The following is a 57,671-nucleotide window of genomic DNA, read 5'->3' as shown; positions in this document are numbered from 1 at the left end:
TCGCCATTTGGCGGTGAAGATCGACCAAGTTGCAGTCGAGCGAGCACTCGAGACACTGGTCGGCAGCCCGGTAGGTTCTTCCATCCCGTTCAACGCAGCACTGCCGGTGGAGGCGGGTGCTGCCCACAGCTGGGTACGGCTACTGCTGATGGCCCACCGTCAGCTCGACGGTCCGGACAGCGTGATGCGCCATGCTGTGGTCTGGGAGCCGTTGGTGGAGAGCCTGATCCACGGCTTGTTGCTGGTGGCCGAGCACCCTTATCGCCAAGCACTTGCCGCACCTGCTGAACCTGGCCGGCCGGCGGCGGTCCGTGACGCGATGGACATCATCGAGGCCGGACCGCACCTGCCGCTGACCACCTCGACAGTGGCGAGGCAATGCCACGTCAGCGTGCGCACGCTGCAGGAGGGATTCCAGCGTCACCTGGGCATGTCACCGATGGCCTACGTCCGCGTGGTCCGGCTCCGCCGCGCCCACCGCGATCTGCGGTCCGCAGATCCCTCCCACAGCACCGTCGCCACGATCGCGCACCGCTGGGGGTTCACCCACCTCAGCCGGTTCGCAAACGCGCACAAAACGACGTACGGCCAAACACCACTCCAAGCCCTGCGCTCTGCACACTGAGCTGACCGAACGGAAGGGCGTTGGTCAAGCGGACGCCGACATCTACCTCTCCCTGCCAGGACACGGTGTCATCCTCGGCGCCCGGGTGCTCGGTGAGTTCGGAGATGACCCCGACCGCTACACCACCGCCAAGTCTCGCAAAAACTATGCCGGAACATCACCCTGACGGTCGCCTCGGGCAAGAGACGCGCCGTGCTGGCCCGCCGCGTCCGCAACCGCCGTCTCTACGACGCCATCGACCACCGGGCCCTCTGCGCGCTGCAGAACAGCCCAGGAGCCCGTGCCTACTACGACCACTACCGCGCCGCCGGCGACCTACACCACCAAGCCCTACGCGCCCTGGGCAACCGACTCGTCGGCATCCTGCACGGCTGCTTACGCCACCACACCCACTACAACGAGCACACCGCCTGGGCACACCGCCAAATCACCCACGCCGCTTGACAACCTACGGCCATGGGATGTCTACAGTAGCCGTTACTTCCGGCGGCGTCCGGTGCCCAAGAGATTGCGGACCGCTTCACGTATCGCCGTGTTGATGCCGCTTTTCACCGTCGGGTTACTCAGCACTTCCTCCCACATGGCCGGGCCCTTCGGCTCCGCCGGCTCGGGCATCGGCGGAACCGGGTCATTTGGTGGGACCGGCGGATACTCGGACTGGGCTTTCGGCGGCTGCGGCCCGGGTTGGGGTTGCGGAGCCTCCGGGGGCTGCGCCGGTTGCTGAACCGTTTGGCCGTACTTCGCCTGCAGCGGACTCGATTTGGCCGCAGCGGAAATCGCATCGGTCCCGATCGAGGCCATCAGCGACCGGGGCACCCGCATGCGGGTCCACGCCACCGGTGTGGGCGCACCCTTTTCGGACAGCACGGTGACGACGGCCTCGCCGATTCCCAGCGAGGTCAGCGCCGACTCCAGGTCGTAGACATCGGTTTTCGGGTAGGTCCGCACGGTCTTGGACAGCGCCTGCTGGTCGTCGGGGGTAAAGGCCCGCAGCGCGTGCTGGACCCGGGCACCCAGCTGCGAGAGCACGTCGTTGGGCAGATCGGTGGGCAGCTGGGTGCAGAAGAACACCCCGACGCCCTTGGAGCGGATCAGCTTGACGGTTTGCTCGACCTGGTCGAGGAAAGCCTTCGACGCGTCGGCGAACAACAGGTGCGCCTCGTCGAAAAAGAAGACCAGCTTGGGCTTGTCGATGTCACCGACCTCGGGCAGGACCGCAAACAGATCGGCCAGCACCCACATCAGGAAGGTGGAGAAGATGACCGGGCGCAACGACTGACCGCTGAACTCGAGCAGCGAGATGATGCCGTGCCCCTGGACGTCGATGCGCAGCAGATCCTGCGGATCGAGCTTCGGCTCGCCGAAGAACGTGTCCCCGCCCTCGCCGGCGAGATTCACCAGCGCCCGCAGGATGACGCCCGCCGTCGTCGACGACACTCCGCCCAGGTCTTTCAGGTCGGCCTTGCCAGCGTCGCTCGTCAGGTGGCTGATGACAGCGCGCAGATCGCTCAGGGAGACCAGCGGGCGGTTGGCTTCGTTGGCCCAATGGAATATCAGCCCCAGCGTCGACTCTTGAGTAGCGTTGAGCCCCAACACTTTCGACAATAGAACCGGGCCGAAGCTGGCAACGGTGGCGCGCACCGGCACGCCCACTCCGCCGGTGCCCAGCGACAAAAATTCGACCGGGAATCCCGTGGGCTCCCAGTCGTCCCCGGTGTCCTTCGCGCGCGCGGCCGTCTTGTCGTCGCCCTCTCCGGGCCGGGCCAGACCGGACAGGTCCCCCTTCACGTCGGCCATCAGCACCGCCACGCCCGCGGCGCTGAGCTGTTCGGCAATCAGTTGCAGCGTCTTGGTCTTGCCGGTTCCCGTCGCCCCGGCCACCAGACCGTGGCGGTTGATGGTGGCCAGCGGGATGCGAATCTGTGCGGTCGGGTCCGCCGCGCCGTCGACGACGACCGTGCCCAATTCCAGCGCCTGGCCTTGGACGGCATAGCCGTTGGCGATCCGCTGCGCGGGTGTCGCCGCTGATTCGATGGTCATCGTGCCGCGCCCCTCTTCCCGGTCGCCCCCTGCACTTGCGCAACCTCACCCTACTTGCCGAGGGCAGGCGGGGGCAGGGCCCGCGGAGGGCTGACGCACGCATACGCTGGGCGCTGTGCGCGACGAATTGGTGTGGATCGACTGCGAGATGACCGGGCTCGATCTGGGCTCGGACAAGTTGATCGAAATCGCAGTGCTCGTCACCGACGCCGAGCTGAACGTTCTCGGCGAGGGGGTCGATGTGGTGATCCACGCCGACGACGCCGCGCTCTCGTCGATGATCGACGTGGTCACCGAAATGCACTCCCGCTCGGGGCTCATCGACGAGGTCAGGGCCTCCACCGTCGACCTGGCGACGGCCCAGGCGATGGTGCTGGACTACGTCACCACGCACGTCAAGCAACCCAAGACGGCGCCGCTGGCGGGCAACTCGATCGCCACGGATCGCTCGTTCATCACCCGCGACATGCCAAAGCTGGACTCCTACCTGCATTACCGGATGATCGACGTCAGCTCGATCAAGGAGCTGTGCCGCCGCTGGTATCCACGCATTTACTACGGTCAGCCCGCCAAGGGGCTCACGCATCGGGCGCTGGCCGACATCCATGAATCCATCCGAGAACTGCAGTACTACCGCCGGACCGTGTTCGTGCCCGTGCCGGGGCCGTCTACCAGCGAAATTGAGACGGTGGTCGCCGATCTTCAAGACGGAGAGAACGCAACTCGAACAATCGATTCGGAGACCGAGCCACCGAGCGGCTAGTATCGATGGTCGCCGCTCGTTGGCTCCGATCCGGACGCCGGCCCGCGGCCATGGTGAGTGTAGTTCAGTTGGTAGAGCACCAGGTTGTGATCCTGGAAGTCGCGGGTTCGAGCCCCGTCACTCACCCCAACAGGCCAGAGGATGTTTCGCCCTCTGGCCTTTTACTTTGAGCACCCCGGCGCGTCTATCCCGGCGCGAGGGGCCGTTTCAGGGTGCAGACGATGCTCCACTCGAAATAGTGGTCGCCGTCCTTGCCGTAATCGCTGAAGCGGTGGGCGACCTGAGCCCGTTGCACCGAGGAGCCCACGATCTCCCACCCCTGTTCTCCGTAGGCCTTCGACTGACGACGCGCCTCTTCGATCACGGCCGGCAGCGACTCGTTTGTGTAATGGACGAAGGTGGTCTCCCACTTCTGCGGATACCACTTGCCGTCTGACGCCAGCCACCAACCGGGCCCGGGAGAAGGGGTGTTCATGCCCCGGCACCCTACAACGTTCAGGCCGCAGACGAATGAATGAAACGTAACCGACGCATTGCTCAGCCGCCGAAGGTGGACGGCGAGCTAGGTGTTGGCGTTGCCGGCCTTCCACACCGGCCAGGGGACGTTCCAATCGCCGAGCCCCTCGGTGCCCGGCAGCGTCGACCCCACGGTGTGGACGACCTCGACGATGTCGCCGCTCTTGCTGTGGTCGTAAAACCACTCCGCGTTGCTGGGGCTCACATTCAGGCACCCATGGCTGGTATTCGTGTGGCCCTGGGCGCCGACCGACCAGGGCGCGGAATGCACGTAGACGCCGCTGTACGAAATCTGCGTGGCCCAGTTGACATCGGTGCGATACCCGTTGGGCGAGTTGACCGGCACCCCGTAAGTCGAGGAGTCCATGATGATGTGCTTGAACCGCCCACCGACGATGTAAAAGCCGTTGGCCGTGGGGGTGCTGTCCTTGCCCATCGAGGTCGGCATCGTCTTGACGACTTCGCCGTTGACCCGCACGGTCACCATCTTGTTGGTGTCGTCAGCCGTCGAGATGACCTCATCGCCGATGGTGAAATGCGTCTTGACGTTGTCCTCGCCGAACATCCCGTCGCCCAGGTCGGCACCGTAGGTGTTGACCGCCACATCAACGGCCGTGCCCGGCTTCCAGAAATGCTCTGGGCGCCAACGCACCTCGCGATTGTTCAGCCAATAGAACGCGCCCTCGACGGGAGGGTTGGTGGTGATGACGATCGCCTTCTGCGCCGCGGCGCGGTTCGCGATGTTCTCGTCGAAGCGGATCGCCACCGGCTCACCGATGCCGACCACCTCGCCGTCGCCGGGGTTCACATACGGCATCGTCAGATGGGCCGGTGAACTCGTCTGGAAGGTCATTTGCCGGGTCGCGGCCCCACCGAGCCCCAGCGCCTTCACATTCAGCGTGTAGCGCCTGTTGTAGCCCAGCTGTCCGGTCGTCGACCAGCGCAGCCCGTCGGGGCTGAGCTGACCGTTGATCGTCCTGCCGTTCTCGTTGACCATGGTGACCGACCCGAGCACGCCGTCGGCAACGCTCACGGTCACCGGCGCATCCACGGTGACGCCGACGGCGCCGTCGCTCACCGAGGAGGTCAGCTTGGGGACGAGCAGATCGGCAAACGGCGTGCCCTTGTCGAAGATGACCTTCGCCGGCGCGGCGGTATGGCCGCCGCCACAGGCCACTCCGACCACAGCAAACATAATCATGCCAGCAGCCAGCCACGATCGGCTTCTCCGCAAAGGCATCATCAAGTGACCTTCCACATCACTCCGGATTGCGTCGGTCACCGCTGACCGTGAATAATTGCGAGCATTTTAGAGCGTTGTCGCCGCTCACAGGTGCACATCGCGCGAGCCGCCCGCCGGTTCGGCGATTTTGACACCGGCCAGTGACCCTAGGCCAGCTTCGCGGCGCCCGCAAACGCCGGAAGACCCTCCGCCGCGCAGCATCTAAACTGGATCGAAGCCAGGGATTTCGTTCCGCGACAGAAGGCCTGTTATTGTCGCAGACGCGGTCTCGGCCGACCAAGCGCCGTTAGCTCAGTTGGTAGAGCAGCTGACTCTTAATCAGCGGGTCCGGGGTTCGAAACCCTGACGGCGCACCACAAACCCAATTTTTGCGGTTGGAGCGCCCCCGGCGCTCCACTTAATGCGCCGCTTATTGCGTCATCGAGCAGGTCAGCGACCTGCGTGTGAGTTTTGCCGCGCGCCATGTATACGTCTTGCGTCATCGAAACCTTGGAATGCCCGAGATGGTCGGCCCCAACACGCGCGGATAGGCCCCGGTCGTCAATGAGCGTCGCGAGTGTCTTGCGGAAGCTGTGTGTGGTGACTTCCGGCGCTGCCAAGTCCTCGCGCACGGTGCGCCAGCGGCGGCCGAAGTTACCCGGGCCACGCCACGTCCCCGCCGTGGACGGGAACATGATCACTCGGTGCTCGCCGAGGTAAGGCAGCGTGCGCCGCTGCCGCAGGCACTCGATGGCGAAGCTGGGCAAGGCGATAGTGCGGCGACCGGCAGCCGTCTTGGTCTCGTCCATTCGGGTCAGGCCCTGGCCGGTGATCCTCACCACCTTGCCCGCGACAGCCAGTGTCCCGTGCAGAAATGTGGGTGAGCGAAAGTTGTTGCTGGAACTGATATTCAGCTAGAGGTCGGGGCGCGGCAGTTGGCGAACGAGAGTTGTATGGGTATCCAAAAGTATTGTGGTTGGGTGGGATTGGATTGGATTGGATTGGATTGGTCAATGATGAGAAGCGATGAAAATGCAGAAATCACGCAGCGAGCAGTCGCGGTACGGCGACATCGACTTCGTCGACACCGCTGGCTTCGCTGCGTAGATCTCCAGTCTGACTGCATGGTGTCTAGCTGCGCTAGCGTTTGATTCTGATCCGAGTACGCGGAGATCAGCGTGTAAGTGTGACTGACCACGCCTTGACTTGAAGCGCTTCAAGTTCGGGATAGTGGTGGCATGAGCATCATCGCCGAGCATTCGGACCTCACCATCCAGCAGGTGTCACGGCACACCGGACTGGCGGAGTCCGCGCTGCGATATTACGAGCGAATTGGGCTAATCGGCGCGGTCCCCCGTGACGAGAGCAGTGGTCATCGCCGCTATCCGCCCGATCTCGTCGCCGCCATCGAAGCGCTGAGCTGTCTACGCGGCACTGGAATGTCGGTGCAGGACATGCGCACCTATGTCGCCAACATGCGGCGCGGCTTGATCGCGGCGGCGGACCAGCGAGAGCTCTTCGCGGGCCATGCGGATCGGCTTCGGGGTGAGATCGCCCGGCTGCGACTGCGCGAGCGGTACGTGTCGGCCAAGGCCGAGCTCTGGGCCGCCAGGGAACAGGGCGACGCCGCCGCGGAGGCGGCCATCAGTGCGACGGTGATCGAACTTGCCGCCCAGTTGTTGAGAGAAGAGGCGGACGTACGCCATGCATGACACCACCGCGCCGGTGTTGATCACCGGCGGCTCCGGATTCCTTGCCACACATATCATTCTGCGGCTACTCAACGAGGGATATTGGGTACGCACCACTGTCCGGTCGCTCGACCGTGCGCCAGAGGTGCGCACAACGCTGGAGCGCGCGGGCGCCGACACGACACAACTGTCTTTTGTGACCGCCGATCTCACGATCGATGACGGATGGCCGCCCGCGGTTGCCGGCTGCGAATATGTGCTGCACGTGGCGTCGCCGTTTCCGCCGCAGCAACCGCGGAACGCGGACGACCTCGTCGTGCCCGCACGCGAAGGCACGCTGCGGGTGTTGCGGGCTGCCAATGACGCTGGGGCGCGGCGCGTGGTGCTGACGTCTTCGTTCGCCGCGATCGGCTACAGCCCGAAGCCGTCAGGGCTTCCGTACGACGAAACCGACTGGACCGACCCGACGGGTGATGTGACGCCGTACGTCAAGAGCAAGACGCTTGCGGAGCGGGCGGCATGGGATTTCGTCGCGGACCCGTCGGTCGGCCTGGGACTGTCGGTGGTGAACCCTGTCGGCATCTTCGGGCCGGCCCTCGGGCCGGACCTGCCCACCTCTCTCGGCCTAATCCAGATGCTTATGCAAGGCAAACCGCCGCTGCTGCCGCGGGCGTCATTCGCCGTCGTCGACGTGCGTGACGTTGCCGATCTGCATCTACGGGCCATGCTGGAACCAGGGGCGGCGGGGCAACGGTTCTTGGCATCGGCCGGTCAGCCACTGAAATTGCTTGAGATCGCCGCGATCCTGCGCGCCGCGTTGGGCGACGGCGAGGCGCGGATTCCAACGCGAGAGGTGCCGGACTGGTTGGTGCGTACCGTGGGACGTTTCGTCCCAGCACTGGGTACGTTCGCCGACCTGCTAGGCCCTCCTAAGGCGGTGTCAGCCGAGAAGGCCACCAAAGTGCTTGGCTGGCAACCGCGTTCTGCCGCCGTTACGGTGGCCGAGACCGGTAAGAGTCTGCTGGCGTTAAGGGAAAGCGTCGCCGATCAGGCGTCGGCACGCTAGATGAATGTCATCGCAGATCAACGCGGATGAATGCCAGCGCTCCCCGTCGTGGTAAACGAGTTGTCCAGAATCATCTCCAGAGCTGAAAGAGCGCGATGACTGTCAGTACCGACTTCGACCCCAACGCGTTCCTGATCGTCCCGGCCAGGACGTTCGAGGACCTTCGCATCGGCGAGGTCTTCCGGGCCCCCGGCCGCACCCTGACCGACGCCCGCGCGGCAGCTTTCCAGACGGTCTCTATGGACAATCACCCGGTGCACTACGACGCCGAGTGGGCGCGCAAGCACGGACATGTCGCGCCGGTTGTCCACGGCCTCCAGGTACTGGCCTTCACCGCCCCGGGAGCCACCTTGTTCCCGCACTTCATCGGCGAGGTGTTCATCAGCTTTCTTGAACTGTCCTGCACCTTCCTGGCCGAGGTGCACTCCGGGGACACCTTGTACCCGGCGCTGACGATCACCGGCCTGGAGCCGAAGGGCAACGACGGCATCGTGGTCACAGCGGTCACCATCCACAACCAGAGTGGGCAACTCGTGCTGTCGGGCCAGCACAAGTACCTGCTGCGGCGTCAGCGGGGCGTACGAAACGGCGATGACTGAACACCAGTCGCGCGATCAGCGTGGTCCAGAAAACAGCAGGAAAGGGTATGAAATCGTGGACGAACTGCTCAGCTCCGCCGACGAACGACCCCTTGCTGGGCAACTTGACGAGCATCTCGACGATGTCGCGCTGCACACCGAGTATCGCCGGCTAGTCGCCGAGCAAGCGGCCCTGCGGCGGCTGGGCACGCTGCTCGCGCGCGGCGGCGAACCGTCGGAGGTGAGCCGCGCTGTGGCCGAGGAAATGCGCCGATGCCTCGATGCCTTCACCGCCGGAATATGGCGCTTTGAGCCAACGGGCGAGGTTACGCTGGTGGCCGCTGCCGCTACTCCGGCCGCGCTTGCCAAGTGGCCTGTAGGCACTCGCATCTCGATCGAGGCAAACACTTTGGCAACGGTGGTGTACCGCACCGGTCTGCCCGCGAGGATAGACAGCTACGAGAACATTGCCGGTTCGATCCCTGCACGGGTGCGTGCGGTCGGCGTCCGCGCGGCTGTGGGAGTCCCGCTCATCGTCGACGGCAGCGTCCGGGGACTCGCGGCCGTCGGTTCGGCAGAACCGGGCCCCATGCCGGCCGATACCGAGGTCCGCATCAGCGGCTTCGCCGAACTTGTCGCGAGTGTCGTGGTGGCCGGATACCGCGATGAGCAGAAGAGGCAGCTCCTGGGCGACGTGTCTCAGCGTCCGTTCCTGGTTGATTCGTTGCTCGAGGGGCGAGTCACTGATCGGTGGAGCTTGTCAGAGGCAGCTAGTTGGCTGCGGCTGCCGGCCAGGGGTCCGTTCGTGGTCATCGCCGCGGAGGTTCCGGTGCTGGGCAGCGAGGCATTGCCAGCGGTGGAATCCAAGCTGCGCGGCCTCGACGTGTATTCGGCGTGGCGGCTTCAACCCGATTTGCAGGTCGGGATCGTGCACGTCAAATCTGAGCGACAACTTGACGCGATTCTCGGTTTGGTGTCGCGGTTGGCGACGGATCGGGTGGGGGTCAGTTCGTGTTTCGACGATCTGCGCGACGCGCCGCAGGCGCTGCATATCGCCAAGGTGATGGAGCGGGGCCGACCCCACCATTCCTCGCCGGTTGCGGTGTTCGACGGCTCGATTCTGGCCACTGCGGCAGTCGCTGCCCCCAAGGTGATGCTGAAATCGATCGCAAATGTTTTGACAGGCTTTGACGACCTCCCCGACTACGAACGCAAGGTACTGTGCGAAACGTTTCGGGTGTGGCAGGAGAACGACGCATCGGTGCGCAGCGCCGCCGAGGTGCTCAACTGCCATCCCAACACCGTGCGCCATCGACTGCGCCGGATCGAGAAACACAGCGGCCGATCTCTCTCGCGCCCAAAGGATCTCGCCGAACTATGTTTGGCTTCCGAAGTACATCGCCGGCTCATGTAACACATTCTCGCCGGACCGCTATCCACGTCGCCGTAGCCTGGAGGTTCACGTGAGCCTTCCCGCCCGTCCCGGCCTGTCCGCTGCCCAGGATGTCGGCTCCCTTATATCGGGCCACGCTGCGGATCGACCAATTGCAGACACCACTGGGGCACCGTCGGACTGCCTCACTCCCCAATCCTGGCCGTCGATACCGCCCATTTCGTATGTGCCGTTACCTCGCATGTATTCGGTCGGGAACGGCTCTTTGGAGTTGGACTGGCCGACTGGCTTGGACTTGCCGATGGCGAGGTCTGCAAGCTTTCAATGCCCGCTATCCGAGCACCGAACGATCAGGAACAGCACAGGCACGATGCCGAGCACCCACGGCCAGATTCGCCGCTTCTTGCGCCTGGCAGGCGGTGCAGGTGGCGGCGCGGTGTGCCACTCCTCGCCGTCCCAGTAGAGCTTGTTTGCCCGCCTTCCGTTCGGGTCGGGATACCACCCGCTGCCGACCGCTTCGCCCGGTTGTCTCCTCTATCAGGCATGGCATGGCTACACACTGTCCGTTGGGCGTATCTTCGTCGCGATCCAGCTAATTTGCTAACGGGCATAAGGCCAGCTGCCGCTTATGCGGCGCAAATGACAGCGAACGGACCGAAAGCGACCAGCCTCAACCGGATGCAACCGTGTATGCAAACCGCCACTGTCCAGCGCGAACGGCACGCGACCGAATCCGACGGGAAGCGACCCCAGCCGCCCGCCCTTAATCAGCGGGTCCGGGGTTCGAAACCCTGACGGCGCACCACAATCTGCAATCGGCGGCGCGTGCTGTGCCGGATGCTACGTCTGCGGATCCGGCGGGACCGCGTGCCGCGGCTGGTACAACAGTGCACGAACCAGCGGGCGCGGCCCGACGGACCGAAGCATCTGGCTGGCCGGGCGGACCCGTACCCGCTTCGGCCACCAGAACCAGCGTCCCATCACCGTCATGATCGACGGCGTGATGAGCGATCGGACGACGAAGGTGTCGAACAGGAGGCCGATGCCGATCGTCGTGCCGAATTGGCCGATCGCCCGGAGATCGCTGGTGATCATTGTGCCCATGGTGGCGGCGAACACCACACCGGCGGCAGTCACCACCGGGCCGGTAACACCCATGCCCCGGATGAGTCCCGTTTTCAGGCCGGCTCCGATCTCTTCCTCGATCCGGGACACTAGCATCAGGTTGTAATCCGACCCCACCGCCAAGAGCACGATTAACGCGAATTCGGTTGCCACCCAGTGCAACTGGAAATTAAGAAGGTGCTGCCAGATCAGTGTCGAGAACCCGAAGGCGGCCCCCAGCGACATCACGATCGTGCCGACGATGACGCCCGCAGCGACCAAAGCGCGGGTGACGATCACCATGATGATGAAGATGAGCACGATCGAGGCCACCCCGGCGATCATCAGGTCGTACTTGGCGCCGTTGGCGATGTCGTGAAACGTCGCGGCCGTACCGCCGAGGTAGATGTCGGCGTTCTCCAGCGAGGTGAGTTTCAACGCCTCCTTGGCCGCCTGGCGCTCCTGATCGACGGACGCGATTCCCTTCGTCGTCGCCGGATCCACCGCGTGGGTGATGATGAAGCGAGCGGCTTTGCCGTCCGGCGACACCATCAAACTCAACCCGAACTGAAAGTCGGAGTTCTGGAAGATCTCGGGCGGCAGGTAGAACAGGCTTTCTGTTCGAGAGTCGTTGAACGACTTGCCCATCACGGCGTTCGTGTCGGTCAGCCGGTCGAACTGATCGATCAGACTGTCGAACGAGCTGTAGATGGTCAGCGTCGTATCCCTGATCGACTTCGAGACAGCGATATTCTCAGGAATAATCGCCAGCAGTTCGTGCGTGGCTCTAGCCGTGTCGCCGAGGTCTTTCGTGAGTTTGTGGAACTGCTCGGCGAGCTGATCGAACCCGTCCAAGGCGTCGAACAGGCTTCGTAACGAGAGGCAGATCGGGATGTCGTAGCAGTGCTTCTCCCAATAGAAGTAACTGCGAAGCGGTCTCCAGAAGTCGTCGAAATCAGCGATGTGGTCCCGGATTGCATCCGTGATCGCCGCCGTGTCGCCCGTGGTTTTCGAGCTGTCGTCCGCCGCGTTCGCGAGATCCTGGGTCACCTTGTACTGGCGCTCTAATAGGGCGATCTGAGTGTCGAGGAAACCGGTGATCTTCTTGATGTCGCCGACACGGGCCCTCAGGTAATTGAGGTTGTCCCGGATCGGCGCGCTCTGCACACTGAGCTGGAACGGAATGGATCCGTCTTCAATTGGCGGGCCAAGTGGCCTGGTGATGCTCTGCACCCGTTCGATGCCGGGCACCCGGAAGATGGCTCCAGCAATCTTGTCCAGGACCAGCATGTCGGTGGGATTGCGCAGATCGTGGTCCGATTCGATCATCAGAAGGTCCGGATTCAAACGGGCCTGGGTGAAGTGTTGATCGGCCGCGTTGTACGCCTTAACTGAGGACGCACTCTGCGGTAGGTAGTACAGGTCGTTGTAGCGAGGGTTGAAGCCCATCAAGCCCAGGGCGCCGACAATCGCCAGGATCACGGAAGTAGCGAGGATGGGCGCCGGCCACCGCACGATGGCCGTCGCCAAACGGCGCCACCGGGTGTAGTTGAACTTTCGCTTCGGATCGAATAGACCGAAGCCGCTCGCGAACACGATCAGCGCCGGCGTCAGGGTCACCCCGGCGGCCACCACCACCAGCAGACCTACTGCGCACGGAAACGCCAGCGAACTGAAGTAGGGCAGCCGAGTGAAATGCAGACAGGCCAGCGCCCCGACAATCGTCAAACCCGAGCCCAGCACCACCTTGGTAACCCCGGCGAACGTGTCGTAGTAGGCCGCTTCGCGGTCCAGTCCCCGCTCGCGACCCTCCTGGTAGCGGCCCACCATGAATATCGCGTAGTCGGTACCGGCCGCGATGGCCAGCGCCGTCAGCAAGTTGACGGCAAAGGTCGAAAGCCCCATGATGCCGGTTTCGCCCAACAGCGCTACCACGCCTCGGCCGGTGGCCAGTCCGACGAACAGAATCACCATCGTCAGCAGCACAGTGCCGATGGACCGGTAGACGAACATCAGCATGATCGCGATGATGATGACGGTGATGATCGTCATCTTGAACAGGCTCGCGTTACCGACAACGATCGTGTCGGCGGTCAGCGCTCCCTGACCCGCGACGTAGGCCTTCACCCCCGCCGGCGGCTTCGAATCCGCGACGACCTTGCGAACCGAGTCAACCGACTTGTCGCCGACGGCTCCGCCCTGGTCACCGCGCAGGTTGACCTGGACGTAGGCGGCCTTGTGGTCGTAGCTCTCGACACCCGAGGACGTAAACCGCTGCCCCCAGAAATTCAGCGCATGCTCGACGTGTTCGTGGTCCTGCTGCAGCTTCTTGACCAGATCGTCGTAATACTGGTGAGCGTCCTGGCCGAGAGGTTTCTCACCGACCAGGGTCACCAGGACGAGGTTGTCGGAGTCGTACTCCTTGAATTTCTCCCCGATGTGCTTCATCCCGGTCACCGAAGGCGCGTCGGATGGCGAGAGCGGCACCGAGACTTCCTCGGCAACCGCCTCCAACTGTGGGACGAAGACGTTGACGCCGACCGCGAACAGCAGCCAGATCACGACGATCGGCAGCGCCAAGACGCGGATCGTGCGGGCCAGACGCGGTTTGCGCTCAACTTCGGTGCGCTGCGCGACGGGGATTTCGTCCGTATCGCTCGTCTCGTCGGTCACGCGGATTTGTCCAAACAGGAAACCTGCGCGTCACGCGTGTTGACCTGTTGTTGATCGACCAATTTGCCGTCAACGGTGATCCGGCAGCCGATGGAGGGGCCGTCACCTTGGGCGACGACGTAGGCGAAGATGCCGGGCATCTCGGCGACGATCGTCTTCGACCACGGCAACGTGATGAAGTTGGCCTTCTGCGGTTGTGCCTCCGCATCCATCCAGTTGACGACGCCGGTCGTTCCGGGCGGTCCCAGGATTTCGTAGATGGCAGTCTTGGCCGCGTACGGCGGGGTCGCATCCCTTGGATCGGGCTTGGGCAAGCCAGGTCCTGGGAAGACGCCGTTGAGTCGGTCCACTGCAACGCCGCCGATGATCAGTGCCACGACAACGACCAGCAGAACCCATGCCCGCTTGAGAAGCCTCAACACCGTGCCCCCCGACTAGGAATGCCCGACGGGCTGATATTAAGACATCTCGTCGCGTGCGCCACCGCTAGCCAAACGCCATAGCTGCCGAGCTAATTCCTGCGGCGCGCCGTCGCGTCGGAGCCGCACCGCCCGCCCGGGCCGCAGCCGCCCCGCTCGTTGTGCGGCACCTGATCAATTTGCTAGGCGACGACGTGACGCCTGGGTGGGCTACTCGCGTGCGGACAGCACAAAGCGACGCTCAACAGAGCGATACGCACGACCGTGTTGTAAGGCGAAAGGCCCTCGGAGACAGTTGTTGAGTCGGAGACATGGAAGCATTATGCGCTACAGGCGATTTCGCTGTGAGGCGCTGCTTTCTGCCCGTTGACCTGTTGCCCGTCGATCTCATTGAAATGACCGCGGTCGTGTCGACCTGCGGCGATAGCGAGAATCGAAGACGGCTGAGTTAGTTTCAGAAAGTAATTAATTCGCTGGCGCAAACGATGCTACTTTGAATTCCACTCCATGTGTTTGCGTGACGTCGATTGTTGTCGATCTGAAACCGGCACCGATTTTAGGGCCATGGCGCGTACTCTGATCGGCATGGCTACCAAGACCAAGACCAAGGCCAAGGTCAAGACCTGCGTGCATTGCGGCCACACGTTCGATCCGAACGACCGACGGCGTGACCTGTGCGATCCGGAGTGGCTTCCGGCCGCGTCAGTTTATTGTTCGCATGATTGCAGTGACCGATACCATTGCGATATGGGGCATTGCTGCTCAACCCACGTGAAAGAGAAGGCTCAGCGCGAAGCCACCAAGGCGGCGCGATGATCTGCGCTTCCACCAGATCAACGGACTCGCCACTTTCTGCAACGAATTGGCTATTTGAAGCGCAACTCCACCATGAGGGAGCTTAAGAATATATACGCGAGCGGGATATTCCCGACAATCGAGTCTTCACGATAAATGTCGGTTTCCTACGCTCTGACGGCTCGGTGCGGACTGAAGTGCCTTAAGAATGTCATCGATTTCAATCGCCGACGAGTGCGTCAGGAGATCCACACCTCGTCCGCATGATTCAACGCCCCGCTGGACGAGTTGAGGTCATAGATGGCGCCGTTACAGCAGGCTTGCTTGACCGGATCCGACTGATGGGCTGTGACCATGCGATTGGGCTTGACAGTGCCCGTCAGCAAATTTGCCAGCGAGATCTAGGGCGCAGTGACGCTTATGCGGCGCAAATGACACGCGATCGACCGGAAGGGACCAGCCCCAACCGGAACAATTGGGAGAGCGAATCGCTTGCGGCACAACGTGAACAGGGCGCGAATCGGACCCGACAGGAATGGACATAACCTGCCAGCTCTTAATCAGCGGGTCCGGGGTTCGAAACCCTGACGGCGCACCATAAAAACCTCCGTCCGGCACGGTCACGCGGCGTCGGCGACGGCGCGGCGGACGTGTTCGGCGAGCAGTTGGTAAACGTTTTCGGTGGTCGATCGGTGCTGCGGGTCGTACAGGTTGTAGCCATGGTCGACGTCCGGGATGTCGTAGTGAAGCGCCAGCTCGCCGGCGTCGCGTAGGGCTTGCGCGTAGCGGACCCCTTCGTCGCGAAGCCGGTCGAGCTCACACGTGACGACGACGGCGGGCGCGATCCCGCCGACATCGCGCGAATTGTCACCCCAGGCCGGTGAGGCCAACGGGTCGTGGCGTCGCCGTGGGTCGGGGATGTATGCGGTGTTGAAGAGTTCGCACAGCCACGGGGTGATCAGCCCCCGGGGCGCGCGGGCGATCTTGTCTTTCCCTGGTGTCACCAGATCCAGCGGCGCGTAGTGGACGACCTGCAGCCGCAGCCGCGGTGTGCCCAAGTCACGCGCGAGCCGTGCGGCGCCCGTGGCGATGGCGCCGCCGGAGCTTGGCCCCCCAGGCACAGTCGTGTTCCGTCCCAATCTCGTTCGTTGTCGGCGGCCCAACGCAGTACGTCATAGGCCTGCTCGATGGCAACCGGAAACCGGTGGGCGGGCGCGAGCGCGTAATCGACATTGAGGACCGTGACTTGGGCATGGGCGGCCAGGTATCGGCACCACGGATCGTCTTGTTCGCAGTTCCCGAGGACGAATCCGCCGCCGTGGAAGTTGACGTACACGCCGCGGTCGGGCCCGCGATCCGGCGGGTGATAAGCCGTTGCGCGCACATCGCCGTGACGGGTGGGAAGCCTCAACGGCGTAGTGCGGGCGTCGATCTCATCGAAGCGCAGCGCGTCCGCGGGCCGCAGGCGAGCGCTCCGTTCCGCTACTTGTTTGAGTGCTCGTGCCGCGAGATCAGCGACGACGGGCACCGAGAGAATCGACATTCAATGTCCTTCGAGGCGAAACACCCTGCGGGCCATAGTTTCACGCGTCCGGCGTGGGGGCTCATTGATCACCGATTCATCGTCGGCGCCGAAGTAGTCCAATTGCGTGATGGTGGCGAATTCCGGCACCACGTACACCGGGTAGGTGGGTCCTCGGTCGCGGTAGTTCTGCATCAGGGCCAGATGATCGTTCTGGAAGCACACCGTCTTTCCCGGGTCGTCGGCGACCCAGCGAGGAAAGAAAATCGTCCCGTGCAGCCGCCGCTGATTGGGCATGACGTTGACGACGACGGACGTTCCGGTGGGCTCGTGCCACGAGATCTTGTGGACGTCGTCGGCCAGCTGGACCAAATCGACGGCTTGGTCGCGAACCCAGCGGCCACCAACGATTCCGGAATGGATGCGGTAGTCGATGGTGGTCGCGTTCTTGACATACATCTCGTAAATCCAGCCATTGTCGTAGGTGTAGATGAACCGATGCCCGACCAGGCTGGACGGCCCTGACGAATCGTCGGCGTGGCGCGGTGGCGAAGGCGTGGTCATGTCCGGTAGTTTTGCAACAAAATAGTTTTGTCGCAAGGAGCTTTCCGGTGACCTCGATCTCCGCGTCGTCCGCGCATGAGTTCGCGCGGCTACTGGGGCCGCTGCGACGAGCCGTGCTCAAGGCGACCCGACTGGCCGCGCAACTGCCCGACCTGTCCGAACCGCAGATCGAGGTGCTGCGCCTGCTGGCCAACGGCGGACCGGTCGCGCCCAATCAGATGGCGGCGACGCTACAGATCGCGCCCTCGACGCTCAGCAACCTGCTCAAGGCAATGACCGACGCGGGGCTGATCGAACGCGCTCGCCGGGCCGACGATCAGCGACGGGTCGACGTCGCGATTTCGCCACGCGCACGCGAATTGCTGAACGCCTACGACGCCACCAGCCTGCGCGCCATCGAGGAGTTTCTGGCCGAACTTGCCGAGCATGAGCGCTCGGCGTTCGAAGTCACGGTGCCCGTCTTGCGCCGCATGTGTGCTGCCTTCGCCGCCGCGTCCGACTCCTTCAGGGGCAACGACGACGGGCTCTAACTTGCCTCGATCCCCTGCGCTGCATGCCGTTTCGTCGCGGTCAGCGATCCCTTATTCTGCGGACCACGACGACCACCACGACCGAGGAGATCCCCACGAGCGAGGCGATCACCACGGGCTTCTTCACAAATTCGACCGCCCGGGCCTTGAGGTCGTCGGCGAGGCGGCGAGGGTTGGCGCGCTCAGCAAGTGAATCGACGGTGGACGCCAGCTGCTCACGGGCGACGTCGATGTCCTGCTTGATGGTCTCGGGATCCCGATCCGCCACTGTGTCCTCCCAATTCCTCCGCGCTCTCGCACGATGCACCTCAGGCACTACCCTAGATCAGCCGGACCCGATGCCATCGCTCCGGTGAATAGAAAGGACCTCAGTTGACCGAGACCACGCGGCTCGCCCCGGGCGACGCGGCGCCCGCCTTCAGCCTGCCCGACGCCGACGGCAACAAGGTGTCGCTGGCCGACTACAAGGGACGCCGAGTCGTCGTCTATTTCTATCCGGCCGCCTCGACACCGGGCTGCACCAAGCAGGCTTGCGACTTTCGGGACAATCTGCACGACCTCAACGATGCCGGCCTCGACGTGGTGGGTATCTCCCCCGACTCGCCGGCGAAGCTTGCCAAATTCCGGGACGCGGAAAAGCTGACGTTCCCGCTGCTGTCCGACCCCGAAAGCAAGGAGCTGACGGCCTTGGGAGCCTACGGCGAGAAGCAGATGTACGGCAAGACGGTCCAGGGTGTGATTCGTTCGACCTTCGTGGTGGACGAAAAAGGCAAAATCGCCGCCGCCCAGTACAACGTCAAGGCCACCGGCCACGTCGCCAAGCTGCGTCGCGATCTATCGGTCTAGCCGCCGCGCCGGCCGCCGAGCTGATTCGACGCCGAAGCGGAATGAAATTGGACCGCAGTCCGTTTAGCATCTCCGAAGGCGTCGGACAGGCTGACACCTCGACGAAGGACGACGCGAATATGACTGCGACTGAGCGAATTACTGAACTTCTCTATCGAAACCTTCAGGAGGTCTTCGGGGAGGGCGATCCAGGCCGCCGGCACGTCGCCATCGAAGAGTTCTACACAGACGACTGCGCGCTCTACGTCCCGGACGGCGTCCTCGTTGGACACGACGCACTGGACAAATTCGCGGGAGAACTACGTGCGACTCACCCCAATTTTGTCTACACGCCCCACGGAGAGCCGCAGGCTCTACACAACGCGGGGATACTGGCATGGGGCTCGGGCCCGAAAGGTGAGCCACCTGAATACACCGGGCTCGACGTTGTCGTTGTTCGCGAGAGCAAGATCGCTGCACTGTACGTCTTCCTCAATCCGAAGTTGTCGTCCGCCTAGTACAGCATCAGGGCGACGGGACACGTCGCGAAGCTGCGCGAGTTGTCGATCTAGCAGCAGAGTGGGTGCGGGCGTACGAGCGCGCTGGTAACACTCTGTGTCCGTTCATCATTGGCGCAACACGCTTTTGCCGATGCTCACCATTTCGCGTTGGAACGCGCTGGCTAAGCACTGGTTCGTACTACGCTGCCATCACCTCCGCCGCCGGTCCGCTCACTGTCGACGTCGTTCAGCGCGGCGTACACCGCCGGCGTCAACCACAACCGCGGGCGCGCGTAGCGGCCATCCACGACGCCCCGTTCCCTACGGGCCGTTCATGCCGCGGTGGAGCCGGTAGGCGACGAGGTTGTTGTGTTCGTGATCGGGATGTGGATTAACAAGCCGCGCTGGCGCGTTCCGCATAAGCATGATGCACTCACCCGACGAAGTAGTCACCAGATTCTGCGCGCTGTGGTCCAAGCCAGATCCCGACGAAATCGCCAGCTGCTTCAGCGAAGACGCGGTGTACCGCAATATCCCACCGACGCCCCCGATTGAGGGCCGAGAAGCCATCAGAGCGTTCATTGCCGAGTTCTTGGCGAGGCTCGACGGCATTGACTTCATCGTGCATCGGCAGATCAGCGAGCACGGTGTCGTGATGCATGAACGTACCGATGTGCTGCGCCGAAAGGACGGTGCCGAGCTATCGGTGCCAATCATGGGTGTCTTCGACATCGCCGACGGAAAGATCGCAACATGGCGGGACTACTTCGAAACGGCCATCACTAGCACCTTCATTTAATGCCTGATGTTCGTCACGTCTTCTCCTTACCAAAGCTTGAGACACCCCGTGCGCCGGCGGTCGATCGCCAGCTTGTTCCCCCTCGCGTCCTTGGATTGCCGCATGTAAATGCTGTTGTTGCTGCTGGCATATGTGCATGTTGATAAACACCACAGCGGTGTGATTCGTTCGACCTTCGTGGTGGACGAAAAGGGCAAAATCGCCGCCGCCCAGTACAACGTCAAGGCCACCGGCCACGTCGCCAAACTCCGGCGCGACCTGTCGGTCTAGCCCAGGTTGGCCAGCAGCAGCGCCTCGGCGATCGCTGCGCGCTCCAGCACGCCCAGGTGCAGGCTCTCGTTGATGCTGTGCGCCTGGGTTGCCGGATCTTCGACGCCGGTGACGAGGATTTTCGCCTGCGGGAAGGCGGCGGCGAACTCGGCGATGAACGGGATCGAGCCGCCCATGCCCATGTCGATCGGCTCGACGCCCCAGGCCTGCCGGGAGGCCGCCCGCGCGGCGTCGTACACCGCGCCACTGGCGTCGATGGCGTAGGGCTCGCCCTTTTCGCCGCGCGTGACGCTGACCCGCGCCCCCCACGGGGCGTGCCGGTGCAGATGCGAGGTCAACGCCTCCAGGTGCGCCTCGGCGTCGCCGCCGGGCGCCACCCGCATGCTGATCTTGGCCCGGGTCCGCGGAATAAGCGTATTCGAGGCTGCCGCAACGGATGTGGTGTCGATGCCGATCACCGTGATCGCCGGTTTGGCCCAGAGCCGCTGCGGCACCGAACCCGAACCGATCTCGGACACCCCTTCTAGCACGCCGGAATCGGCGCGGACCCGTTCGGGCGGGTAGTCGGGGTAATTCAGGGCGGCGGTGTCTGTTTCGTGCAGGCCGGCCACGGCGACGTTGCCGTCGTCGTCATGCAAACTGGCGAGCAGCCGCACCAGCACGCTCAGCGCGTCGGGAACCACACCGCCCCACAGGCCCGAGTGCAGCCCGTGGTCGAGCGTGGCAACCTCGACCACGCAGTCGACCAACCCGCGCAACGAGACCGTCAGCGCCGGGGTGTCGGTGCTCCAGTTGTCCGAGTCGGCGATGACGATCACATCGGCGGCCAGCGCGTCGCGGTGGGCGGCGAGCAACCGACCCAGCGACGGCGAGCCGGATTCCTCCTCGCCCTCGACGAAGACCGTTACGCCGACCGGCGGTTGGCCGCCGTGTGCCCGAAACGCCGCCAAATGCGTTGCGATACCGGCCTTGTCGTCGGCGCTGCCGCGGCCGTAGAGCCGCCCATCGCGTTCCGTGGGCTCAAAAGGCGGCGAGGCCCACTGGCTGTGGTCGCCTTCGGGCTGCACGTCGTGGTGGGCGTAGAGCAGCACGGTCGGTGCTCCCGGCGGCGCCGGATGCCGCGCGATGACGGCCGGCGCCCCGCCCTCGCTGACGATGCGCACGTCACCAAATCCCGCCTGAGACAACAGATCCGCCACCGCCCGCGCGCTGCGGTGCACCTCCCCGCGGCGGCCGGGGTCGGCCCACACCGATTGGATCCGCACCAAGTCCTCGAGGTCGCGGCGCACCGACGGCAACACGTCGCGGACGCGCTCAACCAGATCACTCATGACGTCGAGGCTAGTCGCGTGTCACCGACCCGCGAGCGTGCACAGAATGCCGTCAACTGACGGCGTGTCGCGGACAGACACGCACGCTCGCGGATAACGGCACGCCCTCAGGGCGTCTCCAGGATGGCCACTGCGGCCGCGGTGTCCCCTTCGTGTGTCAGCGACACATGGATCGTCACGTCGGCCAGATGCTTCGCGATGTCCCCGGTCAACCGCACCCGAGGTCGCCCCCACATGTCGGTGACCACTTCGATGTCGCGGTGGATGTCCTCCGGCAGCATGGGCCGTTGGGCGAACCGCGACCCCGACCACGCCTTGATCACCGCCTCCTTCGCGGCCCAACGGGCGGCCAGGTGGCGCGCCGCCGACGAACTCTTGTCGGAGGCGTCGCGCCGCTCGCCGGGCGTGAAGGTCTCGGAGAACACAGTTCCCGGCTGGTCGACCTGCTCGGCGAAATCAGGAATCGAGACGAGGTCGATCCCCACTCCGACGATGCCCATGGGTCGCCAGGTTAACGGATGACCGACGTCATCCGGCAGGGACCTCATACGCGTCGTCATCGCCCAGCCGGGCGGCCGGATTCAGCAGCATCGCCGCCTCCTGGCGCTTCTCTGGCGCGTCGTGGTCGAAGCGACGGTCCGGTGGGCGCTGGTACATCGGCGGACCGCCGGCGATGGCCGAGACCAGTCGGCGCTGGCCAGCCAGCAGCCGTGCGTCCGCGCGCCGCTGGTAGTCCGCGCGCTGGTCCGCGTCCAGCGTGGCGATGAACGCCTGCGGGTGCACCAGCGCGACGAGCCCGGACACGTGACCGAACCCGAGACTGGTCAGCATCCCCGCCTTGAGCGGGAAGTTCTCACCGAGCCGGAGTGTCTCTCGCACCCAGACGAAGTGCGCGGAACCCGCCAGTTCGTCGTCGACGCAATCCAGGCTGCGGTTGGGCGGGATCACCCCGTCGCGCAGCATCTGGCACAGGCCCATCATCTGGAAGACCGCCGCGCCGCCCTTGGCGTGGCCGGTGAGGCTCTTCTGCGACACCACAAACAACGGCGCGCCCGGGGACCGGCCGAGCGAGTCGGCCAGGCGCTCGTGCAGCTCGGTCTCGTTGGGATCGTTGGCCAGCGTCGACGTGCCGTGCTTCGAGATCACGGCGACGTCGTCGGCGGTCACGCCCAGCTTGGCCAGCGCACGCGCCAGCGGCGAGTCCTTGCCGCCGCGGCCCGCGCCAAGCGCCCCCAGGCCCGGGGCCGGGATCGAGGTGTGCACGCCGTCGCCGAACGATTGGGCGAACGCCACGACCGCGAGCACCGGCAGGCCCATCCTGAGTGCCAGGTCGCCGCGGGCCAGCAGGATGGTGCCGCCCCCTTGGGCTTCGACGAAGCCCAGCCGGCGCCGGTCATTGGGCCGGGAGAATTTCGAGTCGTGGATGCCCTTGCCGCGCATCGTGGCGCTGTCGGCGGTGGCGGCCATGTCACCGAAGCCGATGATGCCTTCCAGCGTGAGGTCATCGATGCCGCCGGCGACCACCATCTCGGCTTTGCCCAGCCGGATCTTGTCGACGCCCTCCTCCACCGAAACGGCGGCCGTCGCGCACGCGGCGACCGGATGGATCATCGCGCCATAGCTGCCGATGTAGGACTGAACCACGTGCGCGGCAACGATGTTCGGCAGCACTTCCTGGAAGATGTCGTTCGGCTTGTTACGGCCCAACAGGTTTCCGTGGTACATCGTCTGCATCGAGCTGCCACCGCCCATGCCCGTGCCCATGGTGTTGCCCACCATGCTCGGGTGCACGTAGCGCATCACCTCGACCGGGCTGAAGCCGGCGGACAGGAACGCATCGACGGTCGCCACGATGTTCCACACCGCCAGGCGGTCAATGGAACTGGCCATGTCGGGGCTGATGCCCCACACCGTCGGGTCGAACCCGCTCGGGACCTGGCCGCCCACGACCCGCGACAGCTTGGTCTTTCGCGGCACCCGAATCTCGGTGCCCGCCTTGCGGATGACCTGCCAGTCGCCGGAGTCGGGCACCGGCCGGATGACCGTGTGCTCCGGGTCGAACTCGACGAAGGCGCGGGCGTCGGCCTCCGAGGACACCACGAAGGCGAAGTCCTTGTCCAGGAACACCGACACCAGCAGGGGCGAAGCGTGGTCGGGGCCGATGGCTCCGTCGTCGACGAACTCACGGATGCCGCAGCGTTCCACCACGACGTCGTGGTAGCGCTCAACGAGGTCGGCCTCGTCGACCAGCTCACCGGATTCGGTGTCGTACCAACCCGGTTGGGGGTCATCCTCCCAGCGGATCAGCCCGGTGGTCCAGGCCAGCTCGAGGACGCCGGCCGCCGACAGCTCGTTGTCGACCTCCATTTCGAACCGGGTGCGCGACGAGCCGTACGGCCCGAGCTCGGCGCCGCCGACGATCACCACCAGGTCGGCGGGGTCGACGTCGAGGTCAGACCATGCCGGAGGCGGTGCGGGACGGAACCCGCGCGGCGGGGACGGCAGCGCGGCAATGGTGCCTTCGGCCGGGCCGTCGTCGGCTTCTTCTGCGGCCTTCGCGGCATGCTCCTCGCGCGCCTTGGCGGCGAGTTCGGCCATGTCGAGGTTGGCGTCGGCGAGGCCGCCGGTCAGGTCCGCCTTGATCGGCGCGCCGGCGGCGGCCACCTTGGACTCCACGTCGCACAGGTTCAACAGCATCGCGGCCATCTGGTCGGTCGAGTAGGTGGTCACGCCGGCCTCCTCGACGGCGCTGACGATGGCGTCGTTGTGACCCATCAGGCCGGTGCCCCGGGTCCAGCCGATCAGCGCGTGCGCCAGGCTGACTCGGGCCGCCCACGACGACTCGGCGTGCCAGCGGCTCACCACGGCGTCCAGCGCCGACTTGGCCTCACCGTAAGCGCCGTCCCCGCCGAACATTCCGCGGTTGGGCGAGCCCGGTAGCACCACGTGCAGCCGCGACGCGATGTCGCGCTCGGCGCCGATCTTCGACAGGCCGCCGATCAGCCGCTGCACGGCCCACAGCAGAACCTTCATCTCCATCTCGGCCCGCGAACCGGCCTCGGAGAGGTCGCCCGCGACGCGCGGGGCCGCGAACGGGAACAGCAGCGTCGGGGTCTGCGCGTCCTTGACGTGAATCGACTGTGGCCCAAGGCTTTCGGTCTGCTCGGTGCCGATCCATTCGACCAGGGCGTCGATGTCGGAGTAGGACGCCATGTTGGCGGCCACCACCCACAGCGCGGCACCGTAACGGGCGTGGTCGCGGTACAGCCCGCGGTAGAACGCCAGCCGCTCGTCGTCGAGCTTGGATGTCGTCGCGACGACGGTGGCGCCACCGTCGAGCAGTCGTGCGACCACCGACGCGGCGATCGAACCCTTGGAAGCGCCCGTCACCACGGCGACCTCGCCGTTGCGGGGACCCGGCAGCGGGTTCTCGGCGCCGGCGGCGATGCGGCCGTACAGCGACGCGTGGATCTGACGGCCCGCGGCCAGCGACCTGCCCTGCCACCAGGTGGCCTGGGTGGCGACGACGTGGCCGGCACCCTCGAAGCGTTCGGACAGCCGCACCCAGTCGGCGTCGATGTCGCCCTCGTCGGTCAGCCAGAGCTTGACCAGGTCCTCGCGGGCGCTGGCCCAACGGTCGTCGAACACGACGGCCTTCTTGGCGTCGAACACCGGAGCCACCAAACGCGGCCAGTCCGCACCTAATTCGGCGGTGACCAGGTCGATGAGCTCGGCATCGCTGGTCGCCGGGGACACGCTGACCGGATTGTCGAGGCCCAACTGGCCCAGCACCAGGCGGGCCGCCGAGGCCAGCACACCGTCGCGGCCGGTGATCTGATCGGTGAATTCACTCAGCGCGGCCGTGTCGATGGTCGCGCCGCCGCCACCGCCCGCCGACGGCAGCGCCACGGAAACGCCGCGGCGTGCGGCGACCGACGTGACCGCCGCGTCGATGACCTTGTCGACGGATCCGGCATCGGCCAGCGCGCCCTCGTGCAGGTGGCCCATCGCGCCCCCACGAACACTGGTGCCCTCGCGGGTGCCCAGCGCCACTTCCACCGTGACGTGCTTGGCCCAGCCGTCCCCGAGCTCCCAGGTCTTCTTGACCCGCTCGGCGATGGCGGCGGGCCGCTTGCCCGACGGCCCCAGAACGGTGCGCAGCTGATCGTTGATCGCGTCGGAAAGCACTGGGCCGTAAGGCTTGTAGGTGCGCGCCAGCTTGGTCACCTGCGAGCGCAGACCGGCCAGATCGGCCTCGGCGGCGCCGTCGATGGCGCCCAGGTTCAGCTCCGAACCCAGGTCCACCAGCAGCTGGTTGCGCCGCGACGACGCGCCGTCGGTGATGGACTCGATGGAGTCCAGCTGTTCGATCTGGTCGATGCGCATCTTGGCCGACAGCGCGATCAGCGCCAGGGTGGCGTCCGCGGCGTCGAACCCGATGTCGTCGGGTCGGGCTGCGCCCGTCGGAGCGGCGGACGGAGCTCCGGCGGCAGCCGGAGCGACGGCTGGCGCGACATCAGGGCTGGGCGCCGTATCCGCCTCATCCAGCTCGCCCTCGGGCTCCGGGTCGGTGTCGGTGGCGAACAGCACGGCGGCGTCGCGCTCGGCATTGAGCACTTCCACTGTGCTGTGGGCGTATTCGGGCAGCTTGAGGGTGTTGGTGGCCAGTCCGGCGACGGTCGGCGCCGACTTCACGCCGATCTCGACGAACCGCTCCACACCGAGGCCACCCGCGGCCTCCTCGGTGAACAGCAGGTCCTGGGTTTCGATCCAGCGCACGGGGCTGGCGAACTGCCAGGCCAGCAGCTCGATCAACACCCTGCGGGCCAGCTCTGCCGGCCGTTCACGACGCCAGGTGTCGTAGTCGGCGAGGATCTCATCGAGCGGCTCGGCGGGCACCAAATCCCGGATCTCCTGGACGAAGTCGCGATCGAGCGTGAACGGCCGCGGCACCAGGTTCGGGATGTAGCGCCCGATGATGATGTCGGGATCCTTGTCGCGCGGCATGACCCGGTCCAGCGCTCGCCGGAACTCGGCGACGCCGACGCGCAACACCCGCGAGTGGAACGGCACGTCGATGCCCGGCACGACAATGAACGAGCGCCGCCCGCCGCTGAGCTCCCGGCGACGCTCGACCTCGGCCTCCAGGGCCTCCAGGCCGCGCACCGTGCCGGCGATCGCGTACTGAGAGCCACGCAGGTTGAAGTTCACGATCTCGAGAAATTCCCCGGTGCTCTCGGCGATTCCACCGACGAACGACGGGACGTCCTCGTCGGGCAGGTCGATCTGCGAGGGCCGGATCGCCGCCAGCCGGTAGTTGGAGCGGCCCAACTCGTCGCGCGGCACGATGTCGTGCATCTTCGACCCACGGTGAAACACCACCTCCAGCAAGGCTTCCAGCTCGTAGATGCCCGTCACGCAAGCCAGCGCGGTGTACTCACCGACCGAGTGGCCGCACGCGATTGCGCCTTCGACGAAGGCGCCCTGCTCGCGCATCTCGGCGACCTGCGCGGCGGCCACGGTCGCCATCGCGACCTGGGTGAACTGCGTCAGGTACAGCACGCCGTCGGGGTGGTTGTAGTGCACGCCGCTGGCGATGATGCTGGTCGGGTTGTCGCGCACCACGTGCAGCACCGAGAAGCCCAGCGTCTCGCGGGTGAACTTGTCGGCGGCGTCCCACACCTTGCGCGCCGCCTTGGACCGGGCGCGGACCTCCATGCCCATGCCCTTGTGCTGGATGCCCTGGCCGGGGAACGCGTAGACCGTCCCCGGGGAGCCCAGCCGCGCGGTAGCCGACATCACCAGATCCGACCCGACGCGCGCGGCCACCTCCAAAACCTCGGCGCCCTGGTCGATTCCGACGCGGTCCACCCGGAAGTCGACCTCGTCACCGGGGCGCACCATGCCCAGGAATCGCGCGGTCCAGCCGACCAGCCGAGCGGGCGGACGGGCCTTTCCGTCGGTGGCGGTCGCCGCGTGCTGGGCCGCGGCCGACAGCCACATGCCGTGCACGATCGGCGATTCCAGGCCCGCCAGCAACGCGGCCGCCCGATCGGTGTGGATCGGGTTGTGGTCACCGGACACGACCGCGAACGGGCGCATGTCGACCGGCGCGGCCAGCGTGACGTCGCGACGGCGGCGGCGCGGGGTGTCGGTCGCATTCTCCGACACCGCGCCGCCGGCCCGGACGGGATCGGTGAGTTCGGCCGCACCGGTGCGGCCGAGGATCGCGAAACGCTCAGCGAGCGTCGCGATCACGGAGCCCTCGCCTGAGGTGATCGTCACCGAGACCGGGACCACCCGGCCCACGTCCGTGTCGAAGGCGGGCGACGCCGTTGCGGTTACGGTCAATTGGGCCCGCATTGTCGGCAGCGTGCCGACGACGTGGGCGGCGTGGTCCAGATGCACCAGGCTCAGCACGCCCTCCACCACCTGGACGCCGGAATCGGTGACCGCCGAGCCGATCGCCGCGAAAACGGCGGGCCAGCAGGGGCCGACCAGCGCGTCCGGCACGGTGGTGAGGCTGGGCGCCAGCGGCTCGCCGAAGGTGGCCGTGACACCGGTGTGATCGGCGACCCGCTCGGGGTCCCAGTCCACCGTCAGAGTGGCCGTCCCGTCGGTGACCGCGGGCAAGAAATCCGGCCCGTCGACGCCGGCGGCGATCGCCAGGACCGCGCGCATGGCGGTGATGGCGTCCTCGGTGGACACCACCGGGGTACCACCGTCAACGGTGTTGGCGGGCAAGCTGAATGGGATGTCGACCCACGCGCCCGACACCGGCACGCTCAGCACGACACTGTCGCCGTTGACCTCGAGCCGCGCCCCGGTGGAGGAGTGTGTGGCGCGGTGGCTTTCGGGTCCGTCGTGCACCAGCCAGTCGCTCGGGTCGGCGATTCGATGAACCGGGTTGGTCGTGGTGCGGCCGGCCCACTGCACGTCCGGGGCGTCGAGCACGGCGGCCAGCGGTCCGGTCACGTCGGGGCGGCCCAGCCGGCGCGACGTAACGGCCCGGGGCTCCGCTCCCGCGGCCAGCGCCTCGTCGATGGCGGCCTGCTCGAAGCGGTCCAGCAACTCGCCGACGGGTTCGTCCATCCGCGTGATGCCGGCCACCGCCGCGGTGCCCGGGATGATGCAGACCTGGTCGGCGTCGTAACGGGCATCGTGGGCCTGCCACAGCGAGTCACTGCGCCACCAGCGCCGCACATCCTTGTCGATGACCGGCACGAAGTTGACCGGCTTGCCCAGGGTCTTGCACAACGTGACGAAGAACGGCACATCGGCCGGGTGCAGTTGCACGGTTCCGGCGTCCGGGTAGCTGTCGAGCAGCAGGTCGATCGCCGCCTCCGGGTTTTCCAGCAGACCCGAACCGGTGGACTTGTCGGCGAAGAGGGCTTCGATCGGCCCGAAATCCTTTGGGTGCAAACGCGCTTCGGCACGCTGCAGCATCTGCTGGAAACGATCGCGCCACGTGTCGGCCAGCCACGGGCTGCCCGGCGAGGCGGTGTCGGCGGTCGAATCGCCCTCACCGATGGCCAGTTCGACGTACCGCCGCAACCACTGCAGGTAGGTCATCTCCCCCACGTCGCCGAAGTACGGCTTGGCGGTGTTGGCCATCGCCGCGATGATCTCGTCGCGACGCTCGGCGACCGCCTCGGCGTCACCGGCGACCTCGTCGAGCAGCCGGCCGCACCGGGAGGCGCTGTTGTCGATCTCGTGGATGTCCGCTCCGAGCTGGCTTCGGCTGGAAGCCATGCCGCCCTGGGCTTTTCCGGCGCTGATCCACTGGTCGGTGCCGTTGGTTTCGACCAGCATCCGCTTGACCGACGGCGAGGTGGTGGACTCCTCGGTCGCCATCGCCGCGCTGCCGACCAGGATGCCGTCGATCGGCATCAACGGGAACCCGTAGGCCTGCGCCCAGCGCCCGGACAGGTATTCGGCCGCCCGCTCGGGGGTGCCGATGCCGCCGCCGACGCAGACGGTGATGTTGGGACGCGACCGCAACTCCGAGTAGGTCGCCAGCAGCAGGTCGTCGAGGTCCTCCCAGGAGTGGTGCCCGCCGGCGCGCCCGCCCTCGACGTGCATGATCACCGGCTTGGTGGGCACCTCGGTCGCGATGCGGATGACCGAGCGGATCTGCTCGACCGTACCGGGCTTGAACACCACGTTGCTGATGCCGACGTCATTGAGCTCGTCGATGAGCTCGACGGCATCCTCGAGGTCCGGGATGCCGGCGCTGATCACCAGGCCGTCGATCGCCGCGCCGGACTGGCGGGCCTTCTGCACCAGCCGCTTGCCGCCCACCTGCAGCTTCCACAGGTACGGATCGAGGAATAGGGCGTTGAACTGATAGGTGCGGCCGGGCTCGAGCAGGCCGGAGAGCTCCTCGATGCGGCCGGCGAAGACTTCTTCGGTGACCTGCCCGCCACCGGCCAGCTCGGCCCAGTGCCCGGCATTGGCCGCGGCGGCGACGATCTTGGCGTCGACGGTGGTCGGGGTCATGCCCGCGAGCAGGATCGGCGACCGTCCGGTCAGCCGGGTGAACTTCGTCGAGAGCTTGACCCGGCCGTCGGGCAGGCGCACCACGCCCGGGGCGTAGGTCGACCAGGGCCGGGCGACCTCCGGGGTGGCCCCGACGGTGAAGAGGTTGCGCTGACCGCCGCGGGTCGCCGCGGGCACGATGCCGACACCGAGGCCGCGGATCACCGGCGCGGTCAGACGGGTCAGGATGTCGCCCGGGCCCAGGTCGAGAATCCAGCGCGCGCCGGCCTGGTGAACCCGCGTGATCTCGTCCACCCAGTCGACGCCGTTCACCAGGATGGCCTCGGTCAGCTTCCGGGCCAATGCGACGTCGAGGCCAACCTTCTCGGCCCAGCTCCCGACGATGTCGATGCCGTCGGCCAGCCGCGGCGTGTGGAAGCCCACCTCGACCCGTACCGGGTCGAAGACCGGCGCGAAGATGTCACCGCCGCGGATCTTGTTCTTGCGGTCGGCCTCTTCCCTTTCGGAGATCTGCTGGCAATACAGTTCGAAGCGCGAGAGCTGCTCTGGGGTGCCGGTGATGACCACCGACCGCCGGCCGTTGCGGATGGACAGCACCGGTGGCAGGACGGTGCGCACGTCCTGCGCGAACTCGTCGAGCAGCCGGCGAATGCGTTCGGGGTCGGCGTTGGTCACCGACACCATCGGTGGGCGGTTCCCCAGCACGGAGATCCCCCGCCGGCGGGCAACCAGCGTCCCGGCCGCCCCGATGAGCTGGGCCAGCGCCAGCAGTTCGATGTCACGAGCGCCCGCGGCGTTGAACGCCTCGACGGCGAGCACGCCTTGCGAATGCCCGACGACCGCCACCGGCGGTGTCGCGGTCCAGTCCATGCCCTGCCGGGCCAGTGCGCGCGCGGCCGCGATCTGGGTGAGCAGCACGCCGGGGATCGACACCGCGGCCGACGTCAGGTGCTTGTCCGACGGGATGGGATCCTCGGCCGCCAGCGCACGCACCCACCGCAGCGGTTCGAAACCGATCGGCCGCACCACAACGAGCTCTTTGGCCACCGGCTCGAGCAGCAGTTCCACTTCACCGACCAGCGTTGCCAGGTCGGATTCGATCCCGGCCGACGACACCAGCTCTTCGAGCGTCTCCAGCCAGGCGCTGCCCTGGCCGCCGAATGCGATGGCGTATGGCTCGCCGGCCGTCAGACGGTCGACCAGAGCATGGGCGCTATGCGGGCTGTTCCCGTCGCGGTCAGCGGACACTCGGTCGTGCTCGTGGATCGTCACGTTCTGCTTCTCCCCTGTATGCGTCTTTACGTCTCGGTTTCGTTCGGCCGCTCAGCCCCCAGGCCGGGGCGTGCTCGGTTCCAGTCGATTCCCCGTCGAATCACAGCCGGAGGACGGCTGGCCGGTGTGCTGTCGGCGGACCGCCCTTGTGGATCGAGCGACGCGGCGGACAGCATCGGCTGTACTAAGCGTGTCATAAGGATCAGTGCCCTATATGCATGTTGATTGGTTACTGGTGAGTTCTACGCACGGGTAACCGTGTCGTGGGTAACACCCCGTTTAACCGGCCGCGGGGGCGCGGCGAACAAACCCGCTGCATGTAGGTGGTTACGGTCGAGTAGCTATAACTGCGCTGATCAAGGCACGATTGTTATGTAATCGTTATGTTAAAAAAATCGGCTTGCTCAACTGCCGTTGACACGGCGTCAGCCCCGTCCCGCGGACCCGCCGCGCCTGACAATGTGCGAACGAGTGTTTGCTGGAACTCGGACCGTCGGGACCCTAGGCCCACTGACCGAATTGCGGTTTGAGGATTTCGTTGATGTCGACCCCGACCCCACCGACGCTTCGTTTGTCGATCTCGACCTGGTGCAGGCTCGCGGCCGGGTGGGCGTAGCCCTTCGGTGAGCCCCAGTTGTGCTGCCAGAAGTACGAGCCCAGGCCGTCGTGGAGCGCCCAGTCGATGGTTTTCGAATTGGCGTACACGCCGGTGCGCTGATGCCCGATCACCGATTCCCAGGAGCGCAGATACGGAACTATCTGCTGCTTGTACTGGTCGTATGACGGGTCGTCGTCGATCGACGCATAGATCGGGGCGTTCGCCGGACCGCCGGCGGCCGCATGCAACTGCATCCCGCGTTGGGCGTGTTGCAGCCCCGCGCCGGCGCCGCCCAGCCAGTCGGCCGTGCCGCCCTTGCCGTACTGGTAGCACGAGACGATCTTGAGCCCGTTGCTGCTCAGGTCGCGGGCCTCGCCGACCTGAATCGGCTTGCCCAGCATCCAGTTGCCGCCGGGCCGCCGGTCGGACACGTACCGGATGGAGCCCACCGCCCCGGCGGCCCTAATCTGGCTGGCCGGGATGACGCCGGCCGCGTAGTCCAGCAAGGTGCCGAGCGACGCCGAAGCCGGCGCGGCGTGCAGCGACGCCGCCGCGACGCCCAGCCCTAACAGACCCGGGGTCGCGGCCGCGAATTTGAGCACGTCGCGGCGCGAGACCGACACATACCACAGGGTAGGACAGAAACATCAAATGTCACGTCAACCACTTGAGTCATCAGCGGTCACATATGCATCACATTGACGCATCGCCGGGCAGCACGATGACGCTCACCGCCTCAAGACCGCGCCGAGCGGTCTGCCGGGCGATCTCGTCGATGAAATCGGCGGCGGCCGGGCTTATCGATCCGGCCCAGGCGCGGAATCCCTGCACCATCACCGGGTCGTGCTCCAGCAGCGGCCGCACGCCCCGCAGCACGCTGACCACGTCGTCGGGCAACGGGTCGGCCATTTGCTCGTCGATCCAAGTGCGCGCGAGTTCCGTTGCGGCGGAATCATTTTCGTCTAACGAAATCACGTCGCCGGCGAGTTTGCGCAGCCGTCCGAAGAGCACCTCACCCCCCGGGGTCTCGGCCAGTTGCGCCAACAGCGTGCTGGCCGCCGCGGGTAACGCCATCTGCCCGAACAAAGCGGGGACCGGCAGCTCCCACTCGTCGAACAGGTGGGCGTACATCGCGGTGACCGACGGGGAAAGTGGGGCGGTGAGCCTGCCGATGACGCCGATGCTGTCGCGATGCCTGGTCGCCAGCCTGCGCAGGATGTGTTCGTTGAGATCGGATGCGTCGGCGATCCCGGTGGCGGTATCGATGGCCGCGATCAGCTGATCCAGCCGATCGCGCTGGCATACCAGCAGGGCGCGGTGTTCGTCCAGCAACTCGGCCAGGGTGGTCTGGCCGCCGTCCAGCAAGCGCTGAATGTCGTTGATGCCGACGCCGAGGCTTCTCATCAGATCGATGCGCAATAGCTCGAGCACCTGTTCGACGTCGAAGACCCGATAGCCGTTGCTCAGGTGCTCGGCGTGCAGCAACCCGATTTTCTCGTAGTGGCGGATGCGGCCCGAGGCGATCCCGGTCAGGGCCGTGACGTCGCCGATCAGCAACTGCTCAGCCACGCCTTGACCTTACAACTGTCGCAAGGTCTGTACTGGGCACATGGAGCGTGACCAGCTCGTCGACCTGACGCGGCGTGCATTGAAACTGGCCCGCGACAAGACGACCGATCTCGCGCCGAGCGCGCACATGGTCGACGCAGCCGACTACACCTCGGTCGAGCGACACAACCGCGACAGGGCCATGCTGCTGGCCAGCCCCCAACTCGTCGGCTACGCCTCGGAGCTCCCCGATCCCGGCGCGTACTGCACCAAGACGGTGATGGGCCGATCGATCCTGCTCACCAGGACACCCGACGGGTCGGTCAAGGCGTTCGACAACGTCTGCCTGCATCGCCAATCGCAGGTGGTCACCGGGTGCGGCAGCGCGAAGCGGTTCACCTGTCCGTACCACGCGTGGACCTACGACAACACGGGGCGCTTGGTGGCACTTCCGGGACGTGAGGGGTTCCCGGAAGCGGCGATCGCAAGCGCGGCGAAGCCGGGCGCTGCGGGTCGCCGCCAAGGGGAGGTGACCGTCAAGGCCGACGGTTTGACCGAACTGCCGGCCGCCGAATATGCCGGATTCCTCTGGGTCGCGCTGGATCCCGGCGCCGCCCTGGACGTCGCCGCGCACCTGGGACCGCTGGCCGACGAGCTCGATTCGTGGGGCATCGGACGGTGGTCTCCGCTGGGCGAGAAGGTGCTCGACTGCCCGATCAACTGGAAGCTGGCGGCCGACACCTTCGCGGAGAACTACCATTTCGCCACCGTCCATCGGAAGACCTTTGCCACCATCGCCCGCAGCAACTGCACGGTCTTCGACGCGTACGGACCCCATCACCGGTTGATCTTCCCGCTCAACACCATCCTGGAACTCGACAATCTCCCCGAAGAGCAATGGGACCCGTTCCACAACATGGTCGTGATCTACGCGCTGTTTCCCAACATCGTGCTGTCGGTGACCATCGCCAACGGCGAGCTGTTCCGCATCTACCCGGGCGACCGACCGGGCACGTCGATCACCGTGCACCAGAACTCGACACCGCTGGACCTGTCGGAAGAATCCGTGGCCGCCGGCGCCCAAGCCGTCTTCGAATACGCGCACGCCACGGTCCGCGACGAGGACTACCGGCTGGTCGAGGGCCTGCAGGCCAACCTCGAGTCGGGCGCTCGCGATCACCTCGTGTTCGGGCGCAACGAACCGGGACTGCAGCATCGCCACATCACCTGGGCGCAGGCGGTCGCGGGCGGACCGCGCCGCGCCGAGACTGTAAATTTGCGGCAAAAGTTCGAGTAGACGCCTGCGGATTTTCAGTTTCGGCGAGCTGCTTTGCCTCAATCGGCCGACGGAAGCACGGCGATCAGATCTTCGAGAATGGTTGCCAGCGCCCCGTTTTCGACGGGTGACGCCCCAGTCAACAGCTCGACCGCCTCGCCGCGACGGCCGGCGGCCACCAATTCCACCACCCGATCGACGATCGTCTGCAGGTCCGGGGCGGGTGGTTCGACGTTCGCGACGGTGGTGGCCAGCACCTCGACCAGCTCCCAATCCCGATACAGCGCGAGCGAACGCTCGTTGAACGCAAAGCCGGTCACCGGTTTGCCCCACAGCGTTCCGTCGTAGCGGTAGGGACCTTCCATGTACTCGATCGGCAGCCCGTGTGCCGGGGCCGCCACAAGCGGCTCCCCGACGATATCCAGTTGCAGTGTGGCGCAGCTGATCCGGTGGCGGTCCGGCATGTACCGGGCCGGGGCAACCGGCCGCACCAGCGGCCGCACCGCGTTCGGCCAGCGCACGTAGCTGCTGATGGTGACCTCGACGTCTTCCGCACAGTCGGGCGGCATGTCCGGGTCGGGATAGCTGGTCGTCACGCCCGTAAACGGCTGCAGCGCATTGCCATTCGTGCGGTCGAACTGCCGCCAGATGCTCAAGTCCACACCGTTGTCGAAGTTGATGATGCGCCACTCGTGCGACCTGGCCCGCGGGTCTCCCCCGCTGCCCCCGCCGCCGGCGTACTTCGGGAACCACTGCCGGTCGACGTGCCCGCCGCTGCCGGAGACCTGCTCGACCACGTCCCCCCACCGCAGCGTTCCCGTCATCGCCATTCCCGTCTGGAAGTACGAGTACGTATCGCTTTGGCCGAAGCAGACGATCTTGCCGTTGTAGGTCGACGCACCCACCGGTACCGGTGCGCGCGTTGGGGTTACGGCCAGGTCGAGCCGCATCGGCCGGCCGGAATGGTCCTCGCCCACCAGGCTGACGCGATAGGTGAACGGAAGCAATTCCCCGTCGCCGTTGCGGCAGGCGCTCCACGACGCGGTGCCCGCGCCGCTGTGGTAGCTGATGTCGAGATAACCGGGCGCCGTGGCCAGCTTGCGCTGCGCTCCCGGTTCCATGTTGGCCGGGGGCATGTCGTAATCCGTGTAGGTGCCGTAATCACCGGTGTCCAGATCGAACAGCGCCATCGTGTAAAAATCCGCGACGATCGTTCCCCCGGGCCGGTTCTTGTTGAAGATGGTCAGAAAGGCAAACGAGCGGCCGCTGTCGGCGGCATCGAGCTGACCGGCGATGAACCAGGTATCCGACTCCTGGTCGGGATGCTCGCCTTCGGCGGCGGGGAAATCCAGCTGGCGGTCACCGGGCACCAACTGAAACGGGTACGTGCGCCAGTCGCTATCCATATCGCTTCCTTGCCACGGCGCCTCCTGCTTTTTTGGCTATGTTAGCGTCAATAGCGAAATTTGCGGTCGCGGTCCCATTCCCCGAGGAAGTGCCCCGATGACACAGAATCCCGGCCATCGTTCCTATAACGAACTGTTCATCGGAGGACAGTGGCGCAAGCCCGCCAACCCGCAGCAGCTCGCCGTGATCTCCCCGCACTCCGAAGAACCGGTCGGCCACGTCCAGGTGGCCGGGCCCGAGGACGTCGACGCCGCCGTCGCCGCCGCGCGAAGCGCTTTCGACCACGGCCCTTGGCCACGGATGACCCATGCCGACCGGATGGCCAAGGTCGAACAGCTCGCCGCGATCTACGCCGGCCACATCGAGGAGATGGCCGACCTGATCACCGACGAGATGGGGTCTCCGCGCAGTTTCAGCCGGCTCGGCCAAGGGGCGGCCGCGGCCTCGCTGATCCACCTCGCACTGGCGGCCGCACGCGACTTTCCGTGGGCGGAACGCCGCCGGGGCGTGCTCGGGGAAGTGCACCTGCGCAGGGCCCCGGTCGGGGTGGTCGGGGCGATCGTGCCGTGGAACGTGCCGCAATTCCTGATCATGCCCAAGTTGATCCCGGCCCTGATCGCGGGCTGCACGGTGATCATCAAACCCGCGCCCGAAACGCCGTTGGACGCTTTGTGGTTGGCCGAAATGATCGAGCAGCTGGACCTGCCCGACGGGGTGGTGTCGGTGCTCCCCGGCGGACCCGACATCGGCGAGGCGCTGGTGCGCCATCGGGGTGTGGACAAGATCGCGTTCACCGGATCCAGTGCCGTCGGGCGCCGCATCGCCGCCCTGTGCGGGGAGCAGCTGAAGAGGGTGGGCCTGGAGCTCGGCGGCAAGTCGGCGGCGATCATCCTCGACGACGCCGACATCGGCAAGACGGTGGCCGGGCTGAAAACCGCCGGCCTGATGAACAACGGCCAGGCCTGCGTCGCGCAGACCCGCATCCTGGTCAGCGATCGGCGTCACGACGAGGTCGTCGACGCGCTGGCCGACATGATGTCGGCGCTGAACGTCGGCGACCCGGCCGACGAGGCCACCGACATCGGACCCCTTGTCGCGCAACGGCAACAACGTCGGGTGCAGGACTACATCAGGTCCGGCCAGACCGAAGGCGCCCGCGTCGTGCTCGGCGGCGAGGACAGTCCGTCCGGGCGCGGCTGGTACGTGCGGCCCACGCTGTTCGCCGACGCCACCAACGAGATGCGCATCGCCCGGGAGGAGATCTTCGGCCCGGTGTTGACCGTGCTGCGCTACCGCGACGAGGCCGACGCGATCCGCATCGCCAACGAGAGCGACTACGGTCTGGCCGGTTCGGTGTGGACCGCTGACATCGCACACGGCTTGGAAGTCGCGGCCGGTGTCCGCACCGGCACCTACGGCATCAACATGTACACGCTCGACATCGGCGCCCCCTTCGGTGGCTTCAAGCAATCGGGCATCGGGCGCGAGTTCGGGCCGGAGGGCCTGCACGAGTACGTCGAGCTGCAGACGCTGGTGTGCAAGGGGCAGTTGCCGCCGCTATGAATCGTGCGGTCGCCATGCAGGATCGCGGCCCAGCCGCGCGAGAAGTCTGTCCTGCACGTCAATTTCGGAGATCTCGTCGTGCACCGCGACCGGGGCCTTGAACATTCCGGCTGTGGTCAAGGCCTGGGGGTCCGCCGGCAAGCCGGCGTAAAACAGCCCGCACCAACGCCGATCCAGCCGATCGTCGGCCCCTACCGCGCGGGCGAGGTCCCAGGCATGCACCAAAACATCGCGCGACAGATTCGGCATCAGCCGGTACGCGTCCAGCTGTGTCGCGCTGCCGGATTCGAGAGCCTCCGTCAGCGAGTCGTAGGTCGATTGCCAACGCACCCGCGGATCGTCTCGGGGCCGGTCGGGCTTAAGCCCGAGGGGCCTTAAGAGAAGTACGTCGTGAAAACCGATCACGTGTTCGAGCACCCCTCGGGCGTCCCACGCATCGCACGGTGAGCGACGGTCCCACTTGCCATCCGCCGAGGCAACCGCCTCGCCGAACCGCCGGCATACCGCGAGGTGCCGTTCGCCTACGTCATCTAATGCCACGGGTGGTCGGGGATCTGCAAGGTGAGCTCCACCGGGCAGCACAGCGCGCCGTGCTGATTGGTCACCTGGATTTCGATGTCGACAAGGCAGCGCGGCGGGTCCACCGAGGTGTCCCGCCGCTTTTCCACCGCGCGCCCTCGGCCGATCATCGTGTCGCCGGCGTAGATCGAGGCGGCCAGCCGCATCGAGCGGCGCACCACGCGGCTGCCCGGGCCCGCCCAGTCGGTGGCGACGCGGTCGGCGAACCCGGCGAGGTGCATGGTGTTGACGTAAATCGTCGGGTTGCCTTGCTTTTTGGCGTATTCGGGATCGAAATGACCGGGGAAGTAATCCCACGTCGCACCGGCATTCTCGACCACCCGCTGATAGCCGATGTGGTCGACCACCTCCGGCAGCTGCACGGGAACCTCGATGGTGTTCCAGTCCAGATCGCTCACGCGGCGCCACCGGGAGTGAACCGGAACAACGTGTTTCGGCATGTGGCGACCACGGCCCCGTCCTGACGGCTATAGGTCTCCAGCGTCTCGACGAAATGACCGACCCCCAGCCGTGTCCGCTTCTCCGGCGACACCGACACCAGCTCCTCGACGGCGGTGAGCACATCCCCCTCGACGATGGGCCGCAGGAACTCGACATCGTTGGCCGCGTTGATGAACGTGGTGCCGGGCAACGGCACCCGCAGCACCACCGAGGCCGCCGGTGGCCTACCCGTCGGCTCCCACGGCGGAGGTATCAGCCAACCCATCAACAGGGCCGGCGGGGCGAGCAGGCCGCCCCATCTATTCCGGGCAAACTCGGCATCCCAATACGATCGATTCGCGTCGCGGACCATCGCGGCGAACAACTGGATACGCGCGCCGCTGACCGGGGTCGCCGCGGTACGGGGTTCGCTCTTCGCGCCGACCATGCGCAGCGCGTCGTCATAGGTACCGAAGGCTAGCTGGTAGCTGAGGTCCTGATCCCCGCTCACATGACGAGCGGGTGCCGACTCGGCACCGAATCCCATTCGAGCGCACGGGAAGTGAAGTACCAGCCGCCGCGCTCGTAGACCAGCGTGTCCCGGTATGTCCCGGTGGCCCGCAGGGTGGTGTCGCCGTACATCGCGGCGAACAGCACCGCGACACAACGCTGGGATGCGTTGATGCCGTCGATGCGGATCTCGTGGTCGAGACTCACCAGCCGCTGTCCATCGCCGCCGTCGAAGGCCGCGCGCAGATCGGTGAACAGGTCGCCATCGCGGGCGTAGCTGGCGCCGGAGTGTCGGAAGGTGGCGATCCAGCGCTCGCGATCGCCGTCGGAGTAGGCCCGGTTGTGCCGGGCGGTCAGATCGAGGATGGCAGCGCGGGCCGTGGCGGCCTGGAGCATCTCCTGTTCCTGATACGTCATGGTCATTTTGCTCTGCAGCCTCTCTCGAAAAATGCCGTCCAACAAGGGGAAGTAACGTAACAGTAAATTAACTTACCGACGATTACGTAACATTAACGTAACTTACCGGCGAACTATATACCCCTCTTTCTCACGATCCCACGCGCCCGGTGCCAGGCCGCGGCCGCGCAACACGTCTTTACGTATTCGCCCAATGCCGTTCTTCGGAAGTTCATCAACCGTCTCGACGAAGCGCGGCACGCAGAAGTACGGCATCCGGGCCGCGCAGAAGTCGAGCAACTCCGCGCAATCCAGTGCCGCCCCCGGGCGCAACGTCACGATCAACAGGATGTCGTCCTCGCCCAGGTCGCTGGGCACTCCGACCGCCGCGGCTTCGGCCACCGCGGGATGGCGCATGACCACGGCCTCCACTTCGACCGAGGAGACATTTTCCCCGCGCCTGCGCAACGAGTCTTTGACGCGGTCCACATATGTCAGGTTCCGATCGGCATCGAGTCGGCCCAAATCGCCGGTGCGGAACCACTCCGGGTGCGGATCCACCCGCGAACCCTGACGTACATAGCCTTCGCTCATCACGTGCGGATGCTTAGGGCGGCATGCGATCTCCCCGACGGCCCCGGGCGGCAGCGGATCGCCGCGCTCGTCGACGATGCGCACGTCGAAAACGGGGTTCGGCCGGCCCGAGGTCCCGGGCAGCCCTTCGTCGGCCACGCCCTTGACGGCGATCGGAAAGGCCTCGGTCATGCCGTACATCGTGACGATGCGGCAGCCGTAACGCTTTTCGATGTCGTGGTAGGAGTTCGCGTCGATGGGCGCGGCGGAGATGAACCGCAGCGGCAGCTGCGCGTCGCGCGGATCCGCGGGCAGATTCTGCAGCATCGACACCATCGCGCCGGCGCCGGCGAAACCGACGGCCCCGCGGGCGCGGATGTCATCCCACACCTCGCCGGGGTGAAACGCCTTGGCCAACACGGTCGTTCCGCCGACCAACATGGGGACCAGCACACTGGGCGCCGCGCTCAGGTGGAATAGCGGCATCGCCGTCCACAGCACCTCCCCCGGGGCGAATGCCCAGGCGGAAGCGACCGTCGCGGCCACGGAGAACAGGTAATGCCACGTCGTGGCAACCGCTTTCGACGGCCCCGTGGTGCCGGACGTGTAGAACAGCACCCCCACGTCGGCCGGCCCGGCGGGGCTCTCGGTCACCGGGTGGTCCGGAGGGCCGCTCAGCGCATCTGCCAGTGAATCATCCTGCACCACAACGTCGGTCACCGTATCAAGCCGGCCGGCGACCTCGTCGACTCGGGACCGGCGCTCGGCGTCGGTGAGGATCACCTTGGCCCGCGACAGGCGAAGCGTGTGCAGCAGGAAATCGCCTTTGTTCGCGGCGTTCACCGCCGCGCTCACCGCGCCGATGCGCGCCGCACCCAGCCAGAAATAGACCCATTCCGGGCACGTGGCGGTGAACAGCGCCACGCAGTCGCCGCGACCGACGCCCAGGCCGGCCAGCATGCCCGCCGCCGCGCCGGACCGCTGCCGCATCTGCTCGAAGGTCACGTCCACGCCGGCGATCGACATCATCACCCGGTCGGGATGCTGCTCGGCCCGCCGATCCAGCACGGCCGGCACGGTGAAACTGTCGACGCCGAAGTCTGCGGGCCCCCGCATCAGGCTTTCGCGGCCGCCGGGTCGGGCTCACCATCCGCGGTGTAGCCGAAGTCGGAGGGCGAGGGCCGCGGCCCCGGGTAGAAGCGGTGCGCCCAGCGGCGAAGGGCGGCATAGTCGTGCGCCTCTTCGGGAGCCAGGTTCGGCTTCTCGAGGTATTTCATGTTCTCCCAAGTGAAGAAGTCCTGTTTGATGACCTCTTGCTGCAGCGAAAGGAACTTCGCGGCGCGGCCGGTGGGCACGTCGCCGGTATCGCCGGGCTCACGGATCGACGCCTGGGTGTAGAAGTAGTCGGTGTAGTCCTCGTCGACCGGCGTCTGCCCGGTCACCTGGACGGTGGCCACCAGCTCGCTGGGGAAGCGAACCAGCCCCAGGCCCAACGAGTAATTGTCGTAAATGATCTTGGCGTCGACCGGCCCGTTCGGGGTCAACCAGGTCGACGCGCGGCCGCCGCCGAAATGGGCGTTGACGGTGGCGTGCAGGTGGTAGCCGGCGAGCTCGAACGACGAGGTGGTGGCGGGATTGGCGGCCTTGTGCACGTATTGGACGTGGTAGGGATCGGCGGCGTTCTCGATGATCATCTGCGGGTGCACCTTGACCCGGTTGAGCATTTGGGTGTGCGGGTGCAGCGGGTAGTACTCGTTGGTTTCCAGCTCGGGCAGCACCGGCGGCTGCCAGTACGGTGCGCGGCCGTGCCGCTCGTGCCAGGCGAGGATGAACCCGTACCACTGGATGCTCGGATAGGTGCGGATCCGAACGTTGTTCTTGCAGCCGATCTTGCTGTAGGGGATCAGGGCGTTGGTGCCGTCACCGCGCCAGCGCCAGCCGTGCCAGGGGCAGACGATGTTGTCGCCCTCGACGGTGCCGCCGACGCCCAGGTTGGCGCCGAGGTGCTGACAGTAGGCGTCCATCACGTGCACCTGGCCGGACTCGGTGCGGAACAGCACCAGCTCCTCGCCGAAGTAGTGCGCGCGCTTGACCTGACCGGCGGCGAGGTCGGACGCGAAGGCCACGATGAACCAGCCCGTCGGGAACCGGTAGGTCGACAGTGCGATGCCGGCCTGTCCGAACTCACGTTCTGATGGATCGGTGGCCGAATCCGAGATTGTATCCGTCACGAGCACTCCCAGCGGGGTTCGACGACTAGGTCTATTTTTACTATCTTAAGCATTGAACGTCAACGCGGCGCCCCGGAGGTGCTGTGTGTCGCCATGAAGCGGGGTTTCAGATGACGGCTGCGGCAGTGGATCTATCCGATTTCGCCTTGTGGCGCAATGGCTTTCCCGACGAGTTGTTCGCCGAGTTGCGACGCAGCAGGCCGCTGTTCCGCCACGAGCTGACGCCCGGCGTTGCCGATACCGTGCGGCGCGAATTCTGGGTGGCCACCAAGCACCGGCACGCGGTCCGGCTGCATCGTGACGCCGACTCCTTCACCGCGGTGGACGGCCCGCTCATCCAGCCGGTCGGGATGTTCTCGTCGTACCCGACGATCATCAACATGGACCCACCGGGACTGAACAAGCGCCGCAAGCTGATCTCCAGCGCGTTCAACCCGCGCGCGGTCGCCACACTCGAGGACGGCATCCGGGCGCGCGCCGGGCGGTTGATCGACCACCTGCTCGCCGAGGGAGGCGGCGACTGGATCGAGGACGTCGCCGACGCGCTGCCGATGACGGTCATCGGCGACATCATCGGCATACCGGAATCCGACCGGCCCCGAATCTTCGATTGCCTGGACCGCATCCTGAAGGCCAACTCGCCGCAGGCGCGGCCGAGGTGGCAGGACTATACCCATCTCTACGCCACCATCTTCGGGTACGCGATGGAGCTCACCGCGGACAAGCGGCGCAACCCCGCCGATGACATCTGGAGCACGCTGGCGACCGCGGTGATCACCGGCGAAGACGGTGAGCAATTCAGCCTGCCCGCCAACGAACTCGAGTTCTTTTTCTTCGTGCTGGCGTTTGCCGGCAGCGACACGACCAAGAACGCGTTGGCCATCGGGCTGCAGGCGTTCGTCGAGAACCCGGAGCAGATCCAGCGGTACCGCGCGCAGGAGGATGTGCGGCCGAGCGCCGTCGAGGAGGTATTGCGTTGGGCATCACCGGTCGCGTACTGGACGCGCACCGCGAAGGTCGACGTCGAGATGGACGGCCAGCACATCGCGAAGGGCGAGCGGGTGGTGTCCATGCTGCGCTCGGCCAACCGCGACGAGGAGGTGTTCTCCTCGCCGTTCACCTTCGACATCGGGCGTCAGCCCAACCCGCAGGTGGCTTTCGGAGGGGGCGGACCGCATCACTGCCTGGGCGCCATGCTGGCGCGCGCGGAACTGCGCGCGGTCTTCGACGAACTGCTGCTGCGGTGCGACGACATCGCCCTCGGTCCGGCCAAGGTGGCTTATCCGAATCTGCTCACGAACATGTCGATCTATGACGAGATGACGATTTCGCTGACCGAGCGGCGATAAGTCAGTCGGGCACCGGCCCGTCGCCCAATGCGGCGAACACCGCCAGCGGGTCCAGGTAGTCGCGCCAGTGCACGATCTTGCGGTCCCTGACCGTGATCACCGAGACGAATCGGTTGACGTACGGCGCTCCCGTGCGCACCACCGTGCCGTGCATCGTGTACTCGAGAATCACCACCGACTTCTCGGGATCGTAATAGCGGTACACCTCGCTGCTGCCGCTCTGGACGATCGACTCCCCGTAGTCGGAGTACAGCTCGGCCAGCGCCTCGCGCCCGACGATCCGGCGCGGGTAATCCGGGACGGTGATGACGAACTCGACCACCGCATCCTCGGCGTGCATGTCGAAAAAATCGGTCCCGTCGACCAACCCCGTCAGGGCCTCGGCGACGACCTCGAAGTAGGGCCGCATCGCGGCATACCTCGCCATGTCTCGAGACGGCATGCACGCACTCTAGAACCGGTCAGTCGATCAGCCGCAACGCGGCCTTGGGACACTGGTCCACCGCAGCGCGTACGTCGATCTCCAGCCGCGGCGGCACGGGGCCGTCCGCGATCTGCACCACGTCGGCGTCGCCCAGTTCGAACACCTCCGGGGCGAGCGATTCGCAGAAGCCGTTGGCCTCACACAGGTTCTCGTCGACCGTCACACGCATCAGGCGTCCTCCTCGATCCTCATTTTTTGAGGCCCGCCGGACGGGTCCCGATCACTCCGTTGCTTGCCAGGTCGGCCAGCTCTTCTTCGGTCAGTCCGCACCGATCGCGCAATACCTCTCCATTGTGCTCGCCCAGCCTGGGCGGCGGGTGAAGCAGCCACTTATCCTGTCCGGCCAGCTTCGCGAACGGCGGGCAGGGATACAGGCCCGTGCCGGTGCTGGGGTGCTGCAGGGCCTCGAAGAAACCCCGGGCGCGCAGTTGCGGGTTCTCGGTCACCAATGACGGTGACACCACGGGCGCGGCGGGAATCCCCGCGCCGGCCAGGCGCTCCACCGCCGATTCCAGTGGCTGCGCGGCGAACCAATCCCGCAGCCGGCGATCGATGTCGTCGGCCCGCTGCCGCCGCGCGGCGGCGGTCGCCAGGCCCCCGTCGCACCAGGCCGGCCGATCCATCACGTCGACCAGGGCCCGCCACTGCCGGTCGTCGCGCACGGTGACCGCGATCCAGTCGTCGTCACCGGCGCACCGGTAGAGATTCTGGATCGACTCGCCGTGACCGCGGTTGCCGCGCCGGCCCAGCGTCACCCCGAAGACCTCGGCTTCGATCGCCTGGATCGCGGTGGCGTTGAGCACCGTTTCCAGCATCGGCAGCTCGAGCAGCTGGCCCGACCCGGTGCGTTCGGCGAAGTCCAGCGCGGCCAGCACGACGAATGCGGCGTGCACGCCGGCCAGCGGATCGCAGGCTCCGCGCGGCGTCACCGGCGGAGCCTCCGGCAGCCCGGTCACCCAGGCCAGGCCGGCGATCTGCTCCATGGTCGGGGCGAATCCGACCCGTTCGCGCCACGGGCCGTCCAGCCCGAACGCCGGCATCCGGGTGACCACCAGTTTCGGGTTGACCTCGAGCAGCACGTCGGCGGTGAGGCCGAACTGTTCCATCACCCGCGGTGAGAAGTTCTCGATCACGATGTCGGCGCCGGCCGCCAACGTAAGCAACGCCCCGCGTCCTTCACTCGAGCCCAAATCCAGTGTGACCGAACGCTTATTGGTGTTCATCGCGTGGAATACCCAGCCGTACTCCCACCAGTCGTCCACGTCGGTGCGCATCCCGCCCGAGTATCGAATGCCGTCGGGTCGCTGTATCGACTCCACCTTGATGACGTCGGCGCCGAACGCGGCCAGCAGGTGAGTCGCCGCCGGACCGGCCCAGAATGCGGTCAGGTCGACGATGCGCACGCCCTCGAGAGGAAGCCCCCGCGGCGCCGGGACCGACTCGGATTCGAGTCTCTCCCAGGCTGGTTCGTCGTTGGCCTCACCGGGCGCGGGGGTGGCGCGCAGCGGCGCGGGCGCGCACGCCGACATCAGCCACGGCGGGCGAGGCTGGTGAAAGCCGGCGGGGTTGCGGGTGAACACCTTGCGCTGCCGCGCGTACTCCATATCGCGGATCGTGGAGCCATTGCCCAGCGCCGCGATCGGCAGCCGGAACAGCTGCCCGAGTTCGACGATCTCCGCCACGGTCCGTTCGGCCAGCCATGGGCCGATCTGTTCGCGGATCAGGTCGCGGTATGCCCATCGGCCGATCTGGAAACGCAGCTGTTCGATCTCCTCCAGCTGCGGGCACTCGACCATCGCGACGAAGTCGAGCCATTGCTGTCCGGTGACCATGGTGATGCCGACGTAGCCGTCCTTGGCCGGTTCGATGGAGGGCACCTCCAGGGTCCGGCGGACCGGCGGAACGCGCAGCAGCTGCGAATGCAGCCATTCGCTGCTCTGCATCGCGGTCATCGCCTCGAGCATCGACAGGTCGAGGTGCTCGCCGGGGCCGCCGCGCTCGACGCGACGGCGCACGGCCAGCGCGCCGAACGCGGCGTAGACGCCGCCCATGTACTCCCCCAGGTCGCCGCCGATCGCGATGGGAGGCCCGGCGGGATCGCCTCGAAAGCCGGGCGAGCCGGCCCACGCTTGCAAGGTGAACTCGCTCGCGGCGCGGTCGGCGTACGGTCCGCTCCAACCGAAGTCGGAGATCGTGACGATGATCGCGCGTGGGGAGTCGGCCAGCAGGCGCTGCGGATCGATGCCCAGCGCCGCGGCCCGCGACCGGCCGGCGGTGACGACCATGACGTCGGCGGCCGCCAGTTCGGCGCGATATCGCGCCAAATCGTCAGCGCCTTCGGCGACGGTCAGGCTGCGCTTGCCGGCATTGAGGTAGCTGAAGAAGGGTGAGTTCTCGCCCTCCGGAACCGGCGAACAGCTGGCGGAGTACCGCCGCAGCCAATCCCCTTGTGGCGGTTCGATTTTGCGCACCTGGGCGCCGACATCGACCAGCAGCTTGCCGCAGTAGCTGCCGGCTATCCGGTCGCTGATCTCGACGACACGCAATTCGTCGAGCGGGGTCGGCCGGCTGTCGGGCGCGCGCCTCACGCGGCTATTTATACCATTACTGCTAAAATAGCTAAGCCAGTCGAGCACGCGAGGATGGATGACTGCCCTGGGAATTGGCCAAGACGCCCGTCGCCGATTGTCGGCGCCGAGGATCGCCGAAATCGTAGCCGACGAGTTGCGCCGCCAGATCATCGACGGCGAACTCGCCGACGGCGACCTCCTGCCCCGCCAGGAGGTGCTCGTCGAACAGTTCAACGTCAGTCTGGTCTCCCTGCGCGAGGCGCTGCGCATCCTGGAAACCGAGGGGCTGGTCTCGGTCCGGCGGGGCAACCGCGGCGGCGCCGTGGTGCACGCGCCCGCGAAGACCAGCGCGGCCTACATGCTCGGCCTGCTGTTGCAGAGCGAGTCCGTCGAAGTCGCCGACCTGGGCACGGCGTTGCGGGAACTCGAGCCCGCGTGCGCCGCGCTGGCGGCCCAGCGGCCCGACCGGGCGGACACCCTGGTGCCGGAACTCAAGCTGGTCAACGACTCGATGGCCGAGCATCTCGACGACGGTCGGCTCTTCACCGAAATCGGCCGCCAATTCCACGATCTCGTGGTCCGCGGCTGCGGAAACCACACCATCATCGCGGTCGTCGGCAGCCTGGAGACGCTGTGGACCAGCCACGAACAGCAGTGGGCGGACGAGAGCGCGGCGCGCGGGACCTACCCGTCGTTGGCTCAGCGCCGCGCGGTGCTCGGCACCCACGTCAAGCTCGCCGAGACCATCGCCGAGGGTGACGTCGACCGGGCCCGCCGCATCGCGGGTCGCCACCTCGCCGACACGCAGACCTATGTGCTGTCGGGTCGGCCCGATCAACGCATCTATGCGCTGTCGCCGCAGGCATTGTCTCGCCCGCGGGACGTCCGGCGCCCTTGACGCGCTTGACGTCGATGCGAACCGCACTGGTCACCGGCGGCAGCGGCGGGATCGGAAAGGGATGCGGCCGCAAGCTGAGCGAGTTGGGTTACGACGTGGTGCTCGCGGCGCGTCGCGAGGCTCCGCTGCGGGCGGCCGCCCAGGAGATCGGCGCGCGCCATCTCGTGGCCGACGCGTCCGATCCGGATGGGTTCGCCTCTGCGATAAGCACTTTGGAGCGGATTGACCTCGTCGTTCATGCGGCCGGCACGCTGGGGGGAACCTACGCGCGCAAGCAGACATTCGACCAGTGGCGGACCATCATGTCGGCCAACCTGGATTCGTGCTTCGTGGTGACGGCCGCAGCACTGCCGCGGATGCGTGCGGGCTCACGGTTCGTGTTCGTCTCGTCGTCGGCGGCGCACGAGCCGATGATGGCCCGGACCGCCTACTCCGCGTCGAAAGCCGGCATGAACGCATTCGCCCGCGCCCTGGCGCTCGAAGTCGATCGTGACGGGATCGCCGTGCACATCGTCACACCCGGCCCGGTGGAAACCGAGATGCTGCAGGACGTTCCCTTCGAGATGTACGCGATTCAGGTGTCCGACGTCGCCGAGGCGGTCGCCTGGCTGGACACCGTCGACCCGTCGGTCGACCTGCCGGAGATCCGGCTCAGCGCCGTGCAGCGCGGTCCGTTCGCCAGGCCGCCGGTTGTGCCTACGGAAGCCCGTCGCCGCCGCGAGCGAACGCCTTGATCACCGTTTCGCCGAACTCGTGCAGGGAGTCCGGCACGGCGAAATCGGCGAACCAGACGTAGAACCGCTCGACACCCTGGTCGGCCAGGCCGGTGAAGTGTCCGACCAACTCGTCGGCGTCCCCGCACACCAGTCCCGACCCCAGGTTGCCGAACCGCCGGGTGCTCACTTCGCGCACGCTGTTCGGGTCGCTGCCGGCCCGGACAAATCCCACCATCTGCTGGATCGACACCCGGGCCGACCCGGCCTCGGGGGCCAGCTTGGGCAGCCTGTCGATGTGGTTGGCCGGCAGATTCCACCAATCCGCGTATTTACGAACGAGTTCCATCATCCGGGGCCCGGTGCCACCCAGGACCAGCGGTATCGGATGGGACCTGCGCGGGGCCTGCGCAGCCTCCACTGTCCCGTCGCCCCAGTACTGCCTGATCAGCTCGACGTGGCGCCCGAGTTGTTCGACCCTGGCTTTCGGATCCTGCTGACCCACATCGAATCTGGTGAACTCCGAGGGCCAGGAGCCCGTGCCGAGGCCGAGCTCGAATCTGCCGTTCGACGCGTCCGAGAGCGTGACGGCCTGTTTGGCGAGCACTGCAGGATGCCGGAAGGCGTCGCACAACACCAGATGACCGATCCGTAGCCGCTCGGTCTTGGCCGCGACCCAGGTGGCGATGCCCATTGCCTCCCAGATGTTTTCGCCGGGCAGCCCCGGCGCCTCGAGGTGATCGATGAACGCCATTCCGTCGAAACCGCCGGCCTCGGCGTGGCGGGCCCGCTCCGCGATGTCGGCCGCCGACAACCGCACCTGCGGCAGGAACAGATACCACTCGACCATTCGCCCACCTAAGCTCGCGCCGATTGCAACAGCGGCGCTAGTTTACTATTTTTATTATGTTAGGGGTCTTATGGATGTCGGACTGACTTCGGAGCAGCTGTCGCTGCGCGACACCGTGCGCGGCATCCTGCGCACCGAGTGTCCCCCCGACGCCGCCCGCCAGGCGATGACCGATCCCGAACGCTGGCGCGCACTGTGGAAGACGGTCGTCGACCTCGGCTGGACGGAACTCGCGGCGCCCGACTCCGGTGACTACGGACCCGTCGAGCTGGCGGTGGTGCTCGAGGAATGCGGCGCCGCCCTCGCGCCGATCCCGTTGCTCAGCAGCGTCGGGCTGGCCGCGGGCGCCTTGCGGGCGAGCGGCCTCGACCCGGTGCTCGCCGACATCGCCGGCGGTGCCGTCGCCACCCTGGCGGTCCACTCCCGAGGGTCTCGGCTGCCCGGCGCACCGATGACGCTGCGGCAGGGACGCCTGCGCGGGCGGGCTGTCGCGGTCCCCAACCTGTCGCGCGCCGAGCTGATCGTCACGCTGGCGCGGGGCGGCACCGACCCCAATGGCACAGTGGTGGCGGTCGCGCGCTGCGACAGTGCGAGCGGGGTGACCGTCCTGACGGGCGAGTCGACCGACCCCGCGCAACCGGTCGCCGACGTCGAGATCGACGCCGAGCCGTTGGCGGCCGCGCCCGTCCAGCTCGAAGCGGCGTTGACGGTGCCGCTGGTGGCCGCCGCCGCCGACCTGGTCGGCGTGGCGAGCGCCGCCCTGCACCGCGCGGTCGAACACGCGAAGGCACGCCGGCAGTTCGGCACCCCGATCGGCGCCTTCCAGGGGATCAAACACGCGCTGGCCGACAACCACGTCAGCGTGGAACGGGCGCGCAGCCTCACCTACGCGGCCGCGGCCCGGCTTGCCGATCCGGGCACCGGCGATGCCTGGACCGCCGCCGCGCTGGCCAAGGCTGCGGCCGGCGACGCCGCGGTCAATTGCGCTCGCACCGCGGTACAGGTGCACGGCGCCCTCGGGCAGACCTGGGAGCACGACATCCACCTCTACGTCCGGCACGCCTGGCAGGGCGCGGCGATGCTGGGCGACAGTCGCGCGCTCTACCACGAGGTGGGCCGCCGGTTCGCGGGAGGCGCGGGATGACGGCGGTCATCGAGGAATTCCGCGCGTGGCTGACGGAATTCCTGCCGACGGACTACTACGAGAAGTACCGCGAGTACCGCTGGGACCTGCCGCTTCGGCGTGACTACCAGCGGGCCGCCTTCGAGGCCGGATGGATACAACCGACCTGGCCCCGCGAGCATGGCGGCCGGTCGCTGGGCTTGCGCGACGCAATGGAGGTCCGGATCGAGGCCGCGCTGCGGTCCGCGCCCAAGCTGCCCAACATTCAGGGTCCCGGCGTCGCCGCGCCCGGCATCCGTCAGTTCGGCACGCCCGCCCAGATCGACCGGCTGCTGGTTCCCCTGCTGCGCGGCGACGAGTGGTGGGCGCTGGGCATGTCCGAGCCGGAAGCCGGGTCCGATTTCGCCGGGCTGCGCACCCGGGCCGAGCGCTGTGGCCCTGATGGAGACGCTTTCCGGGTCAACGGCCACAAGATCTGGACCACCCAGGCCCACGAGTCCCGCTGGTGCACCCTGTATGCCCGCACCGATCCGGAAGCGCCGAAACACCGTGGTATTTCGTGCCTGATCCTGGACCTGCATTCGCCCGGGGTGAGGGTCGAGCCCATCCGCATGGCGTCGGTCTCCGACGAGACGTTCTGCGAGGTCTTCCTCGACGACGTCGAGGTGCCGGCGGAAAACCTGCTCGGGCCACTGCATGGCGGCTGGAACGTCGCGTTGTCGTCGCTGCACCATGAACGCCAGATGATCTGGATCATGAACTGGGTCGAGATCAAGCGCGGACTCGACGCGGTCCGCGCGGCGCGTCCGACCGACGACATCTGCGCCGAGCTGGGCTCGCTCCTCGCCGATGCCGAGGCGCTGCGTGCCACCGGATACCGGGCGCTGGGCAATGAGCTGGCGGGACGGCCGAGCCCCGAAGCCGTCATCCTGAAGCTGCTCGGATCGGTTACGTTGCAACGGGTTTGGGAACTGGCCACCGTCGCCAAGGGGCAGGACTGGGTTAGCGATCCGGATCTGCTGTTCGAACGCCAGGACGCGCTGGCCGCCACCATCTACGGCGGAACGTCGGAGGTGCAGCGCAACATCATCGCCGAGCGGCTGCTCGGGCTGCCGAAGGGATGACGGGGATGGATTACGACCTGGGCGAGGACGCCGGACAACTCCGAGATCATTTGCGGGAGTTGATCGCCAACCACATCCCCGCCGGCTTCCTCGGCGCCTGCACGGACGATCCGCGCGACCTGGCCACCACCGAGACGTTCTGCAAGCTGTTGGCCACCGAGGGGCTGCTGGCGCTGGCGTGGCCGAAAGAGCATGGCGGCGGCGGTGGTTCGGTCTGGCAGCAGACGGTGCTGCGCGAGGAGATGTGGGCCCAGCACGAGCCCCGCGGGCCGCAGTACATGGGGATCAACTGGGTCGGCCCGGCGCTGATGCGCTACGGCACGGCCGAACAGAAGGCCATGCACCTGTCGGCCATCGCGTCCGGCGATGTCATCTGGTGCCAAGGCTTTTCCGAGCCGGAGGCCGGAACCGACCTCGTTTCGCTGCGCACCCGCGCCGTGCCGGACGGTGACGGGTGGCGCATCACCGGCCAGAAGGTGTGGACGTCGTACGCGCAGATGGCCTCCTGGTGCGTGCTGGCGGCCTGCACCGATCCCGATGCCCCGAAGGCCAAGCGGCTCACCCTCTTTCTGATCCCCATGGACCGGCCCGGTTTCACCGTCCGGCCCATCCCGTCGATGCTGGGACCGCATCACCTCAACGAGATGTTCCTCGACGACGTGCCGGCCTTCCCCGGCGACGTTCTCGGCGAGCCCGGCGATGGCTGGCGGGTGATGCGCGAGGCGCTGGCGTTCGAGCGGGTCGGCATCGCGCGCTACGCGCGGTGCGAATCGCTGCTCGACCGGATGCGCAACCAACTCGGCGAGGGCTGGGACGAGCTGCCCGAATCGATTCGCGTCCGCTGGGCCCGGGCGCTGGTCGACCTGCGGGTGGCCAGGCTGCTGGCGTATCGCGCCATCTCGCTGCAGGACGACCCGTCGGCGGGCGCGGCGGCCAGCGCCGCCCGCATCGCCACCACCACGTGCGATCAGCAGATCGCCGAGCTGCTTTTCGACGCGCTGGGCCCTTGCGCGCTGGACAGCGGCGCGTCGGCGCCCCTGCACGGGGCGATCGAAGACCACTGGCGCTACGCACAGGCCGCCACCGTGGCATCGGGCACCATCGAGGTGCAGCGAATGCTGGTGGCACGCGACGTTCTGGGAGAGCACCGGTGAAAACCGAACTGCCACAAGATATCGGCGACTTCGCCGCCGTCGCCGCGAAGCGGCTCACCCGGCTGGGCGGCCCACCGGCGGCGCTGCGCGCCGAGACCGACGACGGCGTACGCGACGCGGCACGCACCGCCCTGAGCGACCTCGGCGCGTTCGAGCTCGACGTCCGGTCGGCGCCCGACGACTTGCTTGCATCAGCGGTGCTCTGCCAGGCCGCCGGCGCGAACGCGCTGCCGTACCCCGTCGTGGAAGAGCTGCTGGCGATAGACGGCGCCCGACTGACCCTGGTCAATCCCGAGGCGCCGCGCATCGACCACGGCGACCTGCCCGGTGGTTGGATCGCCGCCGACCTGGACGGCACGCGGTACCACCCGCGGCCGGGGTCGCGGACGAACGCCAAACTGGGGCCGTTTCTGGTGCCGGCCACTTTGAGCGCACCCGACGGAACCGTCCCGGCTGGCGACGTTAACCTTCATCTCGTGCTGGGATCATGGCGGATTCTGGGAGCTCTGCAGCAATCGCTGCACATTGTCACCCAACACGTGCGCGCCCGCGTCCAGTTCGGCAAGCCGCTGGCCGACTTCCAAGCCGTCAGGTTCGCGGTCGCGGATGCCGCCGTCGGGGTGCGCGGCCTTCACGAACTAGCGAAGTACACCATCTGCCGGCCGGAAACGCTACCGGCGCAGGTACATTCGGCCGACGCGCTCGTTCTGCGGTACAAGGCCGCCGACACCGCACGGCAGGTGATGCGGACCTCGCACCAACTGCTCGGCGCACTCGGCTTCTGCGACGAGTCCGACGTCAGCGTGCTTGACCGGCACACCCAACCGCTGATCCGGTTGCCGCTGAGCGCCGAGGCGCTCGCGCTGCGCCTGATACCCGACGTCCGCGACGGCCACCTCGAGACGCTGTTCAGCGGGCCGGTACCGGCGTGAATACCCAACCCCTCGCGTCTGAGGCGAACCCTAACCCGCTGGAGGAAGGCATCCCGTTCGGGACCAAACTCCAGCAGCTCGCCGAAGAACGCCGCGACGAGAAGGCCGTGACGGTCGTCGCGCTCGACGGCACTGCGAGCACGCTGACCTTCGGTGAACTCGAGGCCCGCGCCAACCAGTGGGGACGGGCGCTGGCGGCCAATGGAGCTGGTGTGGGCTCCCTTGTCGCACTTGCGATCCCGAACTCACAGCATCTGATGCTCGCGGCGCTGGGGTGCTGGAAGATCGGTGCTGTTCCCGTTCCCATGCATTGGGATCTGCCCGAATGGGAGCGGGACCGGGTGCGCGAGGTGATCGACCCCGCCGTGGTCGTCGACGAGAAAACCCGGTGGGAGTTGGATGCGCGCTCGGCCGGCGAGTCCGAAAGCCCGCTGCCCGCAGCCGTTTCCCCCAGCGCCAACGGCATCTGCAGCAGCGGCTCGACCGGCGTGCCGAAAGTGATCCTCAGCCTGGCGCCGTCACTCTGGACGCCGCAGCACGGCGAGCCATTCCTGTCGAACTGGACACCGGTGGCCCAACCCCAGACGATCATGGTGCCCGCGCCGATGTATCACACCAACGGCTTCGCCAGCTTCTTCTTCCTGTTGGCCGGTGACCATCTGGTGTTGCTCGAAAAGTTCGACGCGGCACTCGTTTTGGACGTGATCGAACGCTTTCGGATCACCAACTTCACGGCCACACCCACGATGCTGGCGCGGATCGCGGCCCGGCGCGACGTCCGGCAGCGCGACCTGTCCAGCGTCGTCTTCATCCTGCAGGGCGCCGCGGTGATGCCGCCGTCGCTCATGCACACCTGGTTCGAGCTGCTGAGCCCGGAGCAGATCGTGACGGCGTACGGCATGACCGAGAACCTGGGACTCACCGCGTTGCGCGGCGACGAGTGGCTCGCCCATCCGGGCAGTGTCGGCCGCGGCTTCCGGGACACCGAGATCCGGATTCTCGACGCCGGAGGGAAACCGCTGGGCCCCGGTGAACACGGCGAGATCTACCTGCGCGCACCGATGAGCGCGGGATCCCGCTACCTGGGCGGGGCGCCGCCCCTGCCGTCGACCGAGGACGGCTTCGTTTCCGCCGGCGACATCGGGTATCTCGACGACGACGGCTACCTCTACATCGTCGACCGCCGCGTCGACATGATCATCACCGGCGGCGCCAATGTCTTTCCGGCGGAGGTGGAGTCGGCGCTGGCCGGTCACCCCGGCATCGCCGACGTCGTCGTCATCGGGCTGGCCGACCCACGGTGGGGGCGCCGCGTGCATGCGGTGGTCCAGCCCGCGGACCATGCAGACCTGACTGAACACCACGTGATCGAGTACGCGAAAAACCGGCTCGCCCACTACAAGGCACCCAAGACCGTCGAGTTCGTCGACGCGATCCCCCGCACCGCGGCTACCAAGGTCAATCGCTCGGCGATGATCGCATCCCGGGGCGGCTAGCCAGCGGCTGGCTTGTCACCGCGTGTTGCTATGCTCGAACGTATGTTCGACACTCGGCTTCACGATCATTGGGATCCCCCGCGGTGCGAGCGGTCGCGGGCGCTGGTGGATCGGATGTGTGGGTCGTGGCGGGTCGAGGCGCGGGCGCCGAGTTTGCTGCTAGCCGAGCCGACTACCGGCATCTGCTGTCGTGGATGGGCTCGTTTGGCGTCGTGGACAAAGCCGGCCTGGAAGGCACCGGCTCCTACGACGCTGGCCTGCAGCGCTATTTGCAGGCGCATGCGGTCACGGTGATCGAGGTGTCGCGGCCTAATCGGCACGAGCGGCGCACCCGCGACTACATCGCCCGCCGCCTGGCCGAAGGCAAAACCAAAAACGAGATCATGCGATGCCTCAAGCGCTACATCGCCCGCGAAATCTTCCACGCGTTACACCCGGCCAGCAGACCAACCGCCGAAATCGTTGCTTGAACATAGGAGAGCATCTGCTATTAAGTCGGAGGACAGCTCAAGGTCGCTGATGGCCCGACGGCGATCGTGTGGAAGATCGCGGCGTGCATCGCCAAGGTGTCACGGAATCGACCAAACCCACCGATGAACCGCTCTCACAAACCCCAGTCCCGCGATCCTAGGGTTGTGGTTTCTCAATTTCGGGGGTCGGGAGCCGTTACCTCGCGTCGCCCCATCCCATCCCATCCCATCCAAGCCTTATCCTCGAAGGGCGGACGCAAACAGCGCTGGAAGTTTACGCCAGCTCGGCGCCGCGGTGAACAGAGTAAGGAGTCGCCCAGTCATCGCGGCAGTGCGATTGGTCACGAACCAAGGCGGCTTCGGAGCGATCGACATCTCCCCGTTCATCAGTGAGCGCGGCGACGGCCGAAACGGCCCACGGACGACGGTCCGCTCTGTGTCGCTGATTAACAGTGCGTTGTGCACGACACCGATCCCGCTTTGCACATCCGTGAGTTTATGCCCTGGGAACGCTCCCCAAGTTGCGGTTGCGGTCAGGTAGGCAACGCCCGTCCACGCATTGATCGCCACAGTGCCGTAGCGCAGACTTTCGACGAACCGATCGAATGCTGTACCCATCGACTTGATTGTCTTGGGCTGCGCGATGATGTTGACGCCAAGTGTACCGGCGAAGTCGTCGTTGACGAGTCGTGCTGCACAGGAAGCAAATTCAGCACCATCGCAGGGAAGCTCGATGATACCTAACACGGGCGCGAAGTACTCGGTTTGCAGCATTGGCTCGTATTGCTCGGGAGTCAGATTGGTGACCAGCAGCCGCCCCCCGGCATCGCCGACGCGTTCGGCATGCGGGTACGACGCGACAGCGCCGGCAATTCGCACGTCGCTGCCGGGGTAGTACGGCATACGTGCTGGAGCCGAATCCAATGCCGAACGCAACGCAGCGATGAACTCGTCGCGTTGCGTCCAGTTGGACGAAAGGACCACCACCTGGGCGGCAACGCAATTGTAGCCGCCGTTATGAAGCCGCTGCGTAGCAATGTGTTCCGCCTGAAACTTCATGTCCGCGGTGGTCCACTCGCCGGGCAGGACGATTGTCGGCGACACACCACCGAGCTCACTGGTTATTTTCTTACTGAGGATCGGTTCGTTGTTCTTCTTGCGTTGAGCGCCTTTTTCGCCACTGCCGAATACGATGGCGTCGTGCGTCGCCGAACTTCCGGTCACGTGGACGTGATCGACCAGGTTGTGCTGTACCAGATAGGTACCCACGTCTGCTGCGCCGGTCAAGAGTCGCAGTGCCCCAGCATCGATCAGCGGTGCCAGGACAGTCGTCATGACGCCGAGCATGGGATTCATAATCGGATTAAGTTTGAGCGCGACGACGCGGTTGTGTGCGAACAGCTCGTACAAACCGTCGAGCGGTGCGATCGAGGTGATATTGCCCGCACCGAGTACCACGCCGATACCGTGCGTGCGGCGTGGGTCAAGCTGTGCGAGACCGGCATTGCGCTTTGCGGCCACTTGGTCGATTCCAGGCTTCAGCCACACCTGTGCGCTGAACCCGTTGAGCAGCAATTTGTCGAAGAAGTCCAGCGGTAACACTTCGACGGTCGTGCGGTTACCGGACGCGGTACCGAAATGGACGTCTGCCAGGGGGCTCTGCCCGATTGCGAGCTTCTCAAGCGTTGCGGACAATGCGGCGCACGCAGACACAATTGGGTAGGGTCCGGACGTCCACTCTTCGCCCATGAGAGGCGATTTCGCATCGAGTCCCTTGATTGCCGCGGCGGTCGCGACCCACTCGTCGGCATGAGTGGTCATCAGAGTCAGGACTTGCTTCAGCAGCGCAGCGCGTCCGGCCAGCGTGACGTTAGCCCACCTCGTCTCGCCGTCGACCAGTTCGGCCAATGCTGCATCGATAATGGCTTCTGTTGACTTCTTACCCGTTCCAAATTCGACGATGTTGCCAGAACTCACTTCGATTGTCTCCATATCGGTGCGCACGATGTGCAGTGTGATTCCGGCTGTGTGGGTTCTTTCGCGCGCCGGGTCCGCGACGGGCCCGATACCGAATCGTTCGGCAGCGGGTAACCCCCGGTCAAAGTTGCAGTTCGCTCAACCGCCTACATTCCAGACATCCGGACACGCCGTGCATCCTGTGCGAAAGCGCGTCGAACTCGGCTTGGTTGGCCGCGGGCGTCTCGGTATCAGCGGCGGCGCGCCAAGACGGTGGCCGAGGAGTACGTCCCACACTCCACCCACTTCGTTCGGTCGCGGAAGCTTTTGTCGATCGAAAGCCGTCCAGGAGGCGGTGTCGGCGAGCGGAGATATCAATTGGGAGCTCGCCCCACACTTCGCGTAGGACTGCGCGGCGATCGACTCCCGATTTCGTCAGCGCACCGACGAGTCC

45 protein-coding genes, 2 tRNA genes and 6 pseudogenes (1 of these 53 running past the window's edge) are annotated in these 57,671 nt (G+C 66.3%); 26 read left to right on the top strand and 27 right to left on the bottom strand.

What is annotated here, in order from left to right; all coding sequences use genetic code 11:
* Positions 1-625, top strand: the 3' portion of a protein-coding gene (locus tag JWP83_RS12285) for an AraC family transcriptional regulator (RefSeq protein ID WP_297730214.1). It extends 365 nt beyond the left edge of the window; 625 of the gene's 990 nt are visible here — the last part of the coding sequence; the start codon falls outside the window, past its left edge; the stop codon is at positions 623-625.
* Positions 626-656: 31 nt separating this feature from the next.
* Positions 657-1,069, top strand: a pseudogene (locus JWP83_RS12280) (transposase); the annotation flags it as partial.
* Positions 1,070-1,102: 33 nt separating this feature from the next.
* On the opposite strand, the gene JWP83_RS12275 reads toward JWP83_RS12280, so the two are convergent.
* The gene (locus JWP83_RS12275) at positions 1,103-2,665 is read right to left on the bottom strand and encodes a helicase HerA-like domain-containing protein (protein ID WP_297730213.1); all 1,563 of its coding nucleotides are present in this window, start codon (positions 2,663-2,665) and stop codon (positions 1,103-1,105) included.
* A gap of 115 nt (positions 2,666-2,780) precedes the next feature.
* On the opposite strand from JWP83_RS12275, the gene orn reads away from it, so the two are divergent.
* Complete coding sequence (gene orn / locus JWP83_RS12270) at positions 2,781-3,428, top strand: oligoribonuclease (RefSeq protein ID WP_297730212.1); 648 nt, start codon at positions 2,781-2,783, stop codon at positions 3,426-3,428.
* A gap of 53 nt (positions 3,429-3,481) precedes the next feature.
* Positions 3,482-3,557, top strand: a tRNA-His gene (locus JWP83_RS12265).
* 55 nt (positions 3,558-3,612) lie between these two features.
* Here JWP83_RS12265 and JWP83_RS12260 read toward each other — a convergent pair.
* Together JWP83_RS12260 and JWP83_RS12255 are read right to left on the bottom strand one after the other, a co-directional pair.
* Positions 3,613-3,903: a hypothetical protein gene (locus JWP83_RS12260; protein ID WP_297730211.1), complete on the bottom strand. Its 291-nt coding sequence runs from the start codon at positions 3,901-3,903 to the stop codon at positions 3,613-3,615.
* Positions 3,904-3,990: 87 nt separating this feature from the next.
* A complete protein-coding gene (locus tag JWP83_RS12255; RefSeq protein ID WP_297730210.1) occupies positions 3,991-5,187 on the bottom strand; it encodes an Ig-like domain-containing protein in 1,197 nt (398 codons plus the stop codon).
* A gap of 280 nt (positions 5,188-5,467) precedes the next feature.
* Here JWP83_RS12255 and JWP83_RS12250 point away from each other — a divergent pair.
* Positions 5,468-5,543: transfer RNA gene (locus JWP83_RS12250), tRNA-Lys, on the top strand.
* A gap of 63 nt (positions 5,544-5,606) precedes the next feature.
* On the opposite strand, the pseudogene JWP83_RS12245 reads toward JWP83_RS12250, so the two are convergent.
* Positions 5,607-6,032, bottom strand: a pseudogene (locus tag JWP83_RS12245) (tyrosine-type recombinase/integrase); the annotation flags it as partial.
* A gap of 372 nt (positions 6,033-6,404) precedes the next feature.
* Between JWP83_RS12245 and JWP83_RS12240 the strand changes: the two are divergent.
* The 4 genes from JWP83_RS12240 to JWP83_RS12225 all read left to right on the top strand — a co-directional run bounded on the left by JWP83_RS12240 (position 6,405) and on the right by JWP83_RS12225 (position 9,915).
* Positions 6,405-6,878, top strand: a complete 474-nt coding sequence (locus tag JWP83_RS12240) for a MerR family transcriptional regulator (RefSeq protein WP_297730209.1) — start codon at positions 6,405-6,407, stop codon at positions 6,876-6,878.
* Complete coding sequence (locus JWP83_RS12235) at positions 6,871-7,923, top strand: aldehyde reductase (protein ID WP_297730208.1); 1,053 nt, start codon at positions 6,871-6,873, stop codon at positions 7,921-7,923. The genes JWP83_RS12240 and JWP83_RS12235 overlap by 8 nt, the downstream gene beginning before the upstream one ends.
* Before the next feature lie 95 nt (positions 7,924-8,018).
* On the top strand, positions 8,019-8,522 hold the full coding sequence (locus tag JWP83_RS12230; protein ID WP_297730207.1) for a MaoC family dehydratase: 504 nt from the start codon (positions 8,019-8,021) through the stop codon (positions 8,520-8,522).
* A 55-nt stretch (positions 8,523-8,577) separates the two neighbouring features.
* Positions 8,578-9,915 (top strand): helix-turn-helix domain-containing protein, encoded by a 1,338-nt coding sequence (locus JWP83_RS12225; RefSeq protein WP_297730206.1) that lies wholly within the window; start codon positions 8,578-8,580, stop codon positions 9,913-9,915.
* A gap of 300 nt (positions 9,916-10,215) precedes the next feature.
* Here JWP83_RS12225 and JWP83_RS31250 read toward each other — a convergent pair.
* From JWP83_RS31250 to JWP83_RS12215, 3 genes and pseudogenes are all read right to left on the bottom strand, one after another.
* Positions 10,216-10,386, bottom strand: a pseudogene (locus JWP83_RS31250) (hypothetical protein); the annotation flags it as partial.
* 348 nt (positions 10,387-10,734) lie between these two features.
* Entirely contained in the window at positions 10,735-13,671 is a 2,937-nt protein-coding gene (locus JWP83_RS12220) for an RND family transporter (RefSeq protein ID WP_297730205.1), read from the bottom strand.
* Positions 13,668-14,090: an MmpS family transport accessory protein gene (locus tag JWP83_RS12215; RefSeq protein WP_297730204.1), complete on the bottom strand. Its 423-nt coding sequence runs from the start codon at positions 14,088-14,090 to the stop codon at positions 13,668-13,670. The genes JWP83_RS12220 and JWP83_RS12215 overlap by 4 nt, the downstream gene beginning before the upstream one ends.
* Positions 14,091-14,675: 585 nt before the next feature.
* On the opposite strand from JWP83_RS12215, the gene JWP83_RS12210 reads away from it, so the two are divergent.
* Positions 14,676-14,906: a ferric uptake regulation protein gene (locus JWP83_RS12210; RefSeq protein WP_297730203.1), complete on the top strand. Its 231-nt coding sequence runs from the start codon at positions 14,676-14,678 to the stop codon at positions 14,904-14,906.
* 599 nt (positions 14,907-15,505) lie between these two features.
* Here the strand turns inward: JWP83_RS12210 and JWP83_RS12205 are convergent.
* Together JWP83_RS12205 and JWP83_RS12200 are read right to left on the bottom strand one after the other, a co-directional pair.
* A pseudogene (locus JWP83_RS12205) lies at positions 15,506-16,428 on the bottom strand (alpha/beta hydrolase).
* The gene (locus tag JWP83_RS12200; protein ID WP_297730202.1) at positions 16,429-16,971 is read right to left on the bottom strand and encodes a phenolic acid decarboxylase; all 543 of its coding nucleotides are present in this window, start codon (positions 16,969-16,971) and stop codon (positions 16,429-16,431) included.
* A 47-nt stretch (positions 16,972-17,018) separates the two neighbouring features.
* Here JWP83_RS12200 and JWP83_RS12195 point away from each other — a divergent pair, with 47 nt between their 5' ends.
* On the top strand, positions 17,019-17,501 hold the full coding sequence (locus JWP83_RS12195; RefSeq protein ID WP_297730201.1) for a MarR family transcriptional regulator: 483 nt from the start codon (positions 17,019-17,021) through the stop codon (positions 17,499-17,501).
* A 40-nt stretch (positions 17,502-17,541) separates the two neighbouring features.
* On the opposite strand, the gene JWP83_RS12190 is transcribed toward JWP83_RS12195, so the two are convergent.
* The gene (locus JWP83_RS12190) at positions 17,542-17,769 is read right to left on the bottom strand and encodes a DUF3618 domain-containing protein (protein WP_297730200.1); all 228 of its coding nucleotides are present in this window, start codon (positions 17,767-17,769) and stop codon (positions 17,542-17,544) included.
* A gap of 104 nt (positions 17,770-17,873) precedes the next feature.
* On the opposite strand from JWP83_RS12190, the gene bcp reads away from it, so the two are divergent.
* The 4 genes and pseudogenes from bcp to JWP83_RS12170 all read left to right on the top strand — a co-directional run.
* Entirely contained in the window at positions 17,874-18,347 is a 474-nt protein-coding gene (gene bcp, locus JWP83_RS12185; RefSeq protein WP_297730199.1) for a thioredoxin-dependent thiol peroxidase, read from the top strand.
* Between the two features lie 119 nt (positions 18,348-18,466).
* A complete protein-coding gene (locus tag JWP83_RS12180) occupies positions 18,467-18,844 on the top strand; it encodes a nuclear transport factor 2 family protein (RefSeq protein ID WP_297730198.1) in 378 nt (125 codons plus the stop codon).
* 406 nt (positions 18,845-19,250) lie between these two features.
* Positions 19,251-19,625 (top strand): limonene-1,2-epoxide hydrolase family protein, encoded by a 375-nt coding sequence (locus tag JWP83_RS12175; protein ID WP_297730197.1) that lies wholly within the window; start codon positions 19,251-19,253, stop codon positions 19,623-19,625.
* A gap of 156 nt (positions 19,626-19,781) precedes the next feature.
* Positions 19,782-19,895 (top strand): annotated as a pseudogene (locus tag JWP83_RS12170) (peroxiredoxin); the annotation flags it as partial.
* Here the strand turns inward: JWP83_RS12170 and JWP83_RS12165 are convergent.
* The 5 genes from JWP83_RS12165 to JWP83_RS12145 form a co-directional block, all read right to left on the bottom strand.
* On the bottom strand, positions 19,892-21,226 hold the full coding sequence (locus JWP83_RS12165; RefSeq protein WP_297730196.1) for a dipeptidase: 1,335 nt from the start codon (positions 21,224-21,226) through the stop codon (positions 19,892-19,894). The pseudogene JWP83_RS12170 and the gene JWP83_RS12165 sit on opposite strands and share 4 nt — an antisense overlap.
* A gap of 107 nt (positions 21,227-21,333) precedes the next feature.
* A complete protein-coding gene (locus tag JWP83_RS12160; protein ID WP_067876104.1) occupies positions 21,334-21,726 on the bottom strand; it encodes a holo-ACP synthase in 393 nt (130 codons plus the stop codon).
* Positions 21,727-21,754: 28 nt separating this feature from the next.
* Entirely contained in the window at positions 21,755-30,997 is a 9,243-nt protein-coding gene (locus JWP83_RS12155) for a type I polyketide synthase (protein WP_297730195.1), read from the bottom strand.
* A 501-nt stretch (positions 30,998-31,498) separates the two neighbouring features.
* Entirely contained in the window at positions 31,499-32,218 is a 720-nt protein-coding gene (locus JWP83_RS12150; protein ID WP_297730194.1) for a DUF1906 domain-containing protein, read from the bottom strand.
* A 70-nt stretch (positions 32,219-32,288) separates the two neighbouring features.
* Positions 32,289-33,164, bottom strand: coding sequence for a MerR family transcriptional regulator (locus JWP83_RS12145; protein WP_297730193.1), 876 nt, complete (start codon positions 33,162-33,164; stop codon positions 32,289-32,291).
* Positions 33,165-33,204: 40 nt separating this feature from the next.
* Here JWP83_RS12145 and JWP83_RS12140 point away from each other — a divergent pair, with 40 nt between their 5' ends.
* Entirely contained in the window at positions 33,205-34,440 is a 1,236-nt protein-coding gene (locus JWP83_RS12140; protein ID WP_297730192.1) for an SRPBCC family protein, read from the top strand.
* Positions 34,441-34,478: 38 nt separating this feature from the next.
* On the opposite strand, the gene JWP83_RS12135 is transcribed toward JWP83_RS12140, so the two are convergent.
* Entirely contained in the window at positions 34,479-35,825 is a 1,347-nt protein-coding gene (locus JWP83_RS12135) for a lipocalin-like domain-containing protein (protein WP_297730191.1), read from the bottom strand.
* Positions 35,826-35,922: 97 nt separating this feature from the next.
* Here JWP83_RS12135 and JWP83_RS12130 point away from each other — a divergent pair, with 97 nt between their 5' ends.
* On the top strand, positions 35,923-37,389 hold the full coding sequence (locus tag JWP83_RS12130) for an aldehyde dehydrogenase (protein WP_297730190.1): 1,467 nt from the start codon (positions 35,923-35,925) through the stop codon (positions 37,387-37,389).
* On the opposite strand, the gene JWP83_RS31245 is transcribed toward JWP83_RS12130, so the two are convergent.
* The 6 genes from JWP83_RS31245 to JWP83_RS12100 all read right to left on the bottom strand — a co-directional run bounded on the left by JWP83_RS31245 (position 37,384) and on the right by JWP83_RS12100 (position 42,110).
* A complete protein-coding gene (locus tag JWP83_RS31245) occupies positions 37,384-37,929 on the bottom strand; it encodes a maleylpyruvate isomerase family mycothiol-dependent enzyme (RefSeq protein ID WP_367185630.1) in 546 nt (181 codons plus the stop codon). The genes JWP83_RS12130 and JWP83_RS31245 overlap by 6 nt on opposite strands.
* A complete protein-coding gene (locus JWP83_RS12120) occupies positions 37,920-38,408 on the bottom strand; it encodes a MaoC family dehydratase (protein ID WP_297730188.1) in 489 nt (162 codons plus the stop codon). Before JWP83_RS12120 ends, JWP83_RS31245 begins: the two co-directional genes overlap by 10 nt.
* Positions 38,363-38,935 carry a MaoC family dehydratase N-terminal domain-containing protein gene (locus JWP83_RS12115; RefSeq protein WP_297730187.1) on the bottom strand — a complete coding sequence of 191 codons (573 nt, stop codon included), beginning with the start codon at positions 38,933-38,935 and terminating at the stop codon, positions 38,363-38,365. Before JWP83_RS12115 ends, JWP83_RS12120 begins: the two co-directional genes overlap by 46 nt.
* Positions 38,896-39,321: a nuclear transport factor 2 family protein gene (locus JWP83_RS12110; RefSeq protein WP_297730186.1), complete on the bottom strand. Its 426-nt coding sequence runs from the start codon at positions 39,319-39,321 to the stop codon at positions 38,896-38,898. The genes JWP83_RS12115 and JWP83_RS12110 overlap by 40 nt, the downstream gene beginning before the upstream one ends.
* 96 nt (positions 39,322-39,417) lie before the next feature.
* On the bottom strand, positions 39,418-40,983 hold the full coding sequence (locus JWP83_RS12105) for an AMP-binding protein (protein WP_297730185.1): 1,566 nt from the start codon (positions 40,981-40,983) through the stop codon (positions 39,418-39,420).
* Positions 40,983-42,110, bottom strand: coding sequence for an aromatic ring-hydroxylating dioxygenase subunit alpha (locus JWP83_RS12100; protein WP_297730217.1), 1,128 nt, complete (start codon positions 42,108-42,110; stop codon positions 40,983-40,985). Before JWP83_RS12100 ends, JWP83_RS12105 begins: the two co-directional genes overlap by 1 nt.
* 98 nt (positions 42,111-42,208) lie before the next feature.
* Here JWP83_RS12100 and JWP83_RS12095 point away from each other — a divergent pair, with 98 nt between their 5' ends.
* A complete protein-coding gene (locus tag JWP83_RS12095) occupies positions 42,209-43,447 on the top strand; it encodes a cytochrome P450 (protein ID WP_297730184.1) in 1,239 nt (412 codons plus the stop codon).
* Position 43,448: 1 nt separating this feature from the next.
* Here JWP83_RS12095 and JWP83_RS12090 read toward each other — a convergent pair whose 3' ends face one another.
* From JWP83_RS12090 to JWP83_RS12080, 3 genes are read right to left on the bottom strand one after another with little or no spacing between them, the layout of a single operon-like run.
* Positions 43,449-43,889 carry a nuclear transport factor 2 family protein gene (locus tag JWP83_RS12090; RefSeq protein ID WP_297730183.1) on the bottom strand — a complete coding sequence of 147 codons (441 nt, stop codon included), beginning with the start codon at positions 43,887-43,889 and terminating at the stop codon, positions 43,449-43,451.
* Positions 43,890-43,908: 19 nt separating this feature from the next.
* Entirely contained in the window at positions 43,909-44,100 is a 192-nt protein-coding gene (locus JWP83_RS12085) for a ferredoxin (RefSeq protein ID WP_297730182.1), read from the bottom strand.
* A gap of 19 nt (positions 44,101-44,119) precedes the next feature.
* Positions 44,120-46,519, bottom strand: coding sequence for a CoA transferase (locus JWP83_RS12080; RefSeq protein ID WP_297730181.1), 2,400 nt, complete (start codon positions 46,517-46,519; stop codon positions 44,120-44,122).
* A gap of 58 nt (positions 46,520-46,577) precedes the next feature.
* Between JWP83_RS12080 and JWP83_RS12075 the strand changes: the two genes are divergently transcribed.
* Positions 46,578-47,399, top strand: coding sequence for a FadR/GntR family transcriptional regulator (locus tag JWP83_RS12075; protein ID WP_297730180.1), 822 nt, complete (start codon positions 46,578-46,580; stop codon positions 47,397-47,399).
* A gap of 14 nt (positions 47,400-47,413) precedes the next feature.
* Positions 47,414-48,133, top strand: a complete 720-nt coding sequence (locus tag JWP83_RS12070) for an SDR family oxidoreductase (RefSeq protein WP_297730179.1) — start codon at positions 47,414-47,416, stop codon at positions 48,131-48,133.
* Here the strand turns inward: JWP83_RS12070 and JWP83_RS12065 are convergent.
* Positions 48,096-48,962: an LLM class flavin-dependent oxidoreductase gene (locus JWP83_RS12065; protein WP_297730178.1), complete on the bottom strand. Its 867-nt coding sequence runs from the start codon at positions 48,960-48,962 to the stop codon at positions 48,096-48,098. The genes JWP83_RS12070 and JWP83_RS12065 overlap by 38 nt on opposite strands.
* A 70-nt stretch (positions 48,963-49,032) precedes the next feature.
* Between JWP83_RS12065 and JWP83_RS12060 the strand changes: the two genes are divergently transcribed.
* The 6 genes and pseudogenes from JWP83_RS12060 to JWP83_RS31240 form a co-directional block, all read left to right on the top strand.
* Entirely contained in the window at positions 49,033-50,106 is a 1,074-nt protein-coding gene (locus tag JWP83_RS12060) for an acyl-CoA dehydrogenase family protein (RefSeq protein ID WP_297730177.1), read from the top strand.
* Positions 50,103-51,209, top strand: a complete 1,107-nt coding sequence (locus JWP83_RS12055; RefSeq protein WP_297730176.1) for an acyl-CoA dehydrogenase family protein — start codon at positions 50,103-50,105, stop codon at positions 51,207-51,209. Before JWP83_RS12060 ends, JWP83_RS12055 begins: the two co-directional genes overlap by 4 nt.
* The gene (locus JWP83_RS12050) at positions 51,206-52,363 is read left to right on the top strand and encodes an acyl-CoA dehydrogenase family protein (RefSeq protein WP_297730175.1); all 1,158 of its coding nucleotides are present in this window, start codon (positions 51,206-51,208) and stop codon (positions 52,361-52,363) included. The genes JWP83_RS12055 and JWP83_RS12050 overlap by 4 nt, the downstream gene beginning before the upstream one ends.
* Positions 52,360-53,295 carry an acyl-CoA dehydrogenase family protein gene (locus tag JWP83_RS12045; RefSeq protein WP_297730174.1) on the top strand — a complete coding sequence of 312 codons (936 nt, stop codon included), beginning with the start codon at positions 52,360-52,362 and terminating at the stop codon, positions 53,293-53,295. Before JWP83_RS12050 ends, JWP83_RS12045 begins: the two co-directional genes overlap by 4 nt.
* Positions 53,292-54,791 carry a class I adenylate-forming enzyme family protein gene (locus JWP83_RS12040; protein ID WP_297730173.1) on the top strand — a complete coding sequence of 500 codons (1,500 nt, stop codon included), beginning with the start codon at positions 53,292-53,294 and terminating at the stop codon, positions 54,789-54,791. Before JWP83_RS12045 ends, JWP83_RS12040 begins: the two co-directional genes overlap by 4 nt.
* A 314-nt stretch (positions 54,792-55,105) precedes the next feature.
* Positions 55,106-55,261 (top strand): annotated as a pseudogene (locus tag JWP83_RS31240) (IS110 family transposase); the annotation flags it as partial.
* A 237-nt stretch (positions 55,262-55,498) separates the two neighbouring features.
* Here JWP83_RS31240 and JWP83_RS12030 read toward each other — a convergent pair.
* Positions 55,499-57,253: an aldehyde dehydrogenase family protein gene (locus tag JWP83_RS12030; RefSeq protein WP_297730216.1), complete on the bottom strand. Its 1,755-nt coding sequence runs from the start codon at positions 57,251-57,253 to the stop codon at positions 55,499-55,501.
* Positions 57,254-57,671: the final 418 nt, after the last annotated feature.

The sequence above is a fragment of the Mycobacterium sp. genome (assembly GCF_025965855.1).
GTDB lineage: Bacteria > Actinomycetota > Actinomycetes > Mycobacteriales > Mycobacteriaceae > Mycobacterium.
This window is presented reverse-complemented; position numbering and strand designations above follow the sequence as displayed.

What these genes read in the sequence shown, in the direction of transcription:
- JWP83_RS12275 (WP_297730213.1), bottom strand. Translation starts at nt 2,665, where the DNA reads ATGACCATCGAATCAGCGGCGACACCCGCGCAGCGGATCGCCAACGGC.
- JWP83_RS12260 (WP_297730211.1), bottom strand. Translation starts at nt 3,903, where the DNA reads ATGAACACCCCTTCTCCCGGGCCCGGTTGGTGGCTGGCGTCAGACGGC.
- JWP83_RS12255 (WP_297730210.1), bottom strand. Translation starts at nt 5,187, where the DNA reads ATGATGCCTTTGCGGAGAAGCCGATCGTGGCTGGCTGCTGGCATGATT.
- JWP83_RS12240 (WP_297730209.1), top strand. Translation starts at nt 6,405, where the DNA reads ATGAGCATCATCGCCGAGCATTCGGACCTCACCATCCAGCAGGTGTCA.
- JWP83_RS12235 (WP_297730208.1), top strand. Translation starts at nt 6,871, where the DNA reads ATGCATGACACCACCGCGCCGGTGTTGATCACCGGCGGCTCCGGATTC.
- JWP83_RS12230 (WP_297730207.1), top strand. Translation starts at nt 8,019, where the DNA reads ATGACTGTCAGTACCGACTTCGACCCCAACGCGTTCCTGATCGTCCCG.
- JWP83_RS12210 (WP_297730203.1), top strand. Translation starts at nt 14,676, where the DNA reads ATGGCTACCAAGACCAAGACCAAGGCCAAGGTCAAGACCTGCGTGCAT.
- JWP83_RS12200 (WP_297730202.1), bottom strand. Translation starts at nt 16,971, where the DNA reads ATGACCACGCCTTCGCCACCGCGCCACGCCGACGATTCGTCAGGGCCG.
- JWP83_RS12180 (WP_297730198.1), top strand. Translation starts at nt 18,467, where the DNA reads ATGACTGCGACTGAGCGAATTACTGAACTTCTCTATCGAAACCTTCAG.
- JWP83_RS12175 (WP_297730197.1), top strand. Translation starts at nt 19,251, where the DNA reads ATGATGCACTCACCCGACGAAGTAGTCACCAGATTCTGCGCGCTGTGG.
- JWP83_RS12165 (WP_297730196.1), bottom strand. Translation starts at nt 21,226, where the DNA reads ATGAGTGATCTGGTTGAGCGCGTCCGCGACGTGTTGCCGTCGGTGCGC.
- JWP83_RS12160 (WP_067876104.1), bottom strand. Translation starts at nt 21,726, where the DNA reads ATGGGCATCGTCGGAGTGGGGATCGACCTCGTCTCGATTCCTGATTTC.
- JWP83_RS12140 (WP_297730192.1), top strand. Translation starts at nt 33,205, where the DNA reads ATGGAGCGTGACCAGCTCGTCGACCTGACGCGGCGTGCATTGAAACTG.
- JWP83_RS12135 (WP_297730191.1), bottom strand. Translation starts at nt 35,825, where the DNA reads ATGGATAGCGACTGGCGCACGTACCCGTTTCAGTTGGTGCCCGGTGAC.
- JWP83_RS12130 (WP_297730190.1), top strand. Translation starts at nt 35,923, where the DNA reads ATGACACAGAATCCCGGCCATCGTTCCTATAACGAACTGTTCATCGGA.
- JWP83_RS12120 (WP_297730188.1), bottom strand. Translation starts at nt 38,408, where the DNA reads ATGCCGAAACACGTTGTTCCGGTTCACTCCCGGTGGCGCCGCGTGAGC.
- JWP83_RS12115 (WP_297730187.1), bottom strand. Translation starts at nt 38,935, where the DNA reads ATGGGATTCGGTGCCGAGTCGGCACCCGCTCGTCATGTGAGCGGGGAT.
- JWP83_RS12110 (WP_297730186.1), bottom strand. Translation starts at nt 39,321, where the DNA reads ATGACCATGACGTATCAGGAACAGGAGATGCTCCAGGCCGCCACGGCC.
- JWP83_RS12105 (WP_297730185.1), bottom strand. Translation starts at nt 40,983, where the DNA reads ATGCGGGGGCCCGCAGACTTCGGCGTCGACAGTTTCACCGTGCCGGCC.
- JWP83_RS12095 (WP_297730184.1), top strand. Translation starts at nt 42,209, where the DNA reads ATGACGGCTGCGGCAGTGGATCTATCCGATTTCGCCTTGTGGCGCAAT.
- JWP83_RS12090 (WP_297730183.1), bottom strand. Translation starts at nt 43,889, where the DNA reads ATGCCGTCTCGAGACATGGCGAGGTATGCCGCGATGCGGCCCTACTTC.
- JWP83_RS12085 (WP_297730182.1), bottom strand. Translation starts at nt 44,100, where the DNA reads ATGCGTGTGACGGTCGACGAGAACCTGTGTGAGGCCAACGGCTTCTGC.
- JWP83_RS12075 (WP_297730180.1), top strand. Translation starts at nt 46,578, where the DNA reads ATGACTGCCCTGGGAATTGGCCAAGACGCCCGTCGCCGATTGTCGGCG.
- JWP83_RS12070 (WP_297730179.1), top strand. Translation starts at nt 47,414, where the DNA reads ATGCGAACCGCACTGGTCACCGGCGGCAGCGGCGGGATCGGAAAGGGA.
- JWP83_RS12065 (WP_297730178.1), bottom strand. Translation starts at nt 48,962, where the DNA reads ATGGTCGAGTGGTATCTGTTCCTGCCGCAGGTGCGGTTGTCGGCGGCC.
- JWP83_RS12060 (WP_297730177.1), top strand. Translation starts at nt 49,033, where the DNA reads ATGGATGTCGGACTGACTTCGGAGCAGCTGTCGCTGCGCGACACCGTG.
- JWP83_RS12055 (WP_297730176.1), top strand. Translation starts at nt 50,103, where the DNA reads ATGACGGCGGTCATCGAGGAATTCCGCGCGTGGCTGACGGAATTCCTG.
- JWP83_RS12050 (WP_297730175.1), top strand. Translation starts at nt 51,206, where the DNA reads ATGACGGGGATGGATTACGACCTGGGCGAGGACGCCGGACAACTCCGA.
- JWP83_RS12030 (WP_297730216.1), bottom strand. Translation starts at nt 57,253, where the DNA reads ATGGAGACAATCGAAGTGAGTTCTGGCAACATCGTCGAATTTGGAACG.